The sequence below is a fragment of the Streptomyces sp. NPDC127106 genome, from assembly GCF_042677605.1.
Taxonomy (GTDB): domain Bacteria; phylum Actinomycetota; class Actinomycetes; order Streptomycetales; family Streptomycetaceae; genus Streptomyces.
In genome coordinates this window covers 192772-247441 of sequence record NZ_JBHXTC010000003.1, presented here as the reverse complement: position 1 = coordinate 247441, position 54670 = coordinate 192772, and the positions used below count along the sequence as shown (strand labels likewise).

The following is a 54670-nucleotide window of genomic DNA, read 5'->3' as shown; positions in this document are numbered from 1 at the left end:
CGCGCGGGCGCGCGCGCCCCGCCACCCCCCACCGATTTCTCTGCGCGCCGGGCGGGCGCGCGGGCCGGGCGGGGGGGGCGACGCCGGGGGTGGGTGGGAGGATCAGCAGGCGGAGACGGGCACACCGTGTTCTGCGGCGAGGCGCTGGAGATCCTCCAGTTCGGCCAGTTCCACTTCCACGAGGTGGTCGTCGCCCGCATCACGGGCGTGCTGGAGGTCGGACTGCGTGGTCCTGATGCGCTGCAGGAGACCTGTGGTGAATGCGTCCATGGTGGGTTCGCCCCCTCTTCATGGGTCGGCGGCGGCACGCGGCAGTCCGCCGTCAGGGAGTGGTCGGGGTGTGCTGACGTCCTCCCCGGCACCCTGGGCCCAGAAACCTCGCGAGCCCAAGGAATCCACACTTCCGCCGAGGATCGGGCCCCGTGTGGCGCCTTACAGCCGGTTTACGGCTGAAACGGGCAGGATGGACGGCGCAATACACGTGTGCCCTCAGGGCTCGGAGGAAGGAAACGACGTGCGCGTACTCGTCGTCGAGGACGAGCAGCTGCTCGCCGATGCGGTGGCCACCGGACTGCGCCGCGAGGCCATGGCCGTGGACGTCGTGTACGACGGCGCCGCGGCCTTGGAGCGCGTCGAGGTCAACGACTACGACGTCGTCGTGCTGGACCGGGACCTCCCGCTCGTGCACGGCGACGACGTCTGCCGGAAGATCGTCGAGCTGGGCGTGCCCACGCGGGTGCTGATGCTGACCGCGTCGGGGGACGTGAGCGACCGGGTGGAGGGCCTGGAGCTGGGCGCCGACGACTACCTGCCCAAGCCCTTCGCGTTCACCGAGCTGACCGCCCGCGTGCGCGCCCTCGGGCGCCGTACGACCGTCGCCCTGCCGCCGGTGCTGGAGCGGGCCGGGATCAGGCTCGACCCGAACCGGCGGGAGGTGTTCCGCGAGGGCCGTGAGGTGCAGCTGGCGCCCAAGGAGTTCGCGGTGCTGGAGGTTCTCATGCGGAGCGAGGGGACCGTCGTCTCCGCCGAGCAGCTGCTGGAGAAGGCATGGGACGAGAACACCGACCCGTTCACGAACGTGGTCCGGGTCACGGTCATGACCCTGCGCCGCAAGCTCGGGGAGCCGCCGGTCATCGTGACCGTGCCCGGTTCCGGATACCGGATCTGACGAGGGTGGCACCGACTCCGGCGCCGCCGTCCGCGCCCCCCAAACCGACCTGGGACCCCGGCCAGCCCGAGGGTCCCTTCCCTTGGCTCCGCCCCACCATCCGCATACGCCTCACGCTGCTCTACGGCGGCATGTTCCTGATTGCCGGGATCCTGCTGCTGTCGATCATCTACCTGCTGGCCGCGCAGGCGCTGCGGGAAGGCAACGCCCTGCCGTTCAAGATCGTCAGCGGGCAGAAGATCGTCGTCTCCAGCCCGACCTGCCCCGGGGTGGGCGGCGAGCAGCCGTTCGACCAGTTCTACGTCGCCATCCAGTCGTGCATGCTCGAACAGCGCCGGCACGCGCTGGACGACCTGCTCAGCCGGTCGCTGATGGCCCTGCTGGGCCTGAGCATCATCGCCTTCGCCTTCGGCTACGCGATGGCCGGCCGGGTGCTCTCCCCGCTGGGCAAGATCACCCGCACCGCCCGCCGCGTCGTGGGCTCCGACCTGACCCGGCGCATCGAGCTGGACGGGCCGGACGACGAGCTCAAGGAGCTCGCCGACACCTTCGACGAGATGCTCGACCGCCTGGAGCGGGCCTTCAGCGCCCAGCAGCGGTTCGTCGCCAACGCCTCGCACGAGCTGCGCACCCCACTGGCGATCAACCGGACGCTGCTGGAGGTGCACCTGTCCGATCCGGGTGCGCCCGTGGAGCTGCAGCAGCTGGGCAAGACCCTGCTCGCGACCAACGAGCGGAGCGAGCAGCTGGTGGAGGGCCTGTTGCTGCTCGCCCGCAGCGAGAACCAGATCGTCGAGCGCAAACCCGTGGACCTCGCCGAGGTCGCCTCCCGGGCCATCGACCAGGCCCGGGCGGAGGCCGGGGCGAAGGGCGTGGAGATCCGGGGCGAGCGCGGGGCGGCCGTCGTGCAGGGCAACGGCGTGCTCCTGGAGCGGATCGCGCTCAACCTGGTGCAGAACGCCGTCCGGTACAACGTGCCGGAGGGCGGCTGGGTGGAGGTCACCACCGAGGTCCAGCACGGCCAGGCGGTCCTCGTGGTGTCGAACACCGGTCCTGTGGTTCCCGCCTACGAGGTGGACAACCTCTTCGAGCCCTTCAGGCGGCTGCGTACGGAGCGCACGGGCAGCGACAAGGGTGTCGGGCTGGGTCTGTCCATCGCGCGCTCCGTGGCGCGCGCTCACGGCGGGCGGATCGCGGCGACGCCGAGGGAGGGCGGGGGCCTCGTGATGCGTGTCACGTTGCCCCTCTGAGTCCCCGAATCCTTGTTCGCCTACAGCTGAATGACTGGCCTGTGAACAAGTTGAATTCTGTGTGATCGGTCACATGGTCGAGTGTGGGGTCATGTGCGTTCAGTGGCCCAAAGAAGGCGCGGAAGGCCCGTAAAGTCCGGCAGGTCCGGGTTTCCGGGCACCCGCCCGGCGGAAAATACACCGGGTGGCCTTTGTGCAAGGCGGTCTGCGGACCGTGTACGGTCCCGGTCGTCATCCCAGCCGGTCGCCCCTTCAGGCGCGCGGCTGGGTGTCGATTGAGTAACAGACCTTGATGTGAGGCAAAATCTCCGCCTCAGGTCGGGCACAAGTCCGGCCTCTCGCGCGTTACGTGCGCTGAGACACCGCTAAATCCCAGAGGGGGAGAGCGAAACATGGCAACGGACTACGACACCCCACGCAAGACCGACGAAGACGTCGACAACGACAGCATCGAAGAGCTCAAGGCCCGGCGGAACGACAAGTCCGCCTCGAGCGTCGACATCGACGACTTCGACGCCGTGGAGGGCATGGAGCTCCCCGGGGCGGACCTCTCCAACGAGGAGCTGGCCGTCCGCGTGCTGCCCAAGCAGGCCGACGAGTTCACCTGCATGAGCTGCTTCCTGGTGCACCACCGCAGCCAGCTGGCGCGCGAGAAGAACGGTCAGCCGATCTGCCGCGACTGCGACTGAGAGGCGTCGGCCGTGACCGGCTCGACACCCTTCCGCAGGCTTCGCCTCCGGAAGTCCGCTGATCCGGCGGAGACACCGGCGGGAGCCACCGGCCCGGAAACGGGCCCAGGAGCTCCCGGCGTGCCCGCCGTGCACTCCGACACCGCCGCGGTGGCCCCGGCGGCCGCGGAGTCCGGCCAAGGGGGCCGGCAGCGGGCCGGAGGCCGTCGGCTGCAGGCCGTCAAGAGCGGTGTGCGCAAGGGCGGCGAAGGCGCCAGGGCCGCCGCCCTGTACATCGCGGACCGCATCATCGAGATCGCCCCGCGCATCCCGGTCCGCGACCTCGCGACCCTGCGGGCCCACTTCCCGGGTCTCGGTCCCGATCAGCTGGCCGACAAGCTGATCGCCGGCGCCGCGAACGGCACCTCCACGGTGGGCGCGGGCATCGGTGCGGCGGCCATGCTGCCCGTGCCGCCCGCGATGCCGGTGGAGCTGGCCACGGAGATCACCGGCGTCGCCGCCATAGAGCTCAAGCTCGTCGCCGAGCTCCACGAGGTCTACGGCCTGCGGCCCCCCGGCAACGCCAAGGAGCGCAGCCTCGCGTACCTGACCGCCTGGACCGAGGAGCGCGGCGTCGACCTGAGGCGGCCGTCGACGCTGAACTCCGTCCTCGGCGGCCAGATGAAGCGCGAACTGCGCCAACAGATCATGAAGCGGATGATCCGCAGCCTGCCGAACCTGATGCCGTTCATGGTGGGCGCGGCCGTCGGCGCGGTCATGAACCGCCGCGACACCCGCAGACTCGCTGAAAAGGTCCGTGCGGACCTGCGGAGCCGGGCCGTGCCGTGGAACGCCCTGCCGCCGCTCCCGCCCCTGCAGCTGCCCGTCCAGCGCCTCCCCGAGACCCCCGGCGATCCCGGGCCCGCCCTCGAAGGACCGCGCACCGAGCCCCAGGACTGATCCCCGGGCCCCGCCCGGCGCCGGCCCCGCGGGCCGGCGGTGCGCCCGGCCGCCCGGTCAGCCGGCGGCCGGGGAGGCGGCCCTGGCCGCCCGGACCGCCGCGGCCAGCGCCTCGGGCTGCCGGGTGGAGAGGTACACGTACGGCGTCGGGTCGGCCGGGTCCGTCACCGGGATCCGCACCGCCGTCGGCACGTAGCTGCGCATCAGCATGAACGCACGGGTGTCTGCCTTGTACGTCCGCCAGGCGCGCGCCTCCTCCGCGTCCAGCACCTCGGGCTCGCCCAGGGCCGACGCCGGGATCCGCGCGTCCCCTGCGGCCAGCGACCCGTTCACCACGCGCACGCGCGCGGAACCGTACGAGCTGACGAACAGGCCCGCCAGCGCCGCGCCGCCGACGAGCCCGGCCAGCAGCGGCAGCGTGCCCAGCGGCAGCAGCATCAGGGCACCGGCGAGCCCGGTGAGGACGGCGATGCCCCACCACGAGCGGGGGGCGGTCAGGCGTTCGTCGTGGTGCGCGGGGGAGAGCTGCATGACGCCAAGCCTGCCACGACGCGACCGGCGGGTAGTGGCGCGGGTAAGGTCTGCGCCTGTGAGTGGACGAAACACAGCGTTGACGCCCCCGGGCGATGCCGCCGCACCGGTCCGGCACCCCGAGGCCCCGGCGCCCGGCGAACTGCTCGGTTCGCACTACGAGCACTGCTTCGGCTGCGGCGGGGGTCAGCCGCACGGGCTCCACCTGGAGGCGCGGGCGGGCGACGGCGTGAGCGTCACCGCCGAGTTCACCGTCAGGCCCGCCCACCAGGGCGCTCCCGGCCTCGCGCACGGCGGTGTCCTGGCCACCGCGCTGGACGAGACGCTGGGCTCCCTGAACTGGCTGCTGCGCGTCATCGCGGTGACCGGCCGGCTGGAGACCGACTTCGTGCAGCCGGTGCCCGTCGGCACGGTGCTGCACCTGCAGGCCGAGGTGACCGCCGTCGCCGGCCGCAAGATCTACTCCACCGCGGTCGGCCGGATGGGCGGGCCCGACGGCCCCGTCGCCGTGCGCGCGGACGCGCTCTTCATAGAGGTGAAGGTCGACCACTTCATCGACAACGGTCGGCCCGAGGAGATCCGGGCGGTCATGGCCGACCCGGACCAGGTCAGGCGCGCACGCGCCTTCGAGGTGAACCCCTGATGGCTCAGAACAATCACGACTCCCGTCACGAGATCGACGTGCTGATCAAGCGCGTCGACCCCGAGGTGCCCCTCCCCGCGTACGGCCACCCCGGCGACGCCGGCTGCGACCTGGTGACCACCGAGGCCGCCGAGCTCGCGCCCGGCGAGCGCACGGTGCTGCCCACCGGGGTCTCGATCGCCCTGCCCGACGGGTACGCGGCCTTCGTGCACCCGCGCTCGGGACTGGCCGCCCGCTGCGGGCTCGCGCTCGTGAATGCCCCGGGGACGGTGGATGCCGGGTACCGTGGGGAGATCAAGGTGATCGTGGTCAATCTCGATCCGCGCGAGAGCGTCCGGTTCGAGCGCTTCGACCGCATTGCCCAGCTGGTTGTCCAGCGGGTCGAGAAGGTGCGCTTCCACGAGGTGGCGGAGCTTCCCGGCTCGGCGCGGGCCGACGGGGGGTTCGGCTCCACCGGAGGCCATGCGGCCGTGGCCGGAAACGGCGCTGGTCAGCAGGGTGGGAATGGCTACGCTTCGGTCGTATCCGACCGGGAAGGACAGTGACGTGTTCGGACGTCGCAAGAAGAACGACTCCGCCAAGGACGGCGGCGCGGCCGAGCAGGTCGTGGACGGCGTGGCTGCCGATGGCCAGGACGGCGAGGAGATCGACGCCGCCCCCCGCAGGGTGAACCTGCCGCCGGCCCCGCGACCCGACGGCCCGTGGGACGTCACCGAGGTGCCCGGTTCCCCGGCAGAGGGCCGGGTCGACCTCGGCGGCATCCTCGTACCGGGTGTCGAGGGCATGGAGCTGCGCGTCGAGGTCGCCGGTGACGCGATCGTCGCCGCGACGGTCGTGCTGGGCGACAGCGCCGTGCAGCTGCAGGCCTTCGCCGCACCCAAGAAGGAAGGCATCTGGGGCGAGGTCCGCGAGGAGATCGCGGCCGGCATCATCCAGCAGGGCGGCCTCATCGACGAGGTCGAGGGCCCGCTCGGCTGGGAGCTGCGCGCCCAGGTGCCCGTGCCGATGCCCGACGGCCAGACCGGCGCGCAGCTGGTCCGCTTCGTCGGCGTCGACGGGCCGCGCTGGTTCCTGCGCGGCGTCATCTCCGGCCAGGGCGCGGTGCGCCCCGAGTCGGCGGGCGTGCTGGAGGCCATCTTCCGGGACACCGTCATCGTCCGCGGTGACGGCCCGATGGCCCCGCGCGACCCGATCGTGCTCAAGCTGCCGAACGACGCCCAGATGGTGCCGGACGGCGTGCAGACCGAGGACCAGGAGGGCTCCCGCTTCTCCGGCGGCATGGGCCAGCTGGAGCGCGGCCCGGAGATCACCGAGGTCCGCTGACCTGCCGCCGCCGCGGCGTGCGCGACAGGGCCGCACCCCCTCGGGGTGCGGCCCGCAGTCGTACCCGGGGGCGGGCGCGTCAGGGATCCGTCAGAGATGGGTCGGTGACCGGCCGAAAGTGCGTGAACAGCACAAACGTCCTTGAGAATGGGCGCATGGCACGCGGCAAGCTTCGGATCTACCTCGGCGCCGCCCCCGGGGTGGGCAAGACGTACGCCATGCTCTGCGAGGCGCACCGCCGCGTGGAGCGCGGCACGGACTGCGTGGTGGGGTTCGTCGAGCACCACGGGCGGTCGCGCACGGAGGTGCTGCTCCACGGCCTGGAGACCGTGCCGCGCCGGGCGGTCGCCCACCGGGGCGCGGTGTTCCCCGAGATGGACGTGGACGCGGTGCTGGCGCGGCGGCCGGCGGTGGTGCTGGTGGACGAGCTCGCGCACACGAACGTGCCGGGCTCGCGGAACGCCAAGCGCTGGCAGGACGTCGAGGAGTTGCTGCAGGCGGGCGTCGACGTGGTCTCGACCGTGAACATCCAGCACCTGGAATCGCTCGGCGATGTGGTGGAAGCGATCACGGGGGTGCGGCAGCGGGAGACCGTGCCGGACGAAGTGGTGCGGCGGGCGGACCAGATCGAGCTGGTCGACATGTCGCCGCAGGCACTCAGACGGCGCATGGCGCACGGCAACATCTACGCGTCGGACGAGGTCGACGCGGCGCTGTCGAACTACTTCCGGCCGGGCAACCTGACGGCGCTGCGCGAGCTGGCGCTGCTGTGGGTCGCGGACCGGGTGGACGAGTACCTCCAGGAGTACCGGGGCGAGCACGGCATCAGCGCCACCTGGCAGGCCCGGGAGCGCATCGTCGTCGGGCTGACCGGCGGCCCGGAGGGGCGCACGCTCATCCGGCGGGCGGCGCGGCTGGCGGAGAAGGGCGCGGGCGGTGAGGTGCTGGCCGTGTACGTGGCCCGCAGCGACGGCCTGACCGCGGCCTCCCCGAAGGAGCTCGCCGTCCAGCGCACGCTGGTCGAAGACCTTGGCGGAACGTTTCACCATGTGATCGGCGACGACATCGCCACCGGCCTGCTGGAATTCGCCCGCGGGGTCAACGCCACCCAGATCGTGCTCGGCTCCAGCCGCCGCAGGCCCTGGCAGTACGCGTTCGGCCCCGGGGTCGGCGTCACCGTCGCCCGCGAGTCCGGGCCCGACCTCGACGTGCACATCGTCACCCACGAGGAGGCCGCCAAGGGGCGTCGCCGCGGCCTGCCGCCGGCCCGCTCGGCCGCCCTGCTCGGCCGGCCCCGGGTCGTCGCCGGCTGGGTGGTCGGCGTCGGCTGTCCCGCCCTGCTGGCGATCCTGCTCACGCACGTCGACGCCGACCCGGGCCTGGCCAACGAGATGCTGCTGTTCCTGGCGCTGACCGTGGCCGCCGCGCTGCTGGGCGGGCTGTACCCGGCGCTGGCCTCGGCCGCCTTCGGCTCCCTGCTGCTGAACTACTTCTTCGCGCCGCCCGTGCACCGCCTGACGATCTCCGACCCCAGGAACATCGTGGCCATCGCGGTCTTCTTCGGCGTCGCGGTCTCCGTCGCCTCGGTGGTCGGCCTCGCTGCCCGCCGCACCCACCAGGCGGCCCGGCTGCGCGCCGAGTCCGAGATCCTGTCCTTCCTCGCGGGGAGCGTGCTGCGCGGCGAGACCACGCTGGACGCGCTGCTGGAGCGGGTCCGCGAGACCTTCGCCATGGTGTCCGTGGCCCTGCTGGAGCGGGACGGGGACCGCGGGCCCTGGAAGCCGGCGGGCAGCGTCGGCCCGCACCCCGCCGCCCGCCCCGAGGACGCCGACGTGGACATGCCGATCGGGGACCGGATGGCGCTGGCCCTGTCGGGGCGGGTGCTGCCCGCCGAGGACCGCCGGGTGCTGGGCGCCTTCGCCGCCCAGGCGGCCGTCGTCGTGGACCGGCAGCGCCTGCTCGGGGAGGCCGAGGAGGCCCGCCGCCTCGCCGAGGGCAACCGGATCCGGACCGCCCTGCTGGCCGCCGTCAGCCACGACCTGCGGACCCCGCTCGCCGGGATCAAGGCCTCCGTGTCCTCCCTGCGCTCCGACGACGTGGAGTGGTCGCAGGAGGACCGGGCCGAGCTGCTGGAGGGCATCGAGCAGGGTGCCGACCGGCTCGACCACCTGGTGGGCAACCTCCTCGACATGTCCCGGCTGCAGACCGGCACCGTCACCCCGCTGATCCGCGAGATCGACCTCGACGAGGTGGTGCCGATGGCCCTGGGCGGCGTACCCGAGGACAGCGTCGTCCTGGACGTCCCCGAGACGCTGCCGATGGTCGCCGTCGATCCGGGGCTGCTGGAGCGAGCCGTGGCCAACGTCGTGGAGAACGCCGTCAAGTACAGCCCGGCGCACGAGCCGGTGCTCGTCGCCGCCAGCCACCTCGGCGACCGGGTCGAGGTACGCGTCGTCGACCGCGGACCCGGCGTCCCCGACGAGGCCAAGGACCGCATCTTCGCCCCCTTCCAGCGCCACGGCGACGCCCCCCGCGGGACCGGTGTCGGCCTCGGGCTCGCCGTCGCCCGCGGCTTCGCCGAGGCCATGGACGGCACGCTGACGGCCGAGGACACTCCCGGTGGCGGGCTGACCATGGTGCTCACCCTGCGCGCCGCGCCGCGCGGGCGCGCGCCGGCGCCCGAGGGCGTCCCGGACCGCGGTCCGGCCGACCCGAACGGCAAACCGAACGGCGACCCGAACCACCTGACCGACCTGACCGACCTGACCGACCCGATACGCCCCGTACGGCAGAAAGCAGGACCTCCATGACCCGGGTGCTCGTGGTGGACGACGAGCCGCAGATCGTCCGAGCCCTCGTGATCAACCTCAAGGCGCGCAAGTACGAGGTCGACGCCGCAGCCGACGGGGCCGGTGCCCTGGAGCTCGCGGCGGCCCGCCACCCCGACGTGGTCGTCCTGGACCTCGGCCTGCCCGACATGGACGGCGTCGAGGTGATCAAGGGGCTGCGCGGCTGGACCCGGGTCCCGATCCTGGTCCTGTCCGCCCGGCACAGCTCCGACGAGAAGGTCGAGGCCCTGGACGCCGGCGCCGACGACTACGTCACCAAGCCCTTCGGCATGGACGAACTGCTGGCGCGGCTGCGGGCCGCCGTGCGCCGGGCCGAGCCCCCCGCCGGCGCCGGCGGGGAGGAGGTCGTCGTGGAGACCGACGGCTTCACGGTGGACCTGGCGGCGAAGAAGGCGGTGCGCGAGGGGCGTGACGTACGGCTCACGCCCACCGAGTGGCACCTGCTGGAGGTGCTCGTCCGCAACGCCGGCAAGCTGGTCGGCCAGAAGCAGTTGCTCCAGGAGGTGTGGGGGCCCTCGTACGGCACGGAGACGAACTACCTGCGCGTCTACATGGCGCAGTTGCGGCGCAAGCTGGAGGCGGACCCCTCGCATCCGCGGCACTTCATCACGGAACCGGGCATGGGATACCGCTTCGAGAGGTAGTGGGGGCGCCGGTACGCTTCCTGGTATGAGTGCTGAACCGCGTCCCGAGAAGTCCGCCAAGCCGGTCCGGCCGGCGGGCCGGTTCCGCCGGATGATCGAGCGGCTGTCCTCCTCCCAGGAAGAGCTGCATTCGGCGGAACTGCAGGAGGACGCAGAAGCCGCGGGATGCACGCGGATCTGCGATTCCCACGACCGCGAGATAGTCAAGGTCACCGGGACCCTGCGTACCGTCACCCTCCGGCCCCGTGCGGGTGTCCCCGCGCTGGAGGCGGAGCTGTTCGACGGCTCCGCCGCGCTGGACGTGGTCTGGCTGGGGCGTCGCTCGATCGTGGGAATCGAACCGGGCCGCCGTATGATCGCCTCCGGCCGGATCGCCATGAGCCACGGTCGCCGGGTCCTCTTCAATCCGAAGTACGAACTCCGACCGCTCGGACAGGAGCACTGACCGGTGACGTCACTCGACAAACCCTCGACGCCCCCCGGGCAGCCCGCTCCGGGAGCACGGGGATCCCAGGGACGGGGTCCGGACCCCGCAGACGATCAGAGCGCGGTCACGCAGGCGGCGCTCTTCGACGCCTTCGGGGGCATCCGGGGCACCGTGGAGACGATGCTCCCCGGCCTGCTCTTCGTGATGATCTACACGATCAACAAGGACGTGAAGATGTCCGCCATCGCGGCGGGCGCGGTCGCGGTCCTGCTGGTGATCGTGCGGCTGCTGCGCAAGGACACCGTCAAGCACGCCTTCAGCGGGGTCTTCGGCGTGGGCGTGGGCGTGGCCTTCGCGCTCTTCACCGGAACCGCCAAGGGCTTCTACCTGCCCGGCATGATCTACGGCGCCGGGCTGGGCGTGGCCTTCACGGTGTCCGCGCTGGTGGGTTTCCCGCTGCTGGGGGTGATGCTGGGGCCGGTGTTCAAGGAGAACATGTCCTGGCGGACCCGCAACCCCGGCCGTAAGAAGGCGTACACCAAGGCCAGCCTGGCCTGGGGCATCATCTTCCTGGCCAAGTACGCGATCCTCTTCCCGCTGTACTGGTGGGGCGACGCGACCCAGCTGGGCTGGCTGCTGATCGCGCTGAAGCTGCCGCCGATGGTCCTCGCGGTGTACTTCACGTGGGTGTTCCTGGCGAAGGCGCCGCCGCCGATCGACGTGATGGCGGAATACGAGGCGGAGGAGGCCGCGCGGAAGGCGGCCAAGGCCGCGGCCTCCCGGGAGCCGGGGGCTTGACGGCCCGCGGCCGACGGGCCGCACGGACCACCCGGAGGGGCGGCCAGGACCACGGGAGGGGCGGACAGCCGGGCAACCGGCCGTCCGCCCCTTCGTCGTGCCACCCGCCGTTACTGCCGCGGAGCCTGCAGCAGGTCCTCCAGCTGGCCCTCGCGGGCCTGGGCGGCCACGAACAGCAGCTCGTCGCCCGGCTCCAGGGTCTCCTCCGCGTGCGGGGTCAGGACCCGGTTGCCGCGGATGATCGTGACCAGCGAGGTGTCCTCGGGCCAGCTGATCTCGCTGATCTGCGTTCCGGCGACCGGGGACTCCGCGGGCAGGGTCAGCTCGACCAGGTTGGCGTCGCCGTGGCTGAAGCGGAGCAGACGCACCAGGTCGCCGACGCTGACGGCCTCCTCCACCAGGGCCGACATCAGGCGCGGGGTGGACACGGCGACGTCGACGCCCCAGGCCTCGTTGAAGAGCCACTCGTTCTTCGGGTTGTTCACGCGCGCCACGACGCGCGGAACCCCGTACTCGGTCTTGGCCAGCAGGGAGACGACCAGGTTGACCTTGTCGTCGCCGGTCGCGGCGATGACCACGTTGCAGCGCTGCAGCGCCGCCTCGTCCAGCGAGGTGATCTCGCAGGCGTCGGCCAGCAGCCACTCGGCCTGCGGCACCCGCTCCACCGAGATGGCGGTCGGGGCCTTGTCGACGAGGAGCACCTCGTGCCCGTTCTCCAGCAACTCGCCCGCGATGGAACGGCCCACCGCGCCGGCTCCGGCGATCGCGACCCTCATGCGTGTGCCTCCTCGGGGCCCTCGGCGAAGGCCGCCTCGACCTTGTCGATCTCGTCCGTGCGCATCATCACGTGGACGAGGTCGCCCTCCTGCAGGACCGTCTGCGACGTCGGCAGCATGGCCTCGCCGAGGCGGGTGAGGAACGCCACGCGGACGCCCGTCTCCTCCTGGAGCCTGCTGACCTTGTGCCCGATCCAGGCCGGGGCGGTGTGCACCTCGGCGAGCTGCACCCCGCCGCTCGGGTCGCGCCACAGCGGCTCGGCACCGGACGGCAGGAGCCGGCGCAGCATCTGGTCGGCGGTCCACCGCACGGTGGCCACGGTGGGGATGCCCAGGCGCTGGTAGACCTCGGCGCGCTTGGGGTCGTAGATGCGGGCGGCGACGTTCTCGACGCCGAACATCTCCCGGGCCACGCGGGCGGCGATGATGTTGGAATTGTCACCACTGCTGACGGCGGCGAAGGCGCCCGCGTCCTCGATTCCGGCCTCGCGCAGCGTGTCCTGGTCGAAGCCGACGCCGGTGACCCGGCGGCCGCCGAACCCGGCTCCCAGCCGACGGAATGCGGTGGGGTCCTGGTCGATCACCGCGACCGTATGCCCCTGCTGTTCCAAGGTCTGCGCGAGGGCGGAGCCCACCCTTCCGCATCCCATAATGACGATGTGCACGGCCGTCCTTCCGGCTGTCAGCGCTCGCTGGTTCGCAGCCTCAATACATGCTCTGGCTTAACAGGGTCTCAGACCACCACCCAAGCTACACACGGGTGGTCGGCCGTCACAGCGCCTCGCAGGTGCTTCAGGGCGCACACCGGCGCATCCGAGGTTCAATGCGCCGGAATACCGGCGGGGGGTTCGTCACCCCGATTTCGAACGCTTACGATCCTCTCCGTGTCCAAACTGACCGACCTGCCCAAACGGATCCTGATCGGCCGGGCGCTGCACCGCGACCGCCTCGGGGAAACACTCCTCCCCAAGCGGATCGCCCTCCCCGTCTTCGCGTCCGACCCGCTCTCCTCGGTGGCATATGCCCCCGGCGAGGTCCTGCTCGTTCTGTCCATCGCGGGTGTGTCGGCGTACCACTTCAGCCCATGGATCGCCGCCGCGGTCGTCGTGCTGATGTTCACCGTGGTCGCCTCGTACCGCCAGAACGTCCACGCCTACCCCAGCGGCGGCGGCGACTACGAGGTCGCCAACACCAATCTCGGCCCCAAGGCCGGCCTCACCGTCGCGAGCGCCCTGCTCGTCGACTACGTACTGACCGTGGCCGTGTCGATCTCCTCCGGAGTGGAGAATCTCGGCTCCGCCGTGGATTTCGTCATCGAGCACAAGGTGCTCTCGGCGATCGTCATGATTCTTCTGCTCACACTGATGAATCTGCGCGGTGTGAAGGAATCCGGGAAGCTCTTCGCGATCCCGACGTACGTGTTCGTCGGCGCCGTCTTCGCAATGATCATCTGGGGCGCCTGGCGCGGCCTCGTCCTCGGCGAGACCATGCAGGCCCCCACCGCGAACCTCGAGATCAAGCCCGAGCACCAGGGACTCGCCGGATTCGCGCTGCTCTTCCTGCTCCTGCGGGCCTTCTCCTCCGGCTGTGCCGCCCTGACCGGCGTCGAGGCGATCAGCAACGGCGTCCCCGCCTTCCGCAAGCCCAAGAGCAAGAACGCCGCCTCGACGCTCGCCCTCATGGGCCTCCTCGCGGTCACCATGTTCTGCGGGATCATCGGCCTGGCCATGGCCACCGACGTGCGGATGGCCGAGGCGCCCGCCACCAACCTGCTCGACAACGGCGTCCCCGTCGGCCCGGACTTCGTGCAGAACCCGGTGATCTCCCAGGTGGCCGAGGCCGTCTTCGGCAGCGGCAGCATCGCCTTCGTCATCCTGGCGACCGCCACCGCGCTCGTGCTGTTCCTGGCCGCCAACACCGCGTACAACGGCTTCCCGCTGCTCGGCTCGATCCTCGCCCAGGACCGCTACCTGCCGCGCCAGCTGCACACCCGCGGCGACCGGCTCGCCTTCTCCAACGGCATCGTGCTGCTGGCCGGCGCCGCCATGCTGCTCGTGTGGATCTACGACGCCGACTCCACCAAGCTGATCCAGCTCTACATCGTCGGCGTGTTCGTCTCCTTCACGCTGAGCCAGATCGGCATGGTCCGGCACTGGAACCGGCACCTGAAGACCGAGCGCGACAGGTCCGCACGCAACCGGATGATCCGCTCCCGCGCGATCAACACCTTCGGCGCGATCTTCACCGGCCTGGTCCTGGTCGTCGTCCTCGCCACCAAGTTCACGCACGGCGCGTGGGTCGCCCTGCTCGGCATGCTGATCTTCTACGGCACCATGACCGCGATCCGGAAGCACTACGACCGGGTCTCCGAGGAGATCGCCGCCGCCGAGGGGCCGAGCGACGACAGCGTCCGCCCGTCCCGCGTCCACTCGATCGTCCTGGTCTCCAAGGTCCACAAGCCCACACTGCGCGCCCTGGCCTTCGCCAAGCTGACCCGCTCCGACACCCTGGAGGCGCTCAGCATCAGCGTCGACCCGGCCGAGACCAAGGCCCTGCGGGCCGAGTGGGAGCGGCGCGGCATCAACGTCCCGCTCAAGATCCTCGACTCCCCGTACCGCGAGATCACCCGCCCGGTCGTCGAGTACGTGAAGGGCCTGCGCAGCGAGAACCCGCGCGACGCCGTCAGCGTGTACATCCCGGAGTACGTCGTCGGCCGCTGGTACGAGCACCTGCTGCACAACCAGAGCGCGCTCCGGCTCAAGGGCCGCCTGCTGTTCACCCCGGGCGTCATGGTCACGTCCGTCCCCTACCAGCTGCAGTCCTCGGAGCTCGCGAAGAAGCGGGCGAAGAAGCGGCAGGAGTGGAACGCCCCGGGCGCGGTGCGCCGCGGACCGGTGGACACGCCGCGCGCGTCGAAAACCGCGGCGAAGCAGTAGCAGCCGGCGTGGCGAACGGCCGGACGGGATCCACGTAGACTGGTGGGTCGGCCGTCCGGCCGTTCGCGCACGACCGCCGCGCAACCGAACACCCGAACCCGAACCCTGGAGCAACCCCCGCCATGACCGAGCAGAACGAGAAGCAGTCACTGGTCGGGGAGGAGTACGAGGTCGAGGTCGGCCCCGTCGCGCACGGCGGGCACTGCATCGCCCGCACCGACGACGGCCGCGTCCTGTTCGTCCGCCACGCCCTGCCCGGCGAGAAGGTCGTTGCCAAGGTCACCGAGGGCGAGACGGACTCGCGCTTCCTCCGCGCCGACGCGATCACAGTCCTGTCGGCCTCCAAGGACCGCGTCGAAGCCCCCTGCCCGTACGCCGGCCCCGGCAAGTGCGGTGGCTGCGACTGGCAGCACGCCAAGCCCGGAGCCCAGCGCCGGCTCAAGGGTGAGGTCGTCGCCGAGCAGCTGCGCCGCCTCGCCGGCCTGACCCCGGAGGAGGCCGGCTGGGACGGCACGGTAGCCCCCGCGGAGGGCGACAAGCTGCCGGCCGGCCAGGTCCCGCAGTGGCGCACCCGCGTCCAGTACGCCGTGGACGCCGAGGGTCGCCCGGGCCTGCGCAGGCACCGCTCGCACGAGGTCGAGCCCGTCGACCACTGCATGATCGCTGCCCCCGGCGTCACGGAACTCGGGATCGAAAAGCGCGAGTGGCCGCAGATGGCGTCCGTCGAGGCGATCGCCGCGACCGGCTCCAACGACCGGCAGGTCGTCCTGACCCCCCGCCCCGGCGGCCGCCTCCCCCTCGTCGAACTCGACAAGCCGGTCTCGGTCCTCCGGGTGGAGGAGAAGGACGGCTCGACGCACCGCGTCCACGGCCGCCCCTTCGTCCGCGAGCGCGCCGACGGCCGCACCTACCGCGTCGGTATGGGCGGCTTCTGGCAGGTCCACCCACAGGCCGCGGACACCCTGATCCGCGCCGTCATGCAGGGCCTGATGCCGCGCAAGGGCGAGATGGCCCTCGACCTGTACTGCGGCGTCGGCATCTTCGCGGGAGCCCTCGCCGAACGCCTGGGCGAGACCGGCGCTGTCCTCGGCATCGAGTCGACGAAGCGCGCGGTGGAGGACGCCCGCCACAACCTGGCCGACTTCCCGCGCGTCCGCATCGAACAGGGCAAGGTCGAATCGGTCCTCCCCCGCACCGGCATCACGGAGTGCGACCTGGTCGTCCTCGACCCGCCCCGTGCCGGCGCCGGCAAGCAGACGGTCCGTCACGTGGCGTCCCTCTCGGCCCGCCGCATCGCGTACGTGGCCTGCGACCCGGCAGCCCTGGCCCGCGACCTGTCGTACTTCGCGGAGGCGGGCTACAAGCCCCGCACCCTCCGCGTCTTCGACCTCTTCCCGATGACGCACCACGTCGAGTGCGTCGCGATTCTGGAGCCGATCCGCGAGGACGCCTGACCTGCGGTTTCGTGGCGGTCGCCGTCCGCTTGACCTGTTTGCGCCCGTCCAACAGGTGAAGCGCGAGGCTTGCTGCGATACGCGCCTGACCCTGCGGATTCAGGCGGGCGCCGGCACGGTGGCACACCGCGCGTCCGCGCGTCCGCCGGGTTGTTGACGCTTGTTCTGAGGGTCCATCACATCACGCGGGTGGCGTTCGACGTGGCTGTGTGGCCCTGTTGAGAGGGCTCCGTTTCGCCGGGGTATCCGGCGCTAGTCAGAGGGATCGGCGGCCCGGGCAGCCGCCCGGCCGCGATCTCGGTCCCGCAGCCGGACGGTAGCGCGTCCGAGAGCGCCGCAAGCTGCCTCACGTTGTCGTCGAGGTCTTTCCGTGCGGGCATGCCACGGCAATGGCGCGTCCCGGTATCGGGGCTCCGGCCGCAGAGTCGCCCTGGGCGGGATGAAACCCGGTGGATCCTCCGCCGGATGGTGGGGCCGCAGATGGCGCCCGCCGCCGGTGCGGCCCTCAAGGGATGCTGCCCGAACCCCCGATTTTCTGGCGCAGGGCCTCGACGAGGAATGTGGGGTGCTTTTGCATCCACAGCCAGGGGTCGGCGACCTCCGTGAACCTGGCCACCTTCACCATGAGCAGACTGCCGTTGTGCACGGCCTCGGAGACGACGAATCCCTCCGACTCGATGCTGCCGGTCTCCGGGCCGGCGAGCCGCAGGCTGTCGAGTTGGTCCGGCCCGATGGCGGAAGCCCGCACATCCCGTACAGGCCGGGATCACCGCCCGAGCCGCTCGACCGGTGCTCTGCCACCTCGGCTGTCTCCCCGCGCCGCCGTCCAGTGCGATCCATTCGCCGAGCGCAGCCGCGACCTCCTTGTGTCACCCCACCTGTGGCCTCCTACCTGTCAGTTGTGCGGATCCAAGGAGCGAAGCAGTTCGAGCAGCCCCTGCGCAGGGTGCAGTTGGTCGTCGGTGACGGGGTCGGGGCTGAAGTGCATCAGGCTGTTGCGGAAGTTCCGGCACTCCTCCAGAGCGGAGAGGAAGTGCTGCTGGTCGATGGCCCAGCCCAGCGCGGACCAGTTCTCGGACACCTTGAGCAGGTGGCCGTACGCGCCGAACGTCAGGTTGGCAGCGGAGTTCACCCGGGCGGCGCGGTGTCGGGGCACGACGGCGCGAATGCGCTCGATCGGGATGCAGCGGTCCACGATGCGGCGCAGGCGCTGTTCGATCTCTTCGACGAGCACGAAGGGGCGCACCCGGGTGCCGAACTGGACGGTGAGATCGGAGTCGGTGATCAGACCGCACACCTTGTGGTCATGGTCACGGACGAGGACGTAACCAGACTTCTGGATCGTCCCGATCCAGTCGAGCAGATCGTCGGACCGGTCCGCTTCCTGCGCCCGTACGGTGGCGGCGGCGAGATCTGCCGCGGGGTCAGCCATGCGGGCACGTCCGATCGACTCCCAGCTGACCACTCCGCGCAGCCGCCCGTCCGTGTCGAGCACGGGAAGCTGGCTGTAGTCGCGCAGGACCATGAGCGTCATCGCGGTGCCGAGGCTGTCCCCGACCCGAACGGACTCCGGCATGCGGTTGGCCGAATCGAGGTTGCTCACCCTGTATGCGACGGTGCGAGCCTGAGGGTCGTCGTCCGCCAGGTGTCCTGCGGCGTCCGCCGCGCTCTGGACCACGGCGGAGAGGCTCGTCGACCCGGTGAGCCGGGTCACGGCGCTCGTACCCGCCTCGTCCGGCTCCGCGCCGCCCGCCACGACTGCGATCTGGCTCTGGAGACTTCCTTCCGTGAACGGCGGTACGGTGACGAGGCCGCGCGCGTCCAGATCGTTCTGGATCTGCTCGACGACGGCAGGGTAGCGGCGCTGGAGGCCCCAGACGGCGAGGAAGTCCCGGACCGACAGGGTGAGTGGTTCGTCGGCGCTCCGCCGGCGGACTTCCTCGAAGAGCTTTGCCGGCTCGGTGAGGGTGGCGGCGAACTCGTCGGCGTCCGGACGGCCCGGGTCGGTCTTCCCGTCGGCGAGGGTGGCTATGCGCTCCGCCGCCCCGAACCGGCTGAGTTCGAAGACCGTCAGCAGGGAGCCCATGCTGTCCAGGAGATCCGACTGGATCGACTGCCGGTCGACGTCCTTGACGAGCCACTCGACGCGCCGGACATGGCGGGCCCCGTCGGCGGCGTGCGCCCGGTACTCGTACTCGCCCGAGACCCGTCCGATCGCTACGAGGAGCGATCTCTGCGGGAGCACGACGAGATCTCCGGGCTGTATCTCGTGGACGAAGCGGAAGAGCTGTCCGGTCCAGTTCCCCACGGTGTAAGGACCCTCGTCGGGGTAGGCGGAGGCCACGGCTGCCTTGATGTCGTCCCGTGCGGCGGTGGCGGAGAGATCCCCCAGCTCCCACCATCCGGCGATCAGGACGCCCTCCTCCAGGGCGGCCTGCTCCCGCTCGCCGTTCTCTCCCGCCCGTACGACCCAGGCCCGCATCCGGCCCCCTCCCCTGAGGAACATGACAAACGATCGTCTTGATCGCGTGGCGCGACTTTAGGCATGTGCGAGCCGGTCATGGTTGGCAAGGGCGAAAACTCGTCATCTCCGTGGCCGGTGGCGTGCGGGTTTCCACCAGCCGGGGATGGGGCCGTCGTTGCAGCCGTAGACTGATCAACAGCCGCGTGGCCGGGGCGAGGGCCGCGACGACCGTGTGGGGGAGAGCGCCGGTGAAACCCTTGGACCTCGATGTCGACCAGCGTGTGGTGGGGCCCTTCGAACTGCTCGCCCGGTTGGGGGAGGGTGGCATGGGCATCGCCTATCTGGCACGTCCGCTTCCCCTTGAGGGACTCAGCGAGGAGCTGACCGCCGCGTACCGGCTGGCCGAGGCGGACGGGGCGGAGAATCGGCTCGTGGTGGTCAAGATGGTCCAGCCCGGACTGCTGGACGGTCAGCCGCAGGCGCTGGAGCGGTTCGACCGGGAGATCGATGCCGTGCGCGCCGTCGTCAGCGACCGGGTCCCCGCACTGATCGCAGCGGCTCCGCCGCATTCCCTCCAGCCGTGGTTCGCCATGGACTACATTGCCGGGCCCAACCTGGCTTCCCTGGTGGCCGAGTCCGGTCCCCTCGGTCTGGGGCCGTGCGCCGCTCTCGGGCTCGCACTGGTGGATGCCTTGCGCGCGATACACGGTGCGAAGCTGCTCCATCGGGATTTCAAACCGGAGAACGTTGTCCTCGGCCCGGGCGGCCCCGTAGTCCTGGACTTCGGGCTCGCCGTCCTCGCCGAACGGCGGACCAGCCAGGCTCTGACCAAGCCGGGCGAGGCGTGGGGGACCTGGCCGTACGCCTCGTACGAGCAGCTGTACGACTTCCAGAGCGTCAAGGAGCCGGCGGATGTGTACGGTCTCGGGGCCGTGCTGTTCTTCGCGCTGACCGGCCGTCCTCCCTACGTCCTCCAGCCGCTGCTGACGCCCCCCGACTGGAACGGGGTCCATGCCGACTTCCGTCCCCTGCTCGGGCAGATCCTCGTTGCCACGGCCGGGCAGCGCCCCGACCTCGATCACGTGGACATGGAACTGCGGTCGATCCTCCATCAGGCAGACCTGACACCGGAGCTCGCCGCGGCGCAGCTCGCGGCTGTCGTCCAGGCCGCCGGGCTCACCCCTCAGCTTCCCGCAGAAGCCCTGTCCGATCACGTCGATCCGCTGGTGCAGGGGCTGGCACAGCAGGCGGTCGACGCCGGTGCCGCACCGGACGCCCCCTGGGCGGGAGGCGGGGCCGGGGATCCGTCCGGCATCGGACTCGGTTTCTACGGGATCGTGGACACGGACGAGATCGAGTGGGGGGCCGAGCAGGAGGTCGCTGCAGCGACCGAGGCGGAGGCCGAGCCCGGAGCGGGGGCAGGATCCGCGGGCTACACACCCACGCTCGTCGATCCGGCGATGGACCACCCCCAGGAGCCGGCCCATGGTCCGGACCCGTCCCCGTCGCCCGAACCGACGCCCGGGACGTCCGCGCTGCCCACGAGCTACCCCCTCGCGCCCCCGCGCTCCGGCGTCGAACCCCGGCCGCCGGCCCCGCCGCGAGCGGCCGTGCAAGTAGCCGCCCAGCTACGTGATGCATACGCGCACCGCGGGGCCCTGTAGGGGCGCGTACACGCCACGGGCATCGGCCCACGGCGCCCGGCGTGCCCCGTCGCGACGGACCCGCCTCTCGGACCGCGGCCGACCGCCTACCCTTCAAGGACCCACCATGACCCGAGAGGCAGGACCTTCCCCGATGCCCGACGCAGTGCCCGGCACCTCCGTGGCCCGCACCGACGCCCTGGTCACGCCGGCAGCCGAGGGGCCGCCGCCGGCCGGCACGGTCATCGAGGTGCGGGACGAGGAGTGGATGGTCCGCAGCAGCAGGCAGGTGCGGACCGGGGAATTCCTGATCGAGGCGGTCGGCGCCTCCGACCTGGTGCGCGGGCAGGAGGCCCGGTTCCTCGCGCCGACGATGGACCGGCCCCGCGTGCTGCGCCCCGAGGACACGAAGCTGATCGCCGACGGGTCACCGCACTTCCGGCGCAGCCGCCTCTTCCTGGAGGCCGTGCTCCGCAAGACCCCGCTGCCCCAGACGGAGCGCCGCCTGGCCCTGGCCGACGGCTTCCTCCTGGACCGCATGGACTACCAGCTGCGGCCCGCCGCGAAGGCCTTGGCCAACCCGCTGCGTCCGCGGCTCCTGATCGGTGACGTGGTGGGCCTCGGCAAGACCCTGGAGATCGGGGTGCTGCTCGGGGAGCTGATCCGGCGGGGCCGTGGTGAGCGCATCCTCGTCGTCACGCCGGCCCCGGTCCTGGAGCAGTTCCAGCACGAGATGTGGACGCGCTTCTCCCTGCCGCTGGTCCGCCTGGACAGCGCGGGCATCGCCCGCATCGAGCGGAAGATCCCGGCGGGACGCAACCCGTTCACGTACTACAAGCGCGTGATCATCTCCATGGACACGTTGAAGAACCCGCGCCGCTACCGCCCCTGGCTGGAGAACATCCACTGGGACGCCGTCGTCATCGACGAGTCCCACAACCTCATCAACCAGGGCAGCGACCGCAGGGCGCTCGCCGACCTCCTCGCCGAGCGCACCGATGCCCTGATCCTGGCCAGCGCCACCCCGCACAACGGCAACATGCCGGCCTTCACCGGCCTGATCCGCCTCCTCGATCCGATGGCGGTCAAGGACCCGGGCGACCCGAAGGCCGCCGAACTGGAGCACCTGATGGTGCGCCGCACCAAGGTCAGCGCCGAGGTCGCCGGCCAGCTGAAGGACTGGGCCCCGCGCGGCGACTCGCGACCCGTCCGGCGCCGGGCCAATGCCCTGGAGGAGGAGGTCTTCCAGGAACTCGCCGACCACTGGCTGAAGCGTCCGGCCGACGGCGCGGCGGCCAAGGCCGGCAACGAGGACCACCTCTTCCCCTTCGTCCTGCTGAAATCGTTCCTCTCCTCCCACCGGGCCCTGTTCGCCACGGCCCGCGACCGGCTCGCCAAGACCGGGCACGCCCTCACCGACAAGCACAAGATCACGCACGAGCCCCCGGCAGGCATCGCACCGGCCACGGCCGAGGCGGCATCGCTCCTGCGTCTGATGGAGCTCGCCCGTGCCATCGAGCGTGCGACCGCCGAGGGCAGCGCGCCGGGCGCGGCCTCCAAGCTGGCGGGCCTGGTCGACGAGCTGCGCGAGATCGGGGTCAAGGCCGGCAGCCCCACCCGCGCGGTCGTCTTCTCCGAACGCCGCGAGACCCTCGACTGGCTGGGCGAGGTGCTTCCGCCGCTGCTCGGCTGGACGGACCGGGAGGACGCCAAGGCGGCGGTGAAGGTCCTGCACAGCACCGGCGTCTCGGACCGCGTGCAGATGGAGTACGTCGACGAGTTCGCCCGCGCCGGCGGCGACGTCCGCCTCCTGCTCTCCGGCGACGGCGCGTCCGAGGGCGTCAACCTGCACCGCCAGTGCCACCACCTGATCCACTGGGACCTGCCGTGGAGCCTGATCCGCGTCGAGCAGCGCAACGGCCGCATCGACCGGTACGGGCAGACGGAGCAGCCTGAGTTCCGCGCGATGATCCTCGAATCCGCCGTCGAGGGCGCATTGGACGACACCCACGTCGCCGAGCGGGTCCTCGCCCGCGAGCAGAAGGTGCACGCGATCCTCGGCGCGGTGGAAGCGGCGACCAAGGAGAACGACGGCACGGTGGAAGAACGGCGCGTGATGGAGGCGCTGTTCAGGGGAGCGCCCCCGCAGGAGGCGGTGGCCGACCTGGAGGCCGTACCCCTCTCCGAGGGCGGGGAGCAGGCGCCGGAAGACCTGCCGCTCGCCCAGCGGCTGAACGCGGAGTTCGGCGCGAGCGGGGACCCCTATGACGACGCCGACTTCGGGTTCGACTTCGACACGGACTACGAGGACGAGATCGGCTTCGACTTCGACGACGTCTCCGACGACGCCCCCGGTGGCCCGTCGGGCCCGGCCGAGGAAGCACACGCACAGACTCCGGACGCTTCCACAGCCGACCAGGGTGCTGCCACCTCCCTCCGCTTCGTCGACGAACTGCGCCTCTTCACCGACCGCCGCGACTACGTCCTCACCGGCCTGGAGGAACTCGCCGACCTGGAGTCGTTCCGCCTGGACACCACCGTCGACGGAACCGACCTCAGCTTCGACACCCCGGAGGACCTCGCGGACCGGCTCGACGTCCTGCCCCCCGGCTATCTGCGCGACCACGGCATCACCCGGCGCATGAAGCTCACCTTCAGCACCAAGGACGCGGCCGACTCGCTCAAGCGGGCCCGCGAAGACGCCGACTCGCCCTCCCTCTGGCCGGACGCCCACTACGTCGGCGAGCTGCACCCCGTCCTGGAATGGATCACGGACAAGGTCCTCGTCCAGCTGGGCCGCCAGCAGGCGCCGGTGCTCCAGGTGGACCGTACCCGCGTGCCGGAACCGGTGTTCCTCACCCAGGGCGTCTGGTCCAACCAGGACGGCCGCCCGACCGTCGTGGCGTTCCTCGCCGTCGACCGGCTCGGCCACGGCGAACAACCGCGGGTCCGGAAGCTGACCCGTGAACTCCTCGCAGAACTCGGCCTGCGCCCCGACATGCCCGACCACTTCGCCCAGGGCGACCCGGACGCCCTCCAGCCGTTCGTGGCGGAGGCCGTGTCCGCCACCCGCCGCGCGATGGAGGAGCGCCGGGGGAAGGCGGAGGAGCTCGTCGACCAGCCGCTGCGGGAGTACCAGGAGCGGGTCGGCCTCTGGCGCGAGCAGCCCCTCCCCGGCTTCAGCGGCGGCCGCAGCGCGCGCGAGCGGGCCGCGGAGAACCTGGAGGCCGCCGCGACCCGTCTCCGTACCGCCGGCGCCGACCCGATGGTGCGGGTCCTGGCCGTACTGGAGCCCAGCTCGTGACCGTCACCACCGCGCAGGGCGCGGCCCACGACCCCCGTCCCACCCGTCACGTCATCCGGCAGGAGCGCCACGCGTGAAGTTCGACGCGCTGATCAACGAAGGCGAGTACTTTCCGCCCTTCTACCTGGACACGATCCTGCCCAAGCAGCTCAAGACCGGCCGCCTGAAGGAGTGGGCGGCCGAGGAACGCCACGGCCGCCCCACGCCGCGGCAGGGGCTGCGCGACCTCACCGGCCGCTACTTCGACGTACGCCTCACGGTCGGTGGCGAGGCGGAGAAGTACAACGTCCTGCCCGACCCGGACGCGCAGGCCGCCCAGCAGACGGCCGCCGAGGAACTGAAGGCGCACACCGGCCCGGACCAGCCGCCCGCCTTCCGACCCTCGGCAGGCCCGCGCACGTACGGAGACGGACCGGACGGGACCTGGCGGGCAGCCCTGGACTCCTGGCACACGGACGTCCTGAAGGCCCTCGGGTTCACCCCGAACCCCGGACACCTCACCCTCCACGGCGCCGCCGGACCGGTGGCCGTCCCCGTCGCCCACCACGAGCCCGGCATCGCCGTCCTGACCGGCGGCTTCGCCGACGACATCGCCGCCACCCGCGGCGACGGTCCTGCCAACCGGCTCGCAGCCCCCGTTCGCGTCGCCTCCGGCCGCACGCTCACCACGGTCACCGACCTCGCCGCCTGGCTGCTCGCCGCCGACGACGCCCCGCGGTACGCACTCCTCCTCTTCGGCGGCGTCATGGTCCTCGCCGACCGAGAGAACTACGCCCGCGGCCGACACCTCGCGGTCAGCCTGGAGGTGGCGCTGCCCCGCAAGGGCACGAAGGGCGCCACAGCCGGCGAGCTCGACGTGATCGCCGCCCTCTTCGGGGCGCAGGCGTTCCGCCCCGCCGAGGACGGCGGGGACGACGACATCGCCCGCCTGGTCGCCGAATCCCGCGACCACTCCGTCGGTGTGACCGAGACGCTACGCGAAGGGCTGAAGGAATCCGTCCAGCTGATCGCCAACGAGGTTCTGGAACGCGCCGGACAGCAGGGCGTCACCCCCGGTGACCTCCCGATCTGGCTCCCCGACCACCTGGTCGAGTCGGGCTCGCTCCAGCGCGTCCTCACCAAGGAGTCCCTGCGCTACCTCTACCGCGTCCTGTTCCTGCTGTACGCGGAGGCCCGCCCCGAGCTCGACATCCTCCCGATGAAGAGCGAGGAGTACGCCGCCGGCTACAGCGTGGCCCGGCTCCGGGAACTCGTCGTCCAGGAGAAGCTGTCCAGCGCATCGCGCGACCGCCACCACTTCCACGACTCCCTGGCCCTGCTCTTCGAGAAGGTCTTCACCGGCCACCCGGTCGCCGACACGGTCACCACCCGGGACGGATCGGCGGCCTCGGACGCCGACCTCCTCCCGGAGCTGACCGAGGACGACGGTTACGAGGGCGTCCGCATCGAGGCCCTGCGCTCCCGCCTCTTCGACCCCAATTCGATAAACCTCGTCGACCAGGAGATCGTCCACCCCGACGACCTCGACGCCGACCGCACCCCCCGGCCTGGGGCCCGCCGCCTCGACCTGCGGCTGCGCAACAAGGTCCTGCACCGCGTACTGCGCCACCTGACCATCGCCGAGGGCACCGGCCGCACCGGCCGCGGTGGCTTCATCTCGTACGCCAACCTCAGCATCAACCACCTCGGCGCGGTGTACGAGGGCCTGATGTCGTACACCGGCTTCATCGCCGACCAGCCGCTGTACGAGGTCGCCAAGGGCGGCAACCCCAGCGGCGGTTCCTGGCTGATCCGCCCCGACCAGGTCGCCTCCGGGCGCTACCCGGACGGCCCCGACGACAGTGTCTTCGTCAAAACCGACGTCAACCCCGAGACGGGGCAGCGGGTGGCGATCCCGCACAAGGTCGGCTCGTATGTCTACCGCCTCGCCGGCCGCGACCGGCAGACCAGCGCCTCGTACTACACCCCGGAGTCCCTGACCCAAGCCACCGTCGAGCAGACCCTCCGCTTTCGGCTCGACGAGAAGGGCGCCGTCGACCCCAAGGAGCCGGAGAAGGCGTGGGTCAACGCGGCCGACGTCCTGCGCTGGCGGGTCTGCGAACCGGCCCTCGGCTCCGGCGCGTTCCTCAACGAGGCCGTCAACCAGCTCGCCGAGCTCTACCTGCGGCTCGCCCAGCGGGAGCGGGGCGTGGAGATCGACCCCGAGGACTACCAGGCCGAACTCCAAAAGGCGAAGGCCTACATCGCCCTGCACAACGCGTACGGCGTCGACCTCAACGAGACCGCTGTCGAGCTGGCTGAGATCTCGCTGTGGCTGAACACCATGTACCGGGGCATGAAGGCCCCTTGGTACGGGCTCCACCTGCACCGGGGCAACTCGCTGGTCGGCGCGGCACGGAAGGTCTACCCGGGGAACAGCCTCAAGGACGGCGGCTGGCTGACGTCGAAGAACCAGCAGAAGCCGAGGCACGTACCGCTGGCGGAGAAGCTGAAGGCGCGGGAGGTGCACCAGTTCCTGCTGCCGGCGATGGGCTGGGGTTCCATCGGCGAGAAGGTGTCCGTCCGGAAGGTGGGCAAGGGGACACCGGAGGAGGTCCAGAAGGCAGTCGTTGACGGCGACGTCGTGGACTGGCTGGAGCCGGAGCTCGTCGAGGCGATGCGGAAGTGGCGCTCGGCGATGCGGCGGAACCCGAAGGGTGACCCGAAGAAGCGGGCGGCGGCGAGCACGCCGAAGAAGCGGGTGGCTGCGGCGGCGGTTCCTCCAGAGACGGAGGAACTGACCCTGGACCTCGGCCTGGACATCTGGGAGCAGCCCGCGCTGGCCGCTGGCGCGGCCGCGGCGGCCGGTCGGGAGTCTGAGGACGACCGGGAGCCCGGCGAGAAGACCCAGACGGGCCGGCTCATCCGGCTCGCCCGGCGCGTCGAGTTCCTGTGGGACCTGGTCGTCATGCGGCTGAAGCTGTCCGAGCAGGAGATCTCGCGGCACGTGGACGTGTGGGGAGCCACAGCGGGGAGCAACGAGGTGCGCCCGCCGGTGGACCGGGACGCGGTATTGGCTGCCCTGCACCGCATGGGCACCCCGTACTGGCGGCTCAAGCAGCTGATGGACACCTGGTGCGCGCTCTGGTTCTGGCCGCTGGAGAAGGTCGGGCAGCTCGACGGCTCGGATGACTCGTACTACCGGTCGGGCGCCGAGGACCTGCGCAGCCTTCCGAAGGACAGCCAAAGGCGCCGCGTGGCCCTGTCGGACCTCAACGACTGGCTGGAGTTCGCGGAGGCGGTCGTCGGGCGTGTGGACGCGACCTCGGAGGAGGGGCGGCAGGGCGCACTGCTGTCCTTCGACGGCGTGCGGAGCTTGGAGGAGCTCGACGCGAAGGAGCTCGAACTCGACGCCATGATGACCGACACGACGGCATGGTCCGATTCGCTGCACCTCGGTGACACGTTCCCCTGGTACGAGACGGCGGCCACGATCGCGCGGGAGCGGGGGTTCTTTCACTGGGAGTTGGACTTCGCGCACGTGTTCGCGGAAGGCGGGTTCGACCTGATGATGGGCAATCCGCCGTGGGTGCGGCAGGAGTGGGACGAGAACGCCGTCCTCGCGGAGATCGAGCCGTGGTTCGTGCTGGGCGGGAAGGACGCGGAGGCTGATCGGGGGAGGAATGTAGCCGAGGCGTTGAATCGGCTGGAGCACCGGTCGTTCTATCTGGACGAACTGGGGACCGTGGCGGGGGTGTCGGGGTTTCTGTCGTCGGTTGATACGTACCCGGAGCTGGTGGGTACGCGCCCGGACATGTACCGGGCGTTCATGCTGCTGGCGTGGAGGGCTGTTGGGGAGCGGGGTGTAGCTGGGCTGATCCACCCATCCACGCATCTGACAGGAACGAAGGAGGCACTCCTTCGAAAGGCGACGTATCGACACCTGCGGCTGCACGCCGACTTCGAGAACCAACGCTCTCTCTTCGCGAAGCCGGTGGGGCACAGCAGCCACTTCAGCGTCAATGTCTACGGAGGCTATCGGCAGGAGATTCGGTTCCAGCACCTCAGCTGGCTGTTCGCCCCGGAGGTGCTGAACGAGTCTGTTCGTGACAAGAAGGATCGGCCGCTCCCTGGCATCAAGCACAGGGGCAAGTGGGACGTCCGTCCCCACAAGGACCGTGTCCTGACGGTGGACGCAGGAGTGCTTGCGGACTGGCGAAGGCTGGCCGGTGAGGACAATCCGCCTCCGTTGGATGAGACAAGATTGCTCTTCCCTGTCACGAGGGCGGAGGAGGCTGGACTTGCCGCGATCGCCAGGTGGCCTCACAGGCTTGGTGGTCACAATGTGCGAATTAGCTCCGGCTATAACGAGAAGACTGACCGCACGGCGGGGTACTTCATCTGGGAGCCGGGGCCAGCGGAGACTTGGGGCGATGTCATCTTCCAGGGGCCCATGTTCGGTGTTGCGACGCCGTTCCTCCGTAAAGCGGCAGCGAGTGGGACAGGGGTCAATAGGCTGGAGGGCTGGAACGCGGGGGATTTGGCTGAGGGTGCCGTTCAGTACACGAACTACCGCCCGGCTGGTGACCGCGCCAAATATGTTGCCGCCCAGGATCGTTGGATAGACATGGGCCGCCTCGCCCAGCTCTGGAGCAGCTCGGCTGCGATTGCGGCTGCAGAAGCGGACGTCAAGGCGGCTGAGCCTGAGCTGGAGGAAGGCGACTTCAAACGAGCCGTCGAAGCGCTGCTGACTACGGCGAGTGCCCGCCCGTACTCGGAGTTCTATCGGGTCTCGTGGCGAGAGATGGTTGCATCTGACACCGAACGGAGTTTGTACGCCGTCCTCATGCCGCCGGGGGCCAACCACATTCACGCAGTACGCAGCGCCGCGCTGCCATCAGCGCGGCTCACTGCACTCGTAGCTGGCTTCTTCGCCTCCATCCCGCTTGATTACTTCCTGCGGAGTTCGGGGCGCGGTCACCTCGACATCTCCGATGCGAAGGTCATGCCCGCGCCCACTCCGGGGCACCCTCTCGAAGAGGGGCTGCTCCTTCGCACCCTCAGGCTCAACGCTCAAACCAACGCCTACGCTCCCCTCTGGGAAGAGCTCTACCACCCGGCCTGGCAGCAGGACGCCTGGGCTGCCTCAGCTAGCTGGCCTGATGGTATGCCATTGCTTACCGATGGTGTTGGGCACGCCTGGACCCGCGATACGCCCCTCCGCGCCGAGTTCGCGCGCCGCGCAGCCCTCGTGGAGATCGACGCGCTCGTCGCCGTCTGGCTCGGGATCAGCGCCGATGAACTGGTCGCCATGTACGACGCCAGGTTCCCAGTGCTCCAGCAGTATGAGGAGAACATGTGGTTCGACGCCGAGGGGCGGCGGATCGCCAAGGCGTATCAGCAGTACGGGTACGGGCAGCCGAAGGAAGCGTGGAAGCAGCTGAGTAAGCCCGAGGCGTTCCCGGACGAGCATGAGGTGCCCGACGGCTACACCGCGCCGCTCTACCGGGCCAACCGCAAGAAGGAGATGCGGGCCGCGCACACCGAGTTCACGCGGCGGATGCGGGAGGCTGGCTGGGAGCCCGGTGACACGCGGCCGCCGGAAGGCGCCGGGGCCTGACCCCAACCGATAGGCGGGAGCCCTGCCGTCCGACACGGACCGGCAGGGCTCTCGCGCGTACAAGCACTGGTTGTACTACTCCACCACGGCGAGCCCGACGAACCCCGCCCAGGCCTCGTGCGAGACCTGGAGGGTCGGCCCGGCCACGATCTTCGAGTCGCGGACATGGACGACTGCCGAGCCGGCCGCGATCTCGACGCACTGGCCGCCTTCGGTGCCGCTATAGCTGCTCTTGAACCAGGCGAGGGGCTCAGCGTTGTTCATAGCTCTCCCAGCAACTTCTCGATGAACTCCAGCGACTCTCGCGGGGTGAGAGCCTGCGATCGGATGATCCCATAGCGTGCGGCAGCGAGAACCGTCTGCTCCGGGTCCGTCTCCAGTGTGCTGGTGTTCTGGGCCTCGACGTACAGGAACTTCTTGCCGTCCTTGCGTGTGACGACCGTGAACGGGCCGTTCACGCCCGCGTTGTCCTCGCACTCGGCCGGCATGACCTGGAGCTCGACGTTGCGCCGCTGGCCGGCCAGAAGGAGGTGTTCCAGCTGACCGCGCAGGACTTGCTTGCCGCCGTACCGGTGGCGAATTACCGCTTCGTCCATCACGAAGCTCAGCAAAGGTGCGGGACGCCGGTCGAAGATGTCCTGTCGGGCCAGCCGGGCCGTCACGCGTTGCTCGATCGTCTCTTGGTCCAGTGGCGGGCGTCGCATCGCCAGAAGTGCACGCATGTACTCCTCCGTCTGGAGCAGGCCGTTGACCACGTGCGTGTCGTACACCAACAGCTCCATGGCCTGCTTCTCCAACTGCGCCATCCCCTGGAAGAACACCGGGTACTGCGCCTTCTCCACCTGCTCCTTCCACACCGTCAGCAGGCCGCCCGCGTCCAGCACCTCGTCCGCCCGGTCGATCGCCCGCGGTGGAGGGATCCTCCGCCCCTGCTCGAACGATGCAATGCTCGACGCCGAGTAGCCCAGGCGCTTCCCCAGCTCCTCGCGTTCCATTGCGGCCCGCACCCGCAGCGTCTTCAGGCTCTTCCCGAACGCCGTGACCACGCCCTGGCCGGACTCGTCCGCCGCCCGTCCGTCGTCGGCTGCCGCGGCCACCGGCTCCGGTGCTGCGCCCGCCTGTTCCTCCGCCATCGCGCCCTGCCTCCCCGGACGAACGCCCAGCCCTGGACGCCGTCACGCCGTGCCCCACGTACCGGCGCCGACACCGCGCGTACAGGGACTTCGCGTCGGTGCGTCACCACTGGTCACGCTACGCCACCACGAGGACCGTGGTGGTCATGACGAGCAACCTCGACCGCCACGGGTGTACCGCCCAACCCACCTGTACCGCGGCGCACTTGATCACTGCCCCTACTCCGCCGGATCGGGTCTTCGCCATGCGGTTCACCTCCACGCCCCGAGGCGCGCGGCTCGCCCGTCGGTTGGTGGCCGTCAGGCTCGACGAGTGGGGCGTGCCCTACGGGACCGGGCCGCACGAGGCGGTTGTGCTGATCGCCGCCGAGCTGGCGGCGAACGCGGTGCGGCACGGGTACGTCCCCGGGCGGGACTTCCAGCTCTGCCTCCGCGTCACGGCGGAGCCCCGGCCCGCCGCGCGGGTCGAGGTGAGCGATACCCGCGCCGAGCGGCTGCCACCTCGGCCCGGCAGTCTCGCGGCGCCTGGCCCCGGGCTCGCAGAGGGTGGCCGGGGGTTGCTGCTCGTCGAGGGGTTGGCCGCCCGCTGGGGCTGGCACCCGAGGGCCGAGGGACCTGGGAAGACGGTCTGGGCGGAGTACGAGATCCCCGGTGTGCCCGGGCCGGCCCCCGGCCGCTGACGAGGGCGGCCTGGCCGGATCCTGTCGAACCGGGTGGGACTGTCGGTCCCCCCTCGTAGAGTGGACCGTGATCGATCCTGGTCATCGCCTGTGAGCCGCCGGCGGCCGGCCGGATCGGACGCCATCACGGGACGGCAACGGGAAGACGGGGGCCACGCACGTCATGCGACCCACACTCGCCGCGCAGACGTTGCGCGACACCACGGTCGAGTACCTGACGACGACGTTCGCGCTGGCCGAGCCCGACACCCAGGAGGCGCTGGAGGAGTTCCTCACCGACCCGGCCGACGGCCTCTTCCGCGGGCCGTACCTGCGGATCCGGCGGCCCTTCCGGCCCGCGAGAGACGGGTGGCAGGAGCGGCTGGACTGGTATCCAGAGGAGTTCCAGCCGTACGCCCACCAGGCAGAGTCCTTCGCCCGGCTGACCAGCAAGGACAGGCACCGGCCCCAGCCCACGCTGGTGACCACCGGCACCGGCTCCGGGAAGACCGAGTCCTTCCTGATCCCCGTGCTCGACCACTGCCGACGGGAGCGGGCGGCCGGGCGGGCCGGGATCAAGGCGGTCCTGCTGTATCCGATGAACGCCCTCGCCGGAGACCAGGCGGACCGTCTCGGCCACCTCCTCGACGAGGACAAGCGTCTGGAGGAGGTCACGGCCGGGCTCTACATCGGCGAGGCCTCGTCCCGGGGCACCTCGCCGTACGGGCGCGTGATGGTGGACCGGGCGGAGATCCGCCGCAACCCGCCGGACATCCTGATCACCAACTACAAGATGCTCGACCTGCTGCTCCAGCGGCAGCAGGACGCCCCGCTGTGGGTGGACGCCGATCTGACCTACATCGTCATCGACGAGTTCCACACCTACGACGGGGCTCAGGGCACCGATGTGGCGATGCTGCTGCGCAGGCTCGCCGCCGTCGTCGGCGCCGCCGAGGACGGGCGGCCGCTGGACGGAATCTGCCCGGTCGCGACCTCCGCGACGCTCGGTTCCGCCGGTGGGGGCGAAGGCGGGCCGGGCGGGCCGCGGGCCATGCTGGACGTGGCCTCGCAGGTGTTCGGCGTGCGGTTCCCCGACGACGCGGTGATAGGGGAGGACCGGCGGGACGCCGAGGAGTTCCTGCTGCCCGTGGACCGCTCGCTGCCGCTCCCGTCGCCCGACGAGCTCGCCGGACTGCCGGACCCGGCACGCACCCCCGGTGGCCTCGACGCCGTCGCGCGCGCGACCCTCGGGTGCGATACGGCCGACCCGCGCGAACTCGGGAGGCGCCTGCTCGCGCACCCGCTCACCCACGAGCTGCTGCGGGCGAAGGACGCGCCGCTGACCGCGGTGGAGGTCTTGGAGACCTTCCCCGATGCCTCGGCCTGGCGTGCCGCGGTCGAGCGTGAGCCGGAGACCGCCGCTCTCGCCCTCGCGCGCTTCGTCGCGCTGATCTCGGTGGCGCGCGATCCGAAGCCGGGACCCGACGGGCGGGACCGGCCGCTGCTGCTCGTGGAGAACCATCTGTGGTTGCGGGCGCTGTCGCGGGTGCTGCGGTTCGTGGCTCCCCAGCCGGTGTTCGCCTGGTCGGACACGGACCAGGCCGCGCTCGCCGAGCAGGACCGCGCGGCGGTCGAGCGCCGGTCGCTGGCCGTGGCCGCGCAGACGGAGCGGGAGCTGCACGCGCGGCGGGCGGGGCGGCTGCCGGCCGCGTACTGCCGGCACTGCGGGCGGTCCGGCTGGGCGGCGATCTGCCCCGACCGCAACCCGCAGGACCTGCACCACGCGCCGGACGAGATCTACCGTGCCGCCGCGACCGGAGGCGCCGCGAAGGGGCGCGTTCGAGCCATGATCGCGGCTACCCCGGCCGAGGCCGCCGAGCAGGCCCGGGCCGTGCTCGCCCGCAGGGCCGCCCACCGGGGCCGCAAGGGCGCCGCCCACGATGCCAGCCTGCTGGTCCTGGAGGACAACGGGCGCGCCCTGCGCCGGCTCGACCCGGACGAGGTCCTGCCCGGCGGGGACGCGGGCGCTGTCGCCCCGGCGCCGGAGAACGGCGTCTACGTCTGGGCGTGGTTCGACAATCAGGAGAAGAGCGAGTACGCCCAGCAGGACCGATGCCCCGCCTGCGGGCAGAGCCAGGGCATCCGCTTCCTCGGTGCGGGTGTCGCCCCGCTCGCCTCGGTCGTCGTCACCCAGCTCTTCACCGGCGGTGAGCTGCCGAAGGCGGACGAACAGCAGCGGGACCGCCGCAGGACGCTCATCTTCAACGACTCGGTGCAGGACGCAGCCCACCGCGCGGGGTTCGTGGCCAGCCGCTCCTGGAAGTTCTCGCTGCGCTCCCTCATCCACGACCAGCTCGCGGCGGGGATCGGTGCGCGCCCGGAGTATGCGGCCGAAGGCGTTCCGCTCAACGAGCTGATCGCCTCCCTCGTGACCCGGGCCGCCGAGCCGGGGGAGCGGCTCCTCGCGGCTGTCGTACCGCCGGACCTTCATGACATGGACCCGGTGAAGCGGCTGCTCGACGGCAAGAAGAACATCCCGAAGCCGACGTGGGAGCTGGTCGGCGAGCGGCTCGCCTTCAACACGCTCCTGGAGTTCGGTCTCCACTCCCGGCTCGGCCGGACCCTGGAGCTGACCCGTACGGTCGCCGCCGAGGTGCACCTGCCCAATCCCGAGAGCGCGGCGCTGGCGGCCGAGGCGCTGTTTGACGTACACCGGCAGGGACAACTGCCGCTGGAGCCGGACGCGGACGACGATCCCGCGTCCGCCGCGCAGGGGCGGCCGTACGGTCCGCCCGCCGAGGGTGATCCTGAGCGGCTGCGGTTCTTCGAGGGGTACGTCCGCGGACTGCTCGAACACATCCGCCAGATCGGCGGCATCCACCACAAGTGGCTCGACCCCTTCATCGACGACGAGGGCCGCAACCGCCGGCTCCTCTCCATCGCCCGGGCCCCGGGCATGCCCGCGTTCGGACGTCACTCCGAGGTTCCGGCTTTCGTCCTGGTGGGCGCCCGCAGCGGACGTACCGAGTTCGAGCGGGTCGACACCCGCGACAGCTGGTACGTCGACTTCACCGGGCGCTGCCTCGGCCTGGACCGGGAAGCAGCCGGAAGGTACCTGGCCGAGCTCTTCGAGCAGCTCTCCGACAACGGGGTCGGCGCGCTGGCCCGGCGCCGGACCACCTCCGGCGACAGTCTGCAGGGACACGGGGTGTACGGGCTCACCCCCGGGCACATCCGCGTCCGGCCCCTGGACGACGAGCAGACCGGGCTCGCCGCCCTCACCTGCCCCGAGTGCGGTTGGACCCAGACCGTGGCGCCCGAGCGCGCCGCCGTCTGGCAGGGCACGCGGTGCCCGCTCAAGCGCTGCGACGGAACCCTGGCCCGGCCCTCCGCCGAGGCCGGTGGCCGGGCCGCCCGCGACTACCGGTCCGACTACTACCGGCGGCTCTACCGGGAGGCCGACCCGTACAGCGTGGTCGCCGCCGAACACACCGGTGTCCTCACCCGCAAGGAACGCGAGGAGGTGGAGAAGGGTTTCCGGCGGGGCGAGAAGCACACCGACCCGAACGTCCTCTCCTGCACGCCGACCCTCGAACTCGGCATCGACATCGGCCAGCTGGAGGCGGTCGTCCTCGCCTCGCTGCCGCCGACCACGGCCGGGTACGTCCAGCGGGTCGGCCGTGCGGGCCGCTCCACCGGCAACGCGTTCACGGTCTCGCTCGCCGACACCAGCCCCCGCGCGCTGTACCACCTCGCCGAGCCCCGGCACCTCATCGCCGGCCCGATCCTGCCGCCCGGCTGCTTCCTGTCCGCGGGCGAGCTGCTGTGCCGGCAGTACACCGCCTATCTCATCGACCGTGCGGCCAGGGGGTCCCTGGAGGGCGTCGGACCGCTGCCCGACCGGGTCACCGCACTCATGGGGCGCAACGGCTGGCTGAAGCGGTTCCGTGTGGCCGCCACCGCTCAGGCGGACCTCGTCGAGGACTTCCTGCGACTGTTCCCCGACATCGACGGCGTCCCCGGCTCCGGGGTTTCCCGGGACGCCCGCGCCACCGTGCGGCGGTACGCGCGGAAGAAGCTCGACGAGGAGCTGCGCGAGGCGGAGGCGGCGTGGGAGGCCGAGCGGGCCGAGCTGACCCGGCGGCGTGAAATGATCAACGACGCGGTCGAGTCCCTCCAGGAGGCCGTGGAGGACGAGGCCCGGGAGAAGCGGAACCTCGCCCGAGAGGCGTCCGGGGTCTCCTCGCGCCTCCAGACGATGGCCCTCGCCGACGCCCAGGGCTTCCTCGTCGAGCACGGTCTGCTGCCGAACTACAGCCTCGTCGAGGACGGGGTGCGCCTGGAGGCCATGCTCAACCACAAGGAGCCGGTGCGGAAGAAGCGCGGCGAAGACGCGGCGGGCGCCCAGGGTGCCGCCGAGGCGCGGTGGCGGAGCGAGCCCCGCGTCTACGAGCGGCCCGCCGAGGCCGCGCTCACCGAACTCGCCCCGGGCAACGCCTATTACGTCCGCGGCTACCGGCACGTCGTCGACGGCTTCGACCTCGGCCCGGCCCGGAAGGACACGCCCGACGGCAACCCTGTCGGACTCCAGCTGTGGCGGGTCTGTAAGGAGTGCGGCCACGTCCGTACCGGCGACCGGGCCGAACAGGACACCTCGGCCTGCCCACGCTGCGGCGGCACCGGCATCGGTGGACGCACCGCCCTGCACCAGGTCGTCGTACCCCGCAAGGTCACCGCCCATGACAAGCGGGACGACGCGCGGATCGTCGACGACCACGACAGCCGCATGCGAACGCCCTACACCACCGTCACGGCCGTCGACATCGACCCGGCCGACATCAAGGAGACCTGGCGGCACCAGAAGACCACCTTCGGGGTCGACCACGTCCGCGAGGCCGTCATCCGCCGCTTCAACCTCGGCAAGACCCGGCACGGCCGACGCAACGACACCTTCTTCGCAGGGCAGGAGACGACGGTGACCGGGTTCACCGTCTGCCCGCGCTGCGGCGGCGCCACCGACCGCGAACCCGGCCACGGCCCCGCCCAGGAATCCCTCAGCCAGTCCCTCCTCGGCCGGACCGAACTGGCCCACCACCGGCCCTGGTGCGTGGTCCGGCGCCGCGACAAGCAGGCCGGCCCCCAGGACGTGCGGGTGATCACCGCCACCGAGCACAGGACCGAAGCCCTCCGCATCCTGCTGCCCGCCGCCACCCTCAACGTCCCCGAACGCCTGGCCTCCTTCTCCGCGGCCCTCCATCTCGGCCTCGCCCTGCGCTATGGCGGAGATCCCGCGCACATCCGCTCCGCCGCCGCCACCGAACCCGACCGGGAGAGCGACCTCACCCGCAACTACCTGGTGCTCTACGACGCCCTGCCCGGCGGCACCGGCTACCTCCAGCGCCTGGCGGACCGCGAAGGAGAGGAATTCCGTGCGGTCCTCGCCGAAGCCCAGCAGCGCCTGCGCGACTGCCCCTGCAAGGACACCCCGCGCCGCACCTGCCACCGCTGCCTGCTGCCCTACGCCCTCGAAAGGGACTACAAGGACACCGACCGGCAGGAAGCCTTGTGGATGCTCGACAGCCTGCTCGGCCCCGACGGCGGCAGCGGATGGGACGTCCGCAGGGAAGCCCCGGACGCCGAACTGCGCTTCGTCGACCAGGCGGAGAGCGACCTGGAACGCCGCTTCATCGAATGCCTCGACCGGTGGCTCGCCGCCCCCGGCAACGCCGTCGAGGCCGGCCACACGGAGACGCCCACCGGCAGGCAGGGCAAGCAGTTCGCCCTGACCAGGCCCGACGGCCAGGTCGTGCGCTGGGAGGTCGTCGCCCAGAAGGACCTCCACGGCTACCGCACCCGCCCCGACCTGCTCTTCCGGCCGGTCGCTGGGGACACGACCAGTGAGGGGGCACCGCCGCTGCCGATCGCCGTCTACCTCGACGGCTACCGCTGGCACGCCTCGGCCCGGACCAACCGCATCGCTTCCGACGCCGCCAAGCGCGCCCGGCTGCGCGCCGACGGCATACTGGTCTGGCAGATCACCTGGGACGACGTCGCCGCATGGGACCACGCCCTGAAGGGCACCCCGGAACCGGAGGCCGACGCGGCCCCCGACCCCCTCGCCGCCGTCGTTGCCGGGCCCGCGGCCGACGCGGCCTGGCCGCCGTACGACGTGACGAACCCGGCGGGGCCCGGTGCCAAGGTGCGCGCCCTGTGGGAAACGCAGCGGCGTGATCCCGCGGACGTCGACGCGCTGTACGCCGGAGCCGTCCCCGCGCTGCTGGCGTTCCTGCGCGATCCCCGGCCCGCCAAGTGGCAGCAGCTGGCGACCCTGGCCGTCAGCGCACCCGCCGCCCTCCGGCAGCGGGAACTCGTCGACGCGGACCCGGCTTCCGCGATCGGCTGGATCGAGGCCGCGGTGCGCGACGAACCCCTGCCGGGCGTCATCGGGAAGGGGGTCAGGCTGCTGCGCCTCCACGACGGCTCGGGCCTGCCCCTCGTCCTCGTTGCCGCCCCGCGCGCTGACGGCAAGACCTACCGGTGGAGCGGCCTCGCCGTCCTGGACGACCGGGACGAAGCGGTCGAAGGCGACCGCCCCGACCACCGGCGCCGGTGGAAGGCGTGGCTGTGCTGGGGGAACGTCATCCAGTTCCTCGACCCCACCGGCTCCGGCCAGGCCGACGGACTCGCCCTGGCCCGCACCACGCTCGACGGATTCGACGCCTCACTCTTGGCGGCCACGGCCGGTCCGGTCACCGGACTGCTGCCCGCGCTGCGCGCGGAAGCGCACGGCACGGGCTTCCAGGCCCCCGAGGCCGAGGCCGACGCGGAGCCCGGAAAGTCGGAGCCCGGGGAAGCGGAAGCCCCCGCGGTACCGGCCGCGACGGTAGGCCAGCAGGACCGGGCGGCCGAGGCCCCTGAGGCTGCCGTGATCCCCCTCGAACAGAGCGCCTGGCAACTGGTTCTGGGCGAGCTGTCGAAGTACGGCGACCCCGATGTCGCGGAGTTCGCCGAGCGGCTCGCGGCGCGGGGTGACGTCCCTGCCGGCCGGGCGGGCTGGGATGTCGACGGAGTGCCGCGCACCGTCGAACTCGCCTGGCCCGACCGCGGTATCGGTGTCGTCCTGGGCGAGGACGCCGAGGACAGCGAGTACATGACGCGCTGTGCCGCGGCGGGCTGGCACGTGCGCGCACCGCGCGAGTGGGACGTCGACGAGCTCGCCCGCATGCTGGGCGAAGAGGGGGGCACACGATGACTCATGCGGCAGGGCGGCCGGCAGGTCCCGCCAGGACCCGTGTCCGGGCGAGCCGCCAGGCTGGCGCGGACATCGCCCGGCGCGGCGGGGCGGTACGGGACGCGGTCGGGACCTTCGTCCGCCGACTGCGGGCCGACCGCCACAACAAGGCGCTGAGCCTGACCTTCCTGCGCGCCGCCGGAGACGACGGAGACCTGTACCTCGCACGCGTCGACGCCCGGTGCATGGTCCTGCTCCTCTCGACGGAGGACGGGGACGAGCTCCAGCTCCTCGCCGTGCGCGACGGTGCCCATGCCCGCGACGAACTCGCCCGGCTCACCGTCGGCATCAACTCCGTGTCGGGAGCGGTCGAGGTCGTCGACCAGAGCGAGGTCGCCGCCAACGTCGTCGCCCTGTCCGAGCGACCCGAGACCGGTGCGACGGCGCCCGCCACTGTCGAGCCCCTCCGACCGGCCACCGGTGGGGCACCCACCGCGTCCACGAGCAGTCTGCGCCCCCCGCTCTTCGCCGCCCAGGACGACCAGCGCCTCATCGAACTCGGCGTGGTGCCGTCCCTGCTGCCGGCCATCCGGAAGATCACCACCGACGAGCAGTTGGACAAGCTGCTCACCCACAACCTCCCGGAACTCACCCGCGATGTCCTGGTCGCCCTGCGCGACCACGTGGACCCCGCGGATGTGGAACGCCTGATCACGAGCACATGGCGCCCCGAGGGCGAGGCAGTTGACGTCCGTGACTGGGCGGGCGCCGCCCGGCGCGCCGTCTCCCAGGCCGAGACCGACGACGACGCCGTCCTCGAAGCCCTCGGCAACGGGTTCGACGCCTGGCGGCTGTTCCTCCACCCGGAACAGCGGCGGCTCGCCGTCGGCGACTTCAAGGGTTCGGCCAAGGTGACCGGCGGCCCCGGCACCGGCAAGACGGTCGTCGCCCTGCACCGTGTCCGGCACCTCGTCGACCGGCTGCCCCCCGGCCACACCCGCGCCGTGCTGCTCACTACGTACAACACCAACCTCGCCCTGGAACTACGTGAACGGCTGCGGGATCTCGGCGGCGATGAACTGCTGCGCCGGGTCGACGTCAAGTCCGTCGACGTGCTCGCCCGCGAGATCGTCCAGGAGTCCCGCACGGATATCGGCAGGCCGCTGGACGACGAGGCGGCCATGAACCTGTGGCACGAAGTGCGCGTCGAGACCGACATGTTCGACTACGACGCAGAGTTCCTCGACACCGAGTTCAAGCACGTCATCCTCGCGAACCGGTGCGGCTCATGGGACCTCTACCGGCGAGTTGGTCGCACCGGTCGCCCCCGCATCACCACACCTCAGCGACACGACGTGTGGCAGCTCGTCCAGGAGTACCAGGCCCGCCTGGACGCCCATCCGCGGCGGACGACGTACGCGATCATCGCCGACCAGGCGGCCGGCCTCGAACAGCGCCGCATGGCCCGCGTCGAGGAACAGGCACGCCACAAGGCCGAGCAGGGCGGCCTCGACCTCATCCACCGGGAGGCGGGCAGCGGCATGTGGCTCACGCCCCGGTACCGCCACATCGTGGTCGACGAGGCACAGGACCTGTCCGCCTCGCACTGGCGGATGCTCCGCGCCATGGTCAGCAAGGGACCCAATGACATCTTCCTCGTCGGGGACGCCCACCAGCGGATCTACGGCAGCCGCGTCGTCCTGAGCCACCATGGCGTCGAAGTCCGGGGACGGGCCTCACGGCGCCTCACGCTCAACTACCGCACCACCCGGCAGATCCTGGGCAGCGCCAACCGCCTGATCGCCGGTGAGTCCTTCGATGACCTGGACACCTCCACCGACACGCTCGACGGCTACCGTTCCGTGCTCACCGGACTCGCCCCACAGTTCTGGCGTGCCCCCGACCGGACTACCGAGATGAGGGCGGTGGCCACCCTCATCAAGGAACGTCACGACGTCCACGGCACGGCCTATTCGGCCATGGCCGTCGCCGTGCCCGACGGAGGCTCCGCCCAGGAGTTCGCCAACGTTCTCGCCCTGGAGCCGTTCGGGATTCCGGTCGTCCCGCTGGGCAAGGAAGGCGTGCGCTCGGACCGGGACGCGGTGCGCATCGGCACCATGTACCGGTTCAAGGGCCTCGAATTCCAGCGCGTCTTCCTCACGTCCGTCGGCGAGGGACAGGTGCCGCGCCAGAGCATCGAGCAGTACCGACTCGCCAACCCCGACCGGTACCGGCTGGAGGAACAACGCGCCCGGTCATTGGTGTTCGTAGCCGCGACCCGTGCCCGTGACGAGCTCGTCGTCACCTGGAGCGGCAAGGCCAGTCGCATCCTGCCCGCGGACGCCGACTCCACCGCCCTTCGCGCGACCGAGCTGTTCCGATCGGACGGTCCGCTGCCCGGCCCGAGGTCCAGCGAGGCTTCCGGTCCGACGTCGGTGTTCGTCGCCTGACGGCGAGCCGCAGGAGAGGTGGCCGCCGGCGTTGCGGTCGAGGTCGAGGCGATGCGGGTCGCGGAACGCCGCCGGGTCGCGGTTCGCGGCCCCGGGAGCGATGAGCACCGGGACGCCCGCTGGGATGTCGACCCCGCCGACGCGCAGGTCCTCCGTGCTGTGACGGAAGGTGGCCACGCTCACCGGTGAGTCGAAGCGGAGCAGTTCGTCGAGGGCGCCGGGGATCAGGTCCGGGTCCCGACGCAGGCTGTCGAACGCCTCCGGGTGCCGGAGCAGGGCCAGGACGGCGTTGCCGATGAAGTGGGTGGTGGTCTCGTGCCCGGCGACCAGGAGGAGGGCGGCCAGGGAGACGGTCTCGTCCTGGTCGAGGCCGCCCTCGTCGCAGTCGCGCAGGAGGGAGTGGAGCGGGCCGTCGCCGGGGGCGGCACGGGCCGTGTCGACGAGGTGGGTCAGGTAGTCGCCGATCCGGTGTGACGCAGCGTCGACGCGGTCGGTGTCGGCCGCGTCGAAGAGGTCGTGGGACCAGCCGGCGAGCGTGGTGCGGTCGGATTCCGGCGCCCCGAGCAGCTCGCAGACGACGGTGACCGGCAGGGGTACTGCCAGGTCCGCCACCAGGTCGACCTCCGCGCCCGGTCGCCACGCGGTCATGAGGTCGTCGACGACCCGGGTGATGTACGGGCGCAGTTCCCGGACGCGTCCGGTGGTGAACAAGGGTGTCGTCACCCGCCGGTGGCGGGTGTGAGCGGGTGGGTCGCTCGCCAGCATGTTGCGGGAGATCGCCGGGTGCAGGTCGCGGTTCGACGGCCGGTCGGCGAAGAAGCGGGCCGTGTCCTTGGAAAGGCGGGGGTCGGTGAACGCCGCGCAGGCCTCGGGGTGACCGGTGATCAGGTACGCGTGGTGTCCGGAGCCGGTGGGGATCCGTTGGACCGGGCAGCCGCCGCGCAGCCGGTCGTAGGTGGGGTAGGGGTCGGCGAAGAAGCGCGGGTCGCGCAGGGGGTCCCGCCGCGGGGTGGTCATGAGGCCGCGCCCGCGTTCTCGGGCGCCGGACGGCGGGCGTAGGTGTCCTGGGCGACGAAGAAGGCGGTCATGCCGGCGACGGAGGTCGCGAGGTCTACGACGTGCAGTCGGATCTGCCGGGGGCCCGTTCGCGGTCCGGATCGAGCCGGAAGAGGAGGGCGAGGACCGGGGTTGCCGCCGTCAGGGTGAAGGTGTTGCGGAGGAGTCGGGCGACCTGGGCGGCGAAGCACCGCAGCGCGACGGGTATGCCCGTGAAGAGGATGTTGATCATTTCCGGTGGTGCTTCTTCCTGTATGGCTCGGCGAACAGAGCGTCCCAGCTCTCGGCGCCGCTGGCGGGCCGACGCTACGGGCCTTCGCGTCGCCGGTACATGGCGCAAGATGACGGGGCGTCCGCGCCGTTCGGTCACGGCGTTGCGGAGGTCGCGGGCGCTGAAGCGGTGCGGGGGCCGAAGCGCCTCGACGCGCCCCTCACACGTGGCGCGAAGCTGCTCAAGGTCCGAGTTCTCGCTCCGGTGACGCCGGTCGGGGTGGTCGGCCGGGCCGAACAACTCCTGGGAAGCCCGGTACGCATGCCCTGATCCAGTCCACCTTCGTCACAGACACGCCACCAGCATGTAGGGCACGCTGTTGAAGCGCGCCGGGGGTGAGCCACAGACACACGCACCACGTGCGCTACGACGATATCTTCACGCAAATCAGACGCACACGTTCGACGCATGCGGGACGGATCCTGACGGGATGTCATGAACGGTGGTGCCTCCGTCGCCTTGTAGGCGTTCCGGACGGGTACGCGGCGTATTGGCGCTCTGTAGCCGATCCGTGGGCCGGGAAGCCGCCGGAGCGGGGTCGGGAACAGGTCTCGGACCTTCGTGTGCTGAGCCAGGGCGGGTCAAGGGGAGGCCCGGGGCAGCGGCTGGCCGCGGGCGGGTGTTGTAGAGCTCACCGAGACTCAGCTGGCGACGGGCCGTGCCCGGCGGTGACCCGCCTCCGCCGCACGGCCGGCAACCGAATCACGGTCACCGACGCCTCCGGCGACACGCTTTTCCCGATCGCCTGCTGGACGGGCCGTTTTCATGGCCAGCCGGAGCTCTGCATCGGTCCGGAACGGGCGGAGGCCCTGCCGGAGAATCCGGCGGGGCCTCCGCGGTCCTGCGAGCAGCAGGCGCGGCGTTTCAACCCGTCTACGGACAGGTCATTCGGGCTGTGCGATGTCGTTGAACACGTCGATCAGGTCCTCGATCTGCTGCCCGCGCGGTGTGACTGCCCAGTCGTCGGTGAATCCGGTACGCGTGAGTTCGTCGGACAGGAAGTCCAACATCATGTCCGCCGCGGATCCGCTCGGGACCGTGGAGGAAACCGCGGCCTCCAACGCATCCGGATGTCCCTCCACGAGGATCAGGAGTGATCGGTAAAGCTTGGTGCCTCCGTGAAACCACTCGGGGGCAGTACGGTTCTGCTCGCTCATTCTTCCTGCCATTGAGTATTGCGTAGCATGACGGGCCTTCAAACTCTGAAGTGCGCTACCTCGGCGGCCCGGGCGACCGCTGAGTTCCGGAGGACTGATCCTCTCCCGGACCCCGTTCTCATATCCGACTGAAGGGGGGACGGCGTACCTACTGTGGACGGCGAGGCATGCCAGGGGCGGTTTGCCCGGTGAAGTCGACCAGTTCATCGACAACGAGCTTCGCCCACGGGGGAGCGCAGTACGGCGGCGTACTGCTGCCACAACGGAGCGGCGTCGGGAACCTCCTCCATCAGCACCCATTCCGGCGCGCCGGCCTGGTGCAGGGCGTGGAGGTAGCGCATGGGTTCGGCGGCCAACAGCGACCGCTGGTCCTGGCAGGCGGCGAGGAGCCGTTCGCGGGTGTCCCGGCCGACGGCAGGTCCGCCACGGCCTGGTGCACGAGAGACTGGTAGATCAAGCCGAGGCGCTTGCCTGCCATGGTCCATGCCGGGCAGGGAGGGCTCGCTATCAGCCCGCGGGTGCGGCCGACGCCGGTGTCCACTAGCGACGACTGCGGGACCGTCCCGGCGTCGGGCGAGCCCTTTGGCGTTGCTGCACATACATGCTTCTGCCCCAAATGCCGTCCTCGGTGTCCGCCTCGTGTACCGCCGAGGTGATCCGCAACTCCCTCACCCTGGTCGCGACCATCGCAACAGCCGAGGCGTCCTCGCACAGTGAGTACCCTCACTCTACGATGACGCCGCCAGGAATGAGGAAAATGAAACGGCCCGCCGGGAATCCGGCGGGCCGAGACAAGGAGTAGCCCCTGGCTAGTCAGCTGATGCATCCTCTGCCGCCCATAGGGCTTGCTCCTCGGCCAGAGACATATAGCGACATGCTCCGCTCTTCGCATCCACTGCGATTGCCGAACATCCGACGAGGAAGTCCCGGTCATCCTGGGTCTTCTCAAACTTCGCCGAATTCCACGGAATGACCCAGTAGTCGTCAGTTCGTGAAATCTCGTTCACTGCGACACTCAACGGCTCCGTATCTACCGGCTTGGTCTCCGCGAGGAAGTCGGTCGCGAGTTTCGATGCTTTGGATTTGTCGATCATTGTCAATTTGTCCTCATGAAAAGCCATCGCGTCCAATAGTCCAGAGATGCCTTTCCTTGTTGCCCATCAAGGAAGATGACGCGGCCATTTTTGTTGATGACGTTGAATATGTGACCTCGACTGCCTCGCATTCCCACGATGAACCCGCGTGCGCCATCACCCGCCTTGCTCATCGTTTCGACGATGCTGCTCACATTCGACGAGCTGAACTGCTGGCCCGGGTAGAATCGTTCCAGTACGCGAGGGTCGCCGGCCTTGATGGACCCGATAGACGTTGCTGGATTCCCGGCCAGGGAGGAGTCTACAGCCAGTGCGCAACTCCGGCAATTTGTCTGAGAGTTCGTCGGATTGATGGCCTCCTTGAGTCTTGGTGTCTCCGGCGTGTGGTATTCCCCCTTGCGCTGCGTCGAACTCGGCTTGGATGCGCGTATATCCTTACCGCCGGGAACCTTGTTGTGTGAGTTTCCGGCTGTTTTCTTCCCTGCCGCATTTGCTTTAGGTGGCGATTTTTTCGCCGGCTTCTTGGCGGCCTCTTGTGCTGCCTTCCTCTTGGCGGCCTGCTGTGCCGCCTGTTTTGCTGCCTGCTTTTTGGCGGCCTCGGCTGCCACCTTTTTGGCGGCTTCGACAGCTGCCTTCTTGGCTGCCTCTTCCGCAGCCTTTTTCGCTGCTTCCTGGGCAGCCTTTTTGGCGGCTTCTATGGCCAGACGCTTGGCCAGTTCGGCGGCAGCCCTCCTGGCCGCCTCGATCGCGGCACGGCGGGCGATCTCCTTGGCGATCTGCTGTGCTGCTATACGGAGGGCGATTGCGGCGAGGAGGGGGACGATCTTGCCGTCGGGGTCCGAGATGGACACCGGGTTGCTGTTGGCGTACGCGTACCCGTTCATCTGCTGCGGGTCGTTGACGTCGATCAGGGGGTCGACCGACAGGAATCGTCCGGTGGCCGGCTCGTAGGAGCGGACACCCAACTGACTCAGTCCGGTGGACGCATCGACAGTACCTCCGACGAAGCCCTTCTGGTTCGGCCAGGATTGAGGTGCCGCACCCCGGGTCTCGCCGTAGGGGGTCAAGTCCCGCCGCGTGGCGGCCATGGACCCTGCCGCGTCCACCGCGAGGGTCGCGGTGTTGTGGTGGTCGGCGGAGAGGTACGAGACGCTGCCGTCAGAGGAGCGGACGGCGACGGTTGAGTCGCCGAAGGTGTAGCTGCGGGTGGCCTTGGTCTTGCCGTCCGTGTCGAGGGACACTTCGGTGCCGCCCAGGTAGAGCGTGGTTCCCGAGGGGTCCTTGCGCAGCAGGCGGTTGCCTTCCGCATCGTAGACGTATTCGGTGACCTGAGTGCCTTCAGTGACCTTGGTGAGTTGTCCCTCGGTATCCCATTCGAGCTTCTGCTCGGAGTTGCCGATCTTGCGGAGGGTGGTGTTGCCGGTGGCGTCGTAGGCGTAGGAGTCCTTGCGGGTCCCTGTCGGTCCGGCATTGTCGACGCTGCTCAGTGTGTGCGGCTGGCTGCCCTTGGCGGCCGGGTAGGTGTAGGTCCGTCGGGTTTCGCCGCTGCCGACGTCGTGCTTGATCTCGCTGGTGCGGTTGCCCGTGGGGTCGAAGGTGTAGGAGTGCCAGTAGGGGGTGACTCCGCCGACGGTGGCCGAGGAGGGGCCGCTCGCGCAGCTTTCCTTGGCGGTCCAGCCCTCGGTCATGCGACGCAGGTGGTCGTAGCGGAAGCACTGGGTGTCGCGGGTCGTCTTCTCCCGCAGCTCGCTGAGCGACGTGATGTTGCCCGCGGGGTCGTAGGTGTAGTCGACCTCGGACAGTTCGAACGGGGCGACCTCGCGGTCCGCGAAGGACTTGGTGACCCGGCGGGTCGAGTCGTCCAGGTAGTTGGTGTGGATCATGCGCTTGCCCTTGGCGCCCTGCATGTACTGCATGAGCTCGCCGAAGGGCGTGTACCGGGTGCTGCTGATGTACTCGGCCGCTCCCTTGAGGGTGCTGGGCATGCCCGCCGCGTTGTAACTGAAGTCCAGCTTCTCCGCAGGGAGACCACCGGCAGCGGGGAGATGCACCGAGGCGGGGTCACCGGTGCTGTTGTAGTCGACCTTGGACTCGTAGCTTCCGGAAAGTGTGCCCTGCCCCTCCGGGACGGTGACCTTGGCCCCGGTCGGGGCTCCGGAGTTGTCGTACCCGAGGACGGAGGTGGTGTACGGCTTACCCTCGGTATAGCGGGTCGAGGAGGTCAGTTGGCCCTTGGACAGCGTGTCGTAGGTCCACTCTGCACGCTTCGGACCCTCGGGCCCGCCTTCGCGCTGCTCGATCGGCCGGCCGAGCTTGTCATAGGAGACATGGATACTTCTGCCCCGTGCGTCGGTGGTGGAGACGGGCTGGTCGCCGTCGTTGTAGGTGTAGGTAGTGGTGCCGCGGTCGGGGTCGTGCTCCTTGGTCTTGCGGCCGCGTAGGTCGTACTCGTTCTGCCAGGTGTTGCCGACCGGGTCGACGACCCGGGTCAGTTCACCACCGGGGCCGTAGCCGTAGCGGGTGCTGTCGAACTCGCCGCCGGCCTGTCGTCCCTTGTACTGCCGCAGTTCCACCGGGTTGCCCCGGGCGTCACTGATGGTCGTGGTGACCGTGCTCCCCTCGGGCGGGACCACGTGCAGCCGGTCACCTTCGTAGGTGGTGGTGGTGCGCCACTTCTCGGTGCCGAGGCTGTAGAACAGATCGGCCGTCTTGCGTCCGGCGCCGTCGTAGAGGTAGCCGTGCTGGCGGATGATCTGGTTGTCCGGGACGGATACCAGGGAGGTACCGGGGTTGCTCTTCTCCAGGTAGGGACCGGATTGCTTGACTTCCAGACCACGGGAGTCATACACCGTGTCGGTGACGACCCTGCCCGCGCGCGACTCGTCGTTCTGGTTGAGGTCGGAGCGCGTGGCCTGGGTCTGGCGCGAGCGCATCAGGCCGTCGTACAGCTCGTGGCTGACGGTGTACGTGTCGTCGGCGAGACGCGTGCGCGTGGTGACGGCGGAGGGGCCGTCCTTGCGGATCAGGTAGGAGATCTCGACGTCGGGCTTCTGGGCTCGCGTCCGGCCGGCTTCCCAGCCCTTGACCAGGCGGCCGAGGGCGTCGTACTCGGATTCTTCCCGCCGTCCATCGCCGTCGATCTCGGTCAGGGTCAGGCCACGGGTCGGGTCAATGATGTCGGTCTTGGTGTGGCCGAGGGGGTTGGTGGTGACCACCTGGTGCGGCATCTCGCCGGTGGCCGGGGTGTACTCGGTCCTGGAGGTGTTGCCCAGGGCGTCCGTGGTCTCGACCGAGCGGCCGTACTGGTCGAACTTCTCCGCCCCGGCGGTCACGTAGCGCGGCTGGCCGTTGATGTACTCGGCCAGCTCTTCGGCGCTGGTGGCATCGCCCTTGGTTGGGGTCTCACCAAAGGCCTTGCCGTCGTACAGGGTGCGCTCGTCGGAGATGACGTGCGCGGGCCGCTGGGCGGTGGCGTCGCAGGCGACGGAGACCGTCTCCTGGCGGGAGACGAGATCCAGCAGGTGCTTGCCGGCGTTGCGGGCGTACTCGGTACGGACGCAGCGGTCGTCGCTGCCGGTGGAGGTGTCGCCCAGGTCGTTGACCTTGGTGACCAGGCCGTGCTCGTCGTACGTCTTCTCCACCGCGGTGCGTCGGAGTCCTCCGCCCTCGACGGTGGTGCGGGTGCGTTGCGCACCGTTGTTGAACCTTTGCGCGGTGAGTGGCGTCGTCCCGGTGCGGTTGCGGGTCGCGGTCGGTGCGCTGATGACCGGCTCGTACGTGGTCGCCGAGATCAGCGGGCCGCCGTCGCCGTTGTAGGTGAGGGTTTCGCGGGTGACACCGGCCTGGGAGAGGTGGTCGGTGATCTGGTTGCCCTCGGAGTCGGCGACCTTGACGCTGCGCGTGCCGCCGGAGGCGGTGCGGTCGCCGTCCAGGCCCCGGAAGTAGACGTTCTCCGAGCGGGTGCGCTGGTCGGCGCCGTCCCCGGTGCGGGTGATGACCTTGCCGTAGCCGCGCCACTGGTTCCAGGTGCGCTCGGTGTCGCGGAGGAACTCGGAGGTGTCGTAGGCCCAGGCCGGGGCACCGGAGTATTCGTACCGGGTGACGGTCGAGGGGGATCCGCCGACGAGGTCGTTCTCGACGATCTGGGTGGCGACGTACTTGTGGAAGTAGTCCTTGTAGGGCTTGGGACGGCCGTCGGGGCCGATGGGCTGCCCGGGCGCGGACCAGTTGACCGGGTAGCAGCGCAGGGTGTTGTCGGCGTCCGAAGCCGGCAGGGTGCCGTCGCGGTTGCACTCGGGCGCGGAGTAGGTGATGCCGATCAGACCACCGGATTCGGTGCTGATGGCGTTGATGCGGTAGCGGATGAAGGGCGGCAGGCCCTCCAGGCCGTCGACGCGGTTGGCCAGCTGCACCCCGGAGAAGGTGATCTCCGGGGTGCTGAGTTCACCGTTGGTCTTGCCGGTGTGCTTGACCGAGGCCAGCCACAGGCCGTTGCTGGTGCCGTCGCCGGTCTGCGGGAAGGAGTGGGTCAGGTCCCAGCGGTCGACGTCCTTGTACGCGCCCCGGGTGAGGACCTGGGTGGTAATGGCGGAGAACCGCTTGCGGGTCCAGAAGGTCGGGGCGTGCTGGTTCTTGCACTCCTTCCCGGGGGCGCAGTACTGGTCGACGGGAACGTCGGGCCAGTTCTTGGCGTTCTCCTTGGTGAACTTGGCGTCCGAGCAGTCCGCGCCGGGCAGGCAGCGTTCGGCGGTTTCGATCAGGACCTTGGCCGGGGCCTTGGTGCCGTATTCGGCGCCGGTCCGCAGGCCGTACTCGACGCGGCTGAGGTGGCCGCCGCGGGTGTACTCGACGCCCTGGAGCTTCTTGTCGGCGCCGTAGCGGTTGGTCTCCTTGGCGTAGTAGTACACCATGGCGTTGCCCTGCACGTCGGCGACGTGGTCGAGGTTGTAGCGCCAGGCGCGCTGCTTGCCGCCGTCCTTGCCGTACAGCGGGACGGTGAAGGCGGAGTTGGTCTCCTGGTCGCCGGTCTTCCAGTTGCCCGGCCGGTTCAGGCCGAAGGTGAAGACCGTGCCGGAGACGGTGGTCAGGCGGAAGTAGCCGCCTTCGGCGTCACCGTTGGTGGCACCGGTGAGGTACTCGATCTTGGAGCCGTCGTCCTTGACGCCCTTCCAGGTGCCGGTGGCGTCATCCCTGACCAGCTCGGTGCCCGAGCCGTTGAGGGAGAGGATGGCGTTCTCGGAGGCGAAGCACAGGTCGCCCTTGCCGTCCTTGTAGTTCACTCCGGAGCCGGGGACGTCCGAGCACGGCTGGAAGCGGCGCTCGATGAACCCGCCGGAGGTGAGCTCGAACCCGTCGCCCACGTGCGAGGGCTGGGTGTTGCTGGCGGCCATGCGGCCGTCCACGCTCTGCGCGGAGTAGTTCAGCCCGAGCTCGGGAGAGAGGTCTCCGGGAGCCTCCGGGGTGGACATGGGATAGGTCCAGTTGAAGTCACCGGAAGCCCCGCCGGCCTGCCAGCTCGCCGTGGGGGCCAGAGGCGTCGCCTTGAAGTCCCCACCGGTTCCGGACGCGCCGCCTTCAGCGGCCAGGACCATCGGAGCCGCGGCGGCGGCACTTTTCGCGGACAGCTGCTGCGACGATTTGACGCCGGCGCCGGCGCCGGCGTCGGTCAGGGCGATACGGGCGGTCAGCGTCTTGTTCTTGACGTCGTTTCCGCTGTCGACCGGAGTCCCGGTCTGGCACTCGGCCTTCTCCGGTGTCGTCAGCACACACGCCGGGTACTGCACCATGCGCATGCGGCCGGCGAAATTCGCTCCGAACGCTCCGGCGAACGCGGAGTAGTCGACGGCGAGTTCGACCTTGCCGGGCGAAGGCGCGCCCGCGCCCGGTTCCACGGCCATCAGTACACCGTTGATACCGGCCTTCTCGGCGTGGGCCTGATTCTTGACCGAGACCTTCACATTGGCCGGGGCCGCCGGGGCCGCCGCCGCTCCCGCCCGGGTGAACGGGACTTCCGCGGAACGTATCCCGACGGGAAGGCCGCCGACCTCACTGCGATCGGGAGAAGGGGCCTTCGCGCGCGCCGCCACGGTGGAACCGGGCTCCACGAGCGCTTCGCCGCCCTTGGGCCACGTGACCTTGGGCGCCTTCTTCTGGGCGTTCTGCGCCGCTTCGTTCTTCGGCGGAGACTTCACCGGGACCTTGGCACCGGTGAGCACCGGCTCGGTCTGCGTACCGCGGACCTTGAACCGCTCGGCAGCCTGCGCGGTGCTCACGCCCGCCGACAGCAGCAGGGCGGAGATGACGGTGATGGCAATGGCCTGTGCGGAACGGCGAATGTGCTTGGGCCAGTTCCAGACGTTGTCGGAGCTCCAATGGGGCTCGGTTCTCTGGTGTATGTGTGACGGACTCACGCAGTTCCTCTATGCAGAATGAGGAGCGTTGACGATCAGCGCTCCTATCGCGCACACAGTAAACGATCAATCCCGTCAGGGTTATGCATCGTCAAGGCGGTCCATAGTGGAATCGGAAGTACCTCTTCCGAATTGCCCGTAAGCCCGGGGACGGGATAAATCCAGGGCGGAGAAATCCAGGGCGAGTTCAAGGTTGAGTATAAGTATGATCTAGTTCCCTAAGGTTCTGGGTGTGTGATTTCCGGCCCGTCTCCGGTCATCCACCCGCTTGGATGCGGCACCTCCGAACCTCACGCGTGCCGCCGACGAGGCGGTCGCCCCTTCCGATCGCCGTCACCCTTGGATGGTTTCGCCATGCACTCCGCCCCTCCCGCGAGGAGCCCACGACGACCACAGCCCTGGCCGAAGGCCCTGGCTGCGCTCGCGCTCACCGGTCTGTGCGTCGGCCTGACGCCCGCTCACGCGGTCCCGGCCCCCGCTGCGCTGCCTGCCGCGGGCGCGAAGGATCTGACACCTGAGCAGAAAGCGCAGGACGGCGCCCGTGCCGGCGGGCAGCCGGTGGAGATCCTGGAGAAGCGGACGGAGGACACCCGCACGTTCGCGAACCCTTCCGGCACCTTTACCCTGGAGCGCCACACCAGCCCCAAGTGGGTCAAGAGGGGTGGCAAGTGGGTTGACCTCGACGCTTCCCTGCAGGTCTCGGCCAAGGGCGTTCTGACGCCGAAGGCCTCGCTCCTTCCCCTCTCGCTGTCCGGCGGCGGTACGGGACCCCTGGTCAGCCTGACCGACGGGGACAAGGAGATCTCGCTGACCTGGCCGCAGGCCCTGCCGAAGCCGCGGATCAGCGGAGACACCGCGACCTACCCCGAGGTGCTCCCGGGAGTGGACCTGAAGGTCCGCGCCGGAATCGAGGGCTTCTCCCAGGTCCTCGAGGTCAAGTCGGCCGAGGCGGCGGCGAATCCGAAGCTCGCCGAGATCGGCTTCGGTCTCAAGACCAAGAACCTCTCGGTGGCCGCCGACGGGCACGGGAACCTGACGGCGAAGGACGCGGCCGGGCGGATCGTCTTCGGCGGACCGACCCCGACCATGTGGGAGTCGACGCCGACCGCCGGACAGCAGAAGGTCGCCCCGCCGGCGCGGAGCGCCCCGGCGGCGCAGGGCGTCGGCGCCCCCGCGGTACAGGACGGCAGCGCCTCCACCGCGTGGGAGCCGGGTCTGAACGCGAAGCAGGCGGCGATGGCCACCAAGGTGGACGGCTCCAGCCTGAAGGTGGTCCCGGACCAGAAGATCCTCAAGGGCAAGGACACCGTCTTCCCGGTCTTCATCGACCCGTGGATGAGCGGCGGCCGGATCGCCTGGACCCGGGTGTACAAGAAATTCCAGGACACCGCGTACTGGAACAAGAACGAACTGGCCCGGGTCGGCTACGAGAACGAGTCCAACGGCCTCTCCCGGTCGCTGTACCGGATGGACACGGCCGGGTTCGCCGGCAAGAACGTCATCCGGGGCACGTTCTCCACCCAGCTCGAATGGTCCTGGTCCTGTGAACCCCGGCCCGTACAGCTCTGGTTCACCGGCGCGATCAGCTCCAGCACCACGTGGCGGACCCAGCCGGACTGGACCCAGCACCTGGCCACGGTGAACACGGCCAAGGGATGGGGCCCCAACTGCCCGGCGGGCGGCGTGGAGTTCGACGTCACCAACAAGATGAAGGAAGCGGCCGCGGCCGGCTGGTCCGACGTCACGCTGGGGCTGAAGGCGGAGAACGAGTCCGACACCTACGGGTGGAAGAAGTTCCTCAACAGCGCCACCCTCTCCATCGAGTACAACCAGACGCCGAACACCCCCGGCGAGCTGCACATGACTCCCCAGCCCACCGCCCACGGCTACATCGGCAAGACCAACATCGCCGACGGTGTGCACCTGCGCGCGCGGATCTCGGACCCCGACAGCGGGAACGTGACCGCACGGTTCCGCCTGCACCACGTCGATCAGGGCGGCTGGTTCAACGAAGCCACCGTCAACGTTCCCAGTGGCGGCCTCGCCGACTTCCGCATCCCCGACGCGTGGCTGGCCCGGGACGAGTCGTACGCCTGGGAAGTCCAGGCCGACGACGGCACGAGCGCGTCCCGCTGGGAAGGCGCCGGCCGGTTCACCGTGAAGCGGACCACACCGCCCGCCCCGAAGATCGACATCGATCCCGACAAGGGCATCGCCACCTTCACCGCGGAAGGCGCCGAGGGCGGGGACCACGTCCAGACCTACCGGTTCGGCATCAACACCGATCAGCCCACCCGACGGGTGGAGGCCTGGCACGGGAAGGCCTCGGTACTGCTGCCGAAGATGGGTGAGGGCCGCTACGAGATCAAGGCCTACGCCACCGACAAGGCGGGCAACGACTCCACGGCCACGCTTAACAGCGGCATCCAGTGGGACAACAACAACACGGCCACCTCGCTCGCGGACGCCACCACCACCCAGGGCGGCCACATGGTCGCCGTCGCCGGCGGACGCGTCTGGCACGGGTTCACCGGAGGCAGCGTCCAGGACACCACGCCCGAAACCGGCGAACTCGCGAACGTCGAACAGGTCGCCACCATCGGCACCGACAGCCAGCTCCACGTACTGGCCCTGGCCGACGGCAAGATCCACCACAGCGTGCGATCCTCTTCCGGCACGTGGCAGCCCTGGGGCGACGCCACCGCCGCCGCCGGAAGCCTGCCCAAGGCGACGCAGATGGCCGCCGCCCAGGACGGCTGGAACATGGTCGTCGCCGCGGTCGCGGACGGCAAGGTCTACCTGACGACCCGCTACCCCGATCGCTGGGACCCCTGGCGGCTCGTCCCGGGTACCCCGGCGCAGATCGACCAGATCACCCTCGCCTCGGTGAACGGCCAGCCCCACATGGCGGTCCTCTCCGAGGGCCGGGCCCACCATTCCGCCCAGATCGCGCCCGGGAACTGGCACCCCTTCGCCCAGCTGCCCATCGCCAGCCCGCTGGCCTCGATCGAAGCCTCGGCCAGCGCCGGCACCGGCGCCGAGTTCCAGCTCGCCGCGGCCTCCGAGGGCCGGATCCACCACACCACCCGCCGGGCCGACGGCAACTGGACCGTATGGGGAGACGTGACCGCGGTCGTGGGCAACCCCGGCTACACCCGCAAGCTCCTGGGCACCCCGGTCGGAGACGGATTCCGACTGACCGCCATCGCCAACGGCACCATCAGCCAGACCACCCGCGCGGCCAGTGGCCACTGGAGCGGCTGGAAGGACATCTACCAGCCGTAACGGCAGCACCCGGCCGGGCTCCGTGCGAAGCGGGGCCGTCTCCACCCCACGCCGTGGGACGGAGACGGCCCCGCTTCCGCGTTCGGCCGTCGGTCACGCACTCGCCCGGTCATCGAGGTCACCGCGGGGGTGACCCACCGGCGAGATTCCGCCAGCTCCTCCGAACCCCTGCCCCGGGCCGCACCCGGTGCGGGATAATGGCCCGCGATGACCCACAGCACCACCGGTCGGGGAGCACAGCCAGGCGCGTACGGTCCCTTCGCCCACCTCACCGCGCCGAACGCCGTGCTCTACCGGCACGTGATGCGGGCGTTCGTCACCGCCAAGGAGCGGTTCGCCGTTCATCTGCGGCCCGAGGACGTGTACGCCGCGCTACCGGCCGGGGGGGGGGGGGGGGGCGCGGGGCGGGGCGCGGGCGGGGGGGGGGGCGGCGGGGCGGGGGGGCGGGGGGGCGGGGCGGGGGCGCGCCCCGCCCCCCCCCCCCCCC

General features: G+C 70.4%; 33 protein-coding genes and 2 pseudogenes. 21 read left to right on the top strand and 14 right to left on the bottom strand.

The genetic code is table 11. The annotated features are described in order from the left end of the window. Positions 1-102: 102 nt before the first annotated feature. Positions 103-270 carry a hypothetical protein gene (locus ACFVGY_RS05520; RefSeq protein WP_385671387.1) on the bottom strand — a complete coding sequence of 56 codons (168 nt, stop codon included), beginning with the start codon at positions 268-270 and terminating at the stop codon, positions 103-105. 244 nt (positions 271-514) lie between these two features. Here ACFVGY_RS05520 and ACFVGY_RS05515 point away from each other — a divergent pair, with 244 nt between their 5' ends. From ACFVGY_RS05515 to ACFVGY_RS05500, 4 genes are all read left to right on the top strand, one after another. Beyond that, complete coding sequence (locus ACFVGY_RS05515; protein ID WP_179178221.1) at positions 515-1168, top strand: response regulator transcription factor; 654 nt, start codon at positions 515-517, stop codon at positions 1166-1168. Positions 1169-1173: 5 nt separating this feature from the next. Continuing rightward, positions 1174-2418, top strand: a complete 1245-nt coding sequence (locus ACFVGY_RS05510; RefSeq protein WP_385671385.1) for a sensor histidine kinase — start codon at positions 1174-1176, stop codon at positions 2416-2418. A gap of 392 nt (positions 2419-2810) precedes the next feature. Then, on the top strand, positions 2811-3107 hold the full coding sequence (locus ACFVGY_RS05505) for a DUF4193 domain-containing protein (RefSeq protein ID WP_179178219.1): 297 nt from the start codon (positions 2811-2813) through the stop codon (positions 3105-3107). Between the two features lie 12 nt (positions 3108-3119). Beyond that, the gene (locus ACFVGY_RS05500) at positions 3120-4046 is read left to right on the top strand and encodes a hypothetical protein (protein ID WP_385671382.1); all 927 of its coding nucleotides are present in this window, start codon (positions 3120-3122) and stop codon (positions 4044-4046) included. 57 nt (positions 4047-4103) lie between these two features. On the opposite strand, the gene ACFVGY_RS05495 is transcribed toward ACFVGY_RS05500, so the two are convergent. Further along, complete coding sequence (locus tag ACFVGY_RS05495; RefSeq protein WP_385671379.1) at positions 4104-4577, bottom strand: DUF3093 domain-containing protein; 474 nt, start codon at positions 4575-4577, stop codon at positions 4104-4106. A gap of 58 nt (positions 4578-4635) precedes the next feature. Here ACFVGY_RS05495 and ACFVGY_RS05490 point away from each other — a divergent pair, with 58 nt between their 5' ends. The 7 genes from ACFVGY_RS05490 to ACFVGY_RS05460 all read left to right on the top strand — a co-directional run bounded on the left by ACFVGY_RS05490 (position 4636) and on the right by ACFVGY_RS05460 (position 11261). Beyond that, complete coding sequence (locus ACFVGY_RS05490) at positions 4636-5220, top strand: PaaI family thioesterase (protein ID WP_385671376.1); 585 nt, start codon at positions 4636-4638, stop codon at positions 5218-5220. Beyond that, entirely contained in the window at positions 5220-5765 is a 546-nt protein-coding gene (dut, locus tag ACFVGY_RS05485; protein WP_385671373.1) for a dUTP diphosphatase, read from the top strand. Before ACFVGY_RS05490 ends, dut begins: the two co-directional genes overlap by 1 nt. A gap of 1 nt (position 5766) precedes the next feature. Beyond that, on the top strand, positions 5767-6543 hold the full coding sequence (locus ACFVGY_RS05480; protein WP_385671370.1) for a DUF3710 domain-containing protein: 777 nt from the start codon (positions 5767-5769) through the stop codon (positions 6541-6543). A 155-nt stretch (positions 6544-6698) separates the two neighbouring features. Then, on the top strand, positions 6699-9353 hold the full coding sequence (locus ACFVGY_RS05475) for an ATP-binding protein (RefSeq protein ID WP_385671367.1): 2655 nt from the start codon (positions 6699-6701) through the stop codon (positions 9351-9353). Next, positions 9350-10036, top strand: a complete 687-nt coding sequence (locus ACFVGY_RS05470; RefSeq protein WP_385671364.1) for a response regulator — start codon at positions 9350-9352, stop codon at positions 10034-10036. Before ACFVGY_RS05475 ends, ACFVGY_RS05470 begins: the two co-directional genes overlap by 4 nt. Positions 10037-10061: 25 nt before the next feature. Beyond that, the gene (locus ACFVGY_RS05465; protein ID WP_385671361.1) at positions 10062-10481 is read left to right on the top strand and encodes an OB-fold nucleic acid binding domain-containing protein; all 420 of its coding nucleotides are present in this window, start codon (positions 10062-10064) and stop codon (positions 10479-10481) included. A gap of 3 nt (positions 10482-10484) precedes the next feature. Beyond that, on the top strand, positions 10485-11261 hold the full coding sequence (locus tag ACFVGY_RS05460; RefSeq protein ID WP_385671358.1) for a DUF3159 domain-containing protein: 777 nt from the start codon (positions 10485-10487) through the stop codon (positions 11259-11261). A gap of 110 nt (positions 11262-11371) precedes the next feature. Here the strand turns inward: ACFVGY_RS05460 and ACFVGY_RS05455 are convergent, their stop codons facing one another. Further along, positions 11372-12037 (bottom strand): potassium channel family protein, encoded by a 666-nt coding sequence (locus ACFVGY_RS05455; protein WP_385428557.1) that lies wholly within the window; start codon positions 12035-12037, stop codon positions 11372-11374. Further along, positions 12034-12702 (bottom strand): potassium channel family protein, encoded by a 669-nt coding sequence (locus ACFVGY_RS05450; RefSeq protein WP_385671355.1) that lies wholly within the window; start codon positions 12700-12702, stop codon positions 12034-12036. Before ACFVGY_RS05450 ends, ACFVGY_RS05455 begins: the two co-directional genes overlap by 4 nt. 219 nt (positions 12703-12921) lie before the next feature. On the opposite strand from ACFVGY_RS05450, the gene ACFVGY_RS05445 reads away from it, so the two are divergent. Beyond that, complete coding sequence (locus ACFVGY_RS05445; protein ID WP_385671352.1) at positions 12922-14973, top strand: APC family permease; 2052 nt, start codon at positions 12922-12924, stop codon at positions 14971-14973. A 122-nt stretch (positions 14974-15095) separates the two neighbouring features. After that, entirely contained in the window at positions 15096-16427 is a 1332-nt protein-coding gene (locus ACFVGY_RS05440; RefSeq protein WP_385671349.1) for a class I SAM-dependent RNA methyltransferase, read from the top strand. A 505-nt stretch (positions 16428-16932) separates the two neighbouring features. On the opposite strand, the gene ACFVGY_RS05435 is transcribed toward ACFVGY_RS05440, so the two are convergent. Together ACFVGY_RS05435 and ACFVGY_RS05430 are read right to left on the bottom strand one after the other, a co-directional pair. Then, complete coding sequence (locus ACFVGY_RS05435) at positions 16933-17175, bottom strand: hypothetical protein (protein WP_385671346.1); 243 nt, start codon at positions 17173-17175, stop codon at positions 16933-16935. 147 nt (positions 17176-17322) lie between these two features. Next, on the bottom strand, positions 17323-18933 hold the full coding sequence (locus ACFVGY_RS05430) for a CBS domain-containing protein (RefSeq protein ID WP_385671343.1): 1611 nt from the start codon (positions 18931-18933) through the stop codon (positions 17323-17325). Between the two features lie 206 nt (positions 18934-19139). On the opposite strand from ACFVGY_RS05430, the gene ACFVGY_RS05425 reads away from it, so the two are divergent. The 3 genes from ACFVGY_RS05425 (at position 19140) to ACFVGY_RS05415 (ending at position 29437) form a co-directional block, all read left to right on the top strand. After that, the gene (locus ACFVGY_RS05425) at positions 19140-20555 is read left to right on the top strand and encodes a serine/threonine-protein kinase (protein ID WP_385671340.1); all 1416 of its coding nucleotides are present in this window, start codon (positions 19140-19142) and stop codon (positions 20553-20555) included. 133 nt (positions 20556-20688) lie between these two features. Continuing rightward, complete coding sequence (locus ACFVGY_RS05420) at positions 20689-23838, top strand: SNF2-related protein (RefSeq protein WP_385671337.1); 3150 nt, start codon at positions 20689-20691, stop codon at positions 23836-23838. Positions 23839-23911: 73 nt separating this feature from the next. Next, on the top strand, positions 23912-29437 hold the full coding sequence (locus tag ACFVGY_RS05415) for an Eco57I restriction-modification methylase domain-containing protein (RefSeq protein ID WP_385671334.1): 5526 nt from the start codon (positions 23912-23914) through the stop codon (positions 29435-29437). A gap of 75 nt (positions 29438-29512) precedes the next feature. Here the strand turns inward: ACFVGY_RS05415 and ACFVGY_RS05410 are convergent, their stop codons facing one another. Next, entirely contained in the window at positions 29513-29701 is a 189-nt protein-coding gene (locus ACFVGY_RS05410; protein WP_385671331.1) for a DUF397 domain-containing protein, read from the bottom strand. Further along, positions 29698-30570, bottom strand: a complete 873-nt coding sequence (locus ACFVGY_RS05405) for a helix-turn-helix domain-containing protein (RefSeq protein ID WP_385671328.1) — start codon at positions 30568-30570, stop codon at positions 29698-29700. The genes ACFVGY_RS05410 and ACFVGY_RS05405 overlap by 4 nt, the downstream gene beginning before the upstream one ends. A gap of 146 nt (positions 30571-30716) precedes the next feature. On the opposite strand from ACFVGY_RS05405, the gene ACFVGY_RS05400 reads away from it, so the two are divergent. The 3 genes and pseudogenes from ACFVGY_RS05400 to ACFVGY_RS05390 all read left to right on the top strand — a co-directional run. Further along, a complete protein-coding gene (locus ACFVGY_RS05400; RefSeq protein WP_385671325.1) occupies positions 30717-31250 on the top strand; it encodes an ATP-binding protein in 534 nt (177 codons plus the stop codon). A gap of 163 nt (positions 31251-31413) precedes the next feature. Then, positions 31414-38481, top strand: coding sequence for a DEAD/DEAH box helicase (locus ACFVGY_RS05395; RefSeq protein ID WP_385671322.1), 7068 nt, complete (start codon positions 31414-31416; stop codon positions 38479-38481). Beyond that, positions 38478-40712: pseudogene (locus tag ACFVGY_RS05390) on the top strand (UvrD-helicase domain-containing protein); the annotation flags it as partial. The gene ACFVGY_RS05395 and the pseudogene ACFVGY_RS05390, both read left to right, overlap by 4 nt. Before the next feature lie 3 nt (positions 40713-40715). Here ACFVGY_RS05390 and ACFVGY_RS05385 read toward each other — a convergent pair. From ACFVGY_RS05385 to ACFVGY_RS05360, 6 genes and pseudogenes are all read right to left on the bottom strand, one after another. Continuing rightward, positions 40716-41927, bottom strand: a complete 1212-nt coding sequence (locus ACFVGY_RS05385) for a cytochrome P450 (protein ID WP_385671319.1) — start codon at positions 41925-41927, stop codon at positions 40716-40718. Between the two features lie 94 nt (positions 41928-42021). After that, complete coding sequence (locus ACFVGY_RS05380; protein WP_385671316.1) at positions 42022-42198, bottom strand: hypothetical protein; 177 nt, start codon at positions 42196-42198, stop codon at positions 42022-42024. 923 nt (positions 42199-43121) lie between these two features. Further along, a complete protein-coding gene (locus tag ACFVGY_RS05375) occupies positions 43122-43394 on the bottom strand; it encodes a hypothetical protein (RefSeq protein WP_385671580.1) in 273 nt (90 codons plus the stop codon). Positions 43395-43627: 233 nt separating this feature from the next. Beyond that, a pseudogene (locus tag ACFVGY_RS05370) lies at positions 43628-43935 on the bottom strand (DNA cytosine methyltransferase); the annotation flags it as partial. Positions 43936-44203: 268 nt separating this feature from the next. Further along, positions 44204-44488, bottom strand: a complete 285-nt coding sequence (locus tag ACFVGY_RS05365; RefSeq protein WP_385671313.1) for a YrhB domain-containing protein — start codon at positions 44486-44488, stop codon at positions 44204-44206. A gap of 2 nt (positions 44489-44490) precedes the next feature. Then, the gene (locus tag ACFVGY_RS05360; protein WP_385671310.1) at positions 44491-50898 is read right to left on the bottom strand and encodes an RHS repeat-associated core domain-containing protein; all 6408 of its coding nucleotides are present in this window, start codon (positions 50896-50898) and stop codon (positions 44491-44493) included. Positions 50899-51252: 354 nt separating this feature from the next. Between ACFVGY_RS05360 and ACFVGY_RS05355 the strand changes: the two genes are divergently transcribed. Continuing rightward, positions 51253-54183 carry a DNRLRE domain-containing protein gene (locus ACFVGY_RS05355; protein WP_385671307.1) on the top strand — a complete coding sequence of 977 codons (2931 nt, stop codon included), beginning with the start codon at positions 51253-51255 and terminating at the stop codon, positions 54181-54183. Positions 54184-54390: 207 nt separating this feature from the next. Beyond that, the coding region (locus ACFVGY_RS05350) for a DUF2397 family protein (RefSeq protein ID WP_385671571.1) at positions 54391-54670 on the top strand (280 nt) is incomplete at its 3' end.

What these genes read in the sequence shown, in the direction of transcription:
- ACFVGY_RS05520 (WP_385671387.1), bottom strand. Translation starts at nt 270, where the DNA reads ATGGACGCATTCACCACAGGTCTCCTGCAGCGCATCAGGACCACGCAG.
- ACFVGY_RS05505 (WP_179178219.1), top strand. Translation starts at nt 2,811, where the DNA reads ATGGCAACGGACTACGACACCCCACGCAAGACCGACGAAGACGTCGAC.
- ACFVGY_RS05495 (WP_385671379.1), bottom strand. Translation starts at nt 4,577, where the DNA reads ATGCAGCTCTCCCCCGCGCACCACGACGAACGCCTGACCGCCCCCCGC.
- dut (WP_385671373.1), top strand. Translation starts at nt 5,220, where the DNA reads ATGGCTCAGAACAATCACGACTCCCGTCACGAGATCGACGTGCTGATC.
- ACFVGY_RS05475 (WP_385671367.1), top strand. Translation starts at nt 6,699, where the DNA reads ATGGCACGCGGCAAGCTTCGGATCTACCTCGGCGCCGCCCCCGGGGTG.
- ACFVGY_RS05470 (WP_385671364.1), top strand. Translation starts at nt 9,350, where the DNA reads ATGACCCGGGTGCTCGTGGTGGACGACGAGCCGCAGATCGTCCGAGCC.
- ACFVGY_RS05465 (WP_385671361.1), top strand. Translation starts at nt 10,062, where the DNA reads ATGAGTGCTGAACCGCGTCCCGAGAAGTCCGCCAAGCCGGTCCGGCCG.
- ACFVGY_RS05455 (WP_385428557.1), bottom strand. Translation starts at nt 12,037, where the DNA reads ATGAGGGTCGCGATCGCCGGAGCCGGCGCGGTGGGCCGTTCCATCGCG.
- ACFVGY_RS05440 (WP_385671349.1), top strand. Translation starts at nt 15,096, where the DNA reads ATGACCGAGCAGAACGAGAAGCAGTCACTGGTCGGGGAGGAGTACGAG.
- ACFVGY_RS05430 (WP_385671343.1), bottom strand. Translation starts at nt 18,933, where the DNA reads ATGTTCCTCAGGGGAGGGGGCCGGATGCGGGCCTGGGTCGTACGGGCG.
- ACFVGY_RS05420 (WP_385671337.1), top strand. Translation starts at nt 20,689, where the DNA reads ATGCCCGACGCAGTGCCCGGCACCTCCGTGGCCCGCACCGACGCCCTG.
- ACFVGY_RS05410 (WP_385671331.1), bottom strand. Translation starts at nt 29,701, where the DNA reads ATGAACAACGCTGAGCCCCTCGCCTGGTTCAAGAGCAGCTATAGCGGC.
- ACFVGY_RS05405 (WP_385671328.1), bottom strand. Translation starts at nt 30,570, where the DNA reads ATGGCGGAGGAACAGGCGGGCGCAGCACCGGAGCCGGTGGCCGCGGCA.
- ACFVGY_RS05400 (WP_385671325.1), top strand. Translation starts at nt 30,717, where the DNA reads ATGACGAGCAACCTCGACCGCCACGGGTGTACCGCCCAACCCACCTGT.
- ACFVGY_RS05395 (WP_385671322.1), top strand. Translation starts at nt 31,414, where the DNA reads ATGCGACCCACACTCGCCGCGCAGACGTTGCGCGACACCACGGTCGAG.
- ACFVGY_RS05385 (WP_385671319.1), bottom strand. Translation starts at nt 41,927, where the DNA reads ATGACCACCCCGCGGCGGGACCCCCTGCGCGACCCGCGCTTCTTCGCC.
- ACFVGY_RS05380 (WP_385671316.1), bottom strand. Translation starts at nt 42,198, where the DNA reads ATGATCAACATCCTCTTCACGGGCATACCCGTCGCGCTGCGGTGCTTC.
- ACFVGY_RS05375 (WP_385671580.1), bottom strand. Translation starts at nt 43,394, where the DNA reads ATGAGCGAGCAGAACCGTACTGCCCCCGAGTGGTTTCACGGAGGCACC.
- ACFVGY_RS05365 (WP_385671313.1), bottom strand. Translation starts at nt 44,488, where the DNA reads ATGATCGACAAATCCAAAGCATCGAAACTCGCGACCGACTTCCTCGCG.
- ACFVGY_RS05355 (WP_385671307.1), top strand. Translation starts at nt 51,253, where the DNA reads ATGCACTCCGCCCCTCCCGCGAGGAGCCCACGACGACCACAGCCCTGG.